Here is a 57,671-nt window from a genome sequence, read left to right on the forward strand (position 1 = left end):
TCTGCAAATTCCAGCGCACTTTCTTTTTCCATATGGGTAAGTACAACAGCAAATTCCTCTCCCCCATATCTGGCAACAGTATCTGAGGAACGCCTTGCAGAAGATGAAAGTACCCTTGAAACTTGCCTTAAACAATCATCTCCAGCTTGATGACCATAACTATCATTAAATGCCTTAAAAAAATCAATATCTATCATAATTAATGACAGTGGTATAAAATAGCGTTTGCATCTATCCCATTCTGCTTCTATTGTTTTATCAAATACAAAACGGTTGAAGATACCTGTTAAACTATCAATTTGAGAAAGTTTTTCTAATTTTTGATTTACCCGCTTCAATTCATCGTTTTTTTTCTGTATTATTTTTCTATTATTAAAATCATCTACTTGATTTTTATATCTTATACATGATATCATCCAGGATATTATTAAAAAAGTAGTACTATTAATACAGTTTGCCCACAATATATCACTGGATTTCTGAAAATATGGCAGGAAAAAAAGAAATGGTAAATGGACAATCAAATACATAAGCAATAACGTAATTGGTTTAAAAATCGGAGTTACAGCAATTGCTATAATTGATATGGCATATACAATAATCTGTCCAGAAGATAACTGATCCAATAAAGATATACCTTCACACCAAAATAGTATCATGATTGTAAAAGATACCGAAGCAACATTAATACCCGTTTCATGTTTAGAAATGTTATTTTCTAATTTAACAAATATCAGTAAATACACCACCATTACTAAAATTAGTAAAGTATACATAGTCGCATAATATATATGGGTTCTTGGTGGAAAAATATTTTTCCCTATAGTAAACAAAATTACAAGCTCTGCAGCCTCTATAACAATGAAAGTTACTGCCGTAATTTTTCCCCTAGTTAAATTAATCTCATTAATATTTACAACAAATTCTTCTTTGTGCTTGTCCAGTACTGATGCCAATATAAAACTTCTTATCAATCTGAATATTTTAAAAAACATCTTTTTTCACCTTTATTTGAAAGATTTTTATATCATAAACAGAGTTCTTGGCATCAGATGGAGTTTTTGACTCCACCTGATGCTTATTAACAGGATTCTTAGTGCTTTAGCACTTAGAAGGCGTTATCCTTTAGGGAAAATCGTTATCCATGGACGTAGCTACTCTTTACTCCCACTTGGAAAAGGAGTATTAGAGCAGGTAGTCATCGGATAAACTACTTTTATCAATTAGCGTACAAATAAATTATATCATCATTTATAAGAATTTTCTCCTACTATTTATTCTTCTTTTATCCATACTTATCAATGTTAACATCCTATTCACTTATTTGTAATAAAGCTGTCACAGAGCAGTGAGATTATGTGATAAATCAAAGAAATATTTAGGAGGTAATTAAAAATGTTAAAAAGGAACCTTAAAATAATATCCGCTTTAGCCCTTGTAGTATCAATTGGTACAGGGTTTACTACAGTTAATGCAGCTTCACTTTCTAGCAAGACAGCAAAATCAGTATACTGTTCTAGTAAAAACTTCAAAATGAAAAATAATGAAAATTTCTTAAAAACTAAGCTTGATCCTCTAGTAACCGCAGGTACCATCAATAAGGATCAAGAAACTGCCGCATTAAATCTTCTAACTCCTTCTAAAACTGATAAAAAATCAAATGCTCAAAATTTCTTAAAGACTAAGCTTGATTCTCTAGTAGCTGCAGGTACTATTACTCAAGATCAAGAAACCGCTGTATTAAATCTTTTCACTCCTTCCTCAACTAATACAGGAAATAAAAATACTAAAAACTCATTAAAGTCTAAACTTGATTCCTTAGTAACTGCAGGTACTATTACTCAAGATCAGGAAACTGCTATTAAGAATTTATTTACTTCTAATAAGGACACTCAAGCTAAAAAAGAAAAGTCTACAAACTCATTGAAGACTACTCTTGATTCCTTGGTAACTTCAGGAACTATCACTCAAACTCAAGAAACTGCTATATTAAATAGCAGTAGTCAAGAAAAAGCTGAAAGAAAAGCTGAAATGGATAAAGTCAAAAATATGACTCAAACTGAACGTAAAGCTTATCTTCAAAGTAAAAAAACTGCAAGAAAAACTAACTTCTTAGACTCTCTAGTAACTTCAGGCACTATTACCAAAGATCAAGAAACTGCTATAAAAAATCTACTTACTTCTAATAAAAATGCAAACATTCAAGCTAAGAAAGAAAAATTTGCAACTTTCTTAAAGACTAAACTTGATACTCTAGTAACTTCAGGCTCTATTACTCAAGATCAAGAAACTGCTATGATAAATGCTTTAACAACTTCTACTAGTAAAAGTACAAAAAATTGAAAATAGTTTTTAATAAAAAATGTAATCATTTTATATGGTCACATTTTTTATACAATTCAGCTAAGGAAAAAGAAATAGGTTTTAGGCCTATTTCTTTTTCTGGTACTTTATAACGGCTGATATGTCCTCCTTTAGATCTTCAACAGATTTCACTAAAAGATCAATCTTATTTTCAAATCTTATAAGCAAATATATACTAACTGCTATGGGAAACCCAACGGTACTGATTAAACTAACCAGATGGTCATACATAAATATCACCTTCCCTTTTGCCATTATAAATAATATATATCTATTTTAAATATTTTCCCAATTAATTGTGAATTGATTTGGCAGCTCTAATTATTTCATCAGCTGCTTCAGAGCATAATCCGGCTAAATCTTCTACATGCAACTCTTTAACTGCAGAACAATCGTAAAGAATAGTAGCATCTGCTGGAAACTCCTCATCTGCTGTCCATAGCCCAAAGGCCATAGGCACATTAGGCAATACATCAATCTTTATACCCATATCTCCAACATCAACTTTTTTTCCACCTAGTTTAAGACCAGCTTCCAAGAAAAGGTCTCCCTTATGCCCAAAAAACTCAACTAATTTATCTATACCTTTTTTTGCAAATCCCTGATAAGCATGACCAACTCCTTCTAATTCTCTAAGAGGCACCCACTTATTTGTTAAGCTGCTATTAGTAGCCCTGTATAGATAACTAAGCATAAGCATTTTTAGCATAAGCATTGTATTTATATCTACAGATGGATCTTTATCTTCATTATTCTTTAATACAATATTCCCCTCTGGATAAGAAATTAAGTATTCTTTGTTAAAACAGGTTAATGTAAATTGTTTTTTTTCAGAGTCATAATAAGCCCTACTTCTTTTAGCCACTTCTTCTGGATCATATTTAACAAATTCCTTACACATATTTTCATAACAAATCTCATAATTATTTTCCTTATTCATACTTTCACCCCTTAAATACATAATAACATATATTACTAATAGTTTTTGCCTAACTTATAATAAATACACTTGCATTTGCTAAAAATATATGATAATATTTATTTATTAATAATTTATATTAATAAAAAGGAGATGGCAAAATGGCATTTAAATGGAAAGAAGAATTCAATTTAAATATCGATGAAATAGATAAACAACATAAAAAACTAATGGAAATAGGAAAAAAAGCCTATGATATTGCAGTAATAGACGATGGGTATGATAGATATGATGAAATAATGACAATACTTGATGAACTTTTAGAATATACAAAATATCATTTTGAGTATGAAGAAAATATGCTAAAAAAATATAATTATGATCATATTCATGATCAAGAAGAAGAACATGGTTTTTATGTATATAAAATAAATGAAGTAGCTTCTAGAGAAGATATAGATGATAATCAAAAAAAAGTAATATTAGAAATTATAGACTTTTTATCTGAATGGATTAGTAACCATATTATGATAGCAGACAGAAAATATGCAGTATTTTTAAAAACTGTTTAATCAAGTTATTCTTAAACTCAGATGAAGAAAGGATTTCCTCTCTCCATCTGGGTCTTATTAACAATGTTCTTAATGTCTTTATTACCCAAGTGTATATCAACCGTTATACACAGCATACAAACGTAAAATCATACTAATAACTTTAATTTCTATTATTCCACACCTATTGACTCTCGCTTTGATGTCTTTAGATTAAACAATGATTGAACAATTGAGTAGATCACAAGACATACAGCGCCAAATACAAATGGAAATCTCATAGATGATATATTAAAAGTATTCTTAACAAAAGCAAAGAAGAAGCTTGAAACAAAACCACCTATGCTCATAAATGCAAGAGCTATAGAAATTGCAAAAGGCTGTGCTGACTGAGGCACCGGCATACCAACATACATAATTACAGCTGGCACTACAAGTCCAAATCCCATTCCAACAATAGTTGTTGCAACAGTAAACATAAAAACGCTATTCCCGTAGATCAAAATGACAAATCCTATAGCATGGAGAATCGTTCCTACAACTATGGTGTACTTTGTAGCCACATGGTATAATTTTCCAAAAACTGCGCCAGTTAACATCCCACCTATAGAGAACATAGTAAGCGCCATCGCTGCACTAGCTGAAGTCCCCAATTTATTATCAACTATTAAAGATGATATACCCGTTAACATTGGGTAATTTATTAAAGTATAAACCAGGAAAATTATTGACCATACATATACCATACCAGGCATCTTCACTTTTTCATTCTTTGCCTTTTCTACCTTTGCAGGTTCAGGTAACATGAAAATAACTACGATAAGAGATATAACAGCCAAAAGATAAGTTAAAAAGGTAGTTCGCCAGCTAATAACACATAAAAATCCTCCAAGTATCTGGAATACGATACCACCTATATTCTGAATAACACTATTGTAACCCATGAGGTTTTCTACATCTTTTCCTTGGAAAAAGTTCATAATAAGTGCTGATGGAATTGGAGATATTAAACCTACCCCAGCTCCCAATATAGCCCTCATAATAAGAATTACAACAAAGCTATTTGTAAAATAAGGGAAAGCACCACCAATGATAGTAAGAATTATTCCAATAATGGTAACACTTCTAAATGTCATAATATTACCGGCTAATTTTCCTCCTATCATTGAAAATGGAATCGTGGTTAAACATGGTAATGTAGCTATAAGTACCACTACACTAAAATCTATTTTGGGGAAAGCCTGACCTATACTTGCAAGTGCAGGAGAAGTTGCTCCTTGTGCCATAACTAGAAATGAAAAAGAAAATATTGCGAATATAGTTGCTGATTTACCTTTACTCATAACTTTAAACTCCCTTCTTCGCTCTTTGATTTTAAAAAACCTTACATATAAATTTAAAATACATCTGTCCGGAAAGCATAATTGGAATTCTATCTGGTTTGTCCATGTTTAGTGCAGCTAACATTCTTTTATCACGTACTACAGTCATCTCTTTTGGTGTCATATTATTTCACCCCCATAACTTTTTTGAAATAGAATTGAATTTTTTAAATTTTCTGTATGTATATAGTATAATATTTATACGTTTACATTTCACCATACATGATGTAGAAATTTATGATAATATTTTATACATTTATGTAAGATAAAATTTTTGTATACTAATAAATGTAAATTAAATACTCATTTATTATTTTGCATTTCTAATTTTTTATATGTTTTAAGCTTTTCTAAATTGTTTTCATTTAAAATAATTATTCTTGCTCCTTTAGCAAAGCCTTTTTTTCCGTAAGAGTTGTATCCTGTCTTACGCCCATATCCTAAAGTAATACCATTTAAATCTCCTATATAATCGTTAGTATGATCATGCCCTACCAATACTCCTTTAACATCCCCCATTTCAATAAGTGCAGAAAACAATCCACTATCAACAGCTTGTGGAGATTCTTTTTCATTTCTTTCTCCTATGGCTTTTCCACTTTGCCATACCTTATATTGCTGCTGCAGTGGAATATGAAAAAACATAAGTGATGGAATTATTTTGCCAAATTGTTTTTTGAGATCAGTTGATAATTTTTTATACCAATCTATTTGTTCTTTTCTTATATATCCATACCCTTTTATGTCGTAGCTGCCTGAATCAAGCATGTAAATGTTAAATATAGGTTTATCATTTTTAGAATTGTTGATGATAAGATTATAATCTCCTGCTCTACCAATTACACTTGAAAAGCTTTGACTAAGATTATACTTGTACGACATATACATTTTCATCTGATTTTTTCTATTTACCATACATAATTCATCATCATGATTACCTAAAACTACTGCCCAGGGGATTTTTCTATCTTCCATTGGTTTTGCAATATTTGCAATTGCCTTTTTAACTTCTTCTTTTAGTTTACAAAACCTACCGTCTATAATATCTCCAGTTAGCACAACAAGATCTGGGTGTTCAGTGTCTAATACATTTTCTATAAGCCTTATAGTTTTTTTATTTTTCAAGGAATACTCATGTAAGTCTGTAAATTGAACAATTTTAAATTCTCCATTTTGATTGAATTTTAAATTAATTTTCTGTGGAATTACTTTATACTTTCTTTTAAAAATGCCATTAAAAAAAGTTAGTATTGATTTTAATACATTATCTATCATTTTGTACCTCCATAATTAAATTTTTAAGCAAAAATAAAAGGAAGCCTTTCTGCAGATAAAGTGCTTCCTTTGTTAATATATATAATTATTTGAAATGAATTTTATATAATCCACTTTATATTTTTAAATTATGATAGGAATGTTTATTTTATTACCTATGAGATAGTCCAAATTTGAATTGAATTTGAACTACCTTATAATGTACAAATTAAAAATGTTATTTATTATCATCTTTAATAATTGGCTTTCCATCTTTATCAACCAACAATGTTAATCCCCCAGCATATCCATCATAACTAAATAAATATTCAACCCCTGTTTCTTTATCTACTATTATCTTATATCCAGCTGTAGTACCCTCTTTAAAAATTACCTCAAATCTTTTATTAGACTTTTCACCAAACATTCTTTACTTCCTCCTTTCAAGATTGAAGAAATTTACCGCTGCTCATTAATCTATAAGTAAATTATATCATTTTATACAATATCTCTCTATTACTTTTTATGACAGTTATCCGCTCTTCTCATTGATTGCCATAGTACCTTTCCCTTTTAATTGTTACTTTAAATAAGAATAGTATATAACATTACTACAAATAATATTAAAAAGAAACTTTATTAAGTAATATCAAAAATATAGGTGAGGTGTTAGTATGAGTGATAAATCTAAAGTTATAAAGGTAAAGAAAAATCCTCAGGGAGATATAACTGATGTAATGCTTGAAAATGGGAATGTATATTCAATAGATGAAGCTATAATGATGACAAAGGATGGCTTAATAGAAGGCATAAATGTTGGAAAAGCCAAAAATGGTAGAGAATATTTGAGAAGCAATCCTAATGGGGATCAAAGTGATAACCTAGACAATAAACCAATTTTTTAGCCTTTAAGTAAAAATGTGTTAAACTTTTTATCTACACTTAAATGAGAGAATATCTAAATAAGAGTAGAGTGTCTGTTATACTAATTTCTTAGTGCAATAGACACTTTATAATTATATAAAATTCGATGTTAAATATTACGAGCGGATTCTTCTTTATAATGAATGGTGTTATAATATTGTGTATAATAATTCTATTATAGAGAGGACGTGTCAAGCTTGTACATAAATGAAACAAAGGTAGTTGTTAGATATGCAGAAACTGATAAGATGGGTATAGTTCATCATTCTAATTATTATATATATTTTGAAGAAGCTAGAACACAGTTTATAAAAAAGACTGGTATAAGTTATTCACAAATGGAGAAAGACGGTATAATGTTTCCTCTAGTTGAAAGTAACTGCAGATACTTACAGGGTGCAAAATATGAAGATGAACTACTAATAAAAACTTGGATTAAAGAATTAACACCAGTTAAAGCGGAATTTAACTATTCGGTTATTAGAGAAAACGACCAAAAGGAAATTGCAAAAGGAAGCACATTACACGCTTTTGTTAATAATAACTTTAAAATAATTAATTTAAAGAAAAATCATACAGAACTATTTAAAAAATTACAGTCACTAATATAATAAAAAAGAAATTAGTTGATAATTCAAATAAAATAATTTATATAGGAATAGTGTATTTATGAAGGATGATATTCAAATTAATAAATATTTAGAAAAAGCAGAGGAAGCCTTTGAAGAGAATAAATTAATTAAAGCATTAAATTTGTATAATAAAGTTTATGAACTTTCAAATGGCGAAGATATAGATTCAATAATTAATTTAGCTTTAATATATGATACTTTTGGAAAATCAGAGAAAGCTAAGGCGTATTACAAAGAAGCTTTAGGTATAGATAACTGCGAGGAAAGAGCTTACTATGGTTTGGCTGCAATATATGATGATGAAGCAAATTATGAACAAGCTATAAAATTATACAATAAAGCTATTTATATAAATCCAAATTATCATAAGGCTTACTTTTTCTTAGCAAATGCTTACGATTTATCTGGAGAAAAGGATTTAGCAATAGAAACTTATGAAAAACTTTTAAGTTTAAATCCTACGGATTTTTGGGCAAATTTAAACTTAGGAAGTATCTATGAAGAACAAAATCAAAACGATCTTGCGTATAAGAAGTTTTCAAAAGCTTTAAAAATAGATCCAAATAATTATTTAGCTTTGTTCAACATGGGAGTAATTTGTTATAAGTTTAATATGATAAAAAAGGCCGTTGTTTTCTATGAGAGATCAATTAATAAAAACAAACATTATGAATACAGTTATTTGAATTTAGCAGTAATTTATAAATATAAAGATACAAAAAAGGGTATAGAAATTTTATCTAATGGAATTAATAATTGCAGCAAGGTACATTTTTTATACTACAACAGAAGTTGTTTTTATGCCTTAATTAATGAAGAAAATAAGGCCTGTGAAGATATAATTACGGCTTTAAAGTTATATCCCAAATTTTTAAAATATGTTTTAAAAGATGAGGAATTAGAAAAAGTAAGAAAACTAAGTTCATTTAAGGAATTTGCCTCTAAGTGACACATTCCTTTATATTACCCCATCAAAAGATAAACTACTATCCCGACGACTCCAGAACCAAGCATGATGTAAATCGGGTTCGTTTTCCATCTGCGCAGAATGAACAGACAGGTTAGAAACATGACTACAGCTTTCCAATCTACATGAGAAAATACACTCAAAGTGAATACTTCGGCATTGAACAGCGATAAAAACAACATGGACATTCCCACTGTGGCAATCAGAGAAACAATAGCCGGGCGCAGTCCTTCAAAGATTCCTTTTACAAGCGTTATGTCCCGATACTTGTAATAATAGTAGCCAACAATAATTGCTAGTACTGTCGTTGGAAATGCGCAGCCAAAAGTCGCCACAATAGCACCTGTTACTCCCGCTATTTTCATTCCTACGAATGTGGAAGCGTTCAAGGCAATGGGTCCTGGTGTCATTTGAGAAATGGTAACTACATCGGCAAATTCTTTCATCGTCAGCCAGTGATTCTGGGTGACAACCTGCTGCTGAATAAGTGGAAGGATTCCATAACCACCGCCGAAACTAAAAAGTCCTACCTGTAAGAAACTCAAAAGTAATTGCCAATAAATCATGTTTTCATCGTCTTCTTTCGTTTTTGAATGGCTGTTAAAATACCACCGAATGCACCGCAAACCAGAATAACCCATATCACATTTACACTTAGAAAATAGATTGCACAAAAGGAAGCGATCATGATAAAAATTGAAAGAGCGTTTTTCGATTTGCAGATTTCAATCCCACCGGAAATCACCACATCAGCAATAACAGCCACAATTCCCGCCTGCATTCCCTTTAGAACGGCATTTACCACTGGATTTGTTTTAAACGTCTGGTAAAAGAGTGAAACAACAGCTATAATTACCAGAGGTGGCAAAATCGTTGAGATAAGCGCCACAATTACTCCTGGAATACCAGCCAGACGGTAACCGACCAAAGCAGAAGCATCGATGGCCATTGGTCCCGGCAAAGACTGTGAAATGGCTACAATATCCAGCATCTCGTTTTCATCAATCCAGTGAAGTGTATCAACAAATTTATGCTTCATCAGTGGAACAATCACATATCCGCCTCCAAAGGTGAAAGCGCTAACTGAAAATGTTGACACAAACAGTGTTTCGTAAAACTTTAAATTTCTTTTCATCTTTTCTCCTTCACAGCTGATTAGTGGGTGTTTTTATACTTGAAGAATTTACATAATCAAAAATTAAACATCCTAATATATATTTTTATTATAGTACAAGTTCTATTCCTTCTCCATAAATATGTAAAAAATGTATTATTTTTATGATAAAGTTTCATGAAGACTCAACTATTTACAAACAAAAGAATTGATCACTTTAATCATTTAAAAAATAAAACTTTTATCTGTCATAAGTAAGCTTAAATTATCAAAAAACTTTTAGTTTCATAATCATAAATAATATTTTCGCCATATTCTAGACTTGTAGCTACACTATGAAGATGTTAAAATTTATATACGTAGCAGTATAATTTTATCAATAAAAAGGATGTGTTTGAGATTTTTAATAATAAGGATATAGAAAAATATTCATCAGCAGTTACCCTATCAGATATGGAAATTTTCATATTTCCGGAACTTCTATATAGTCTCTTGCTAGCAAACATAATGTCTCCAATTATATGGGAATGGAAAAAGGATGAATGGTTTAAGGATATTGACAAACTAAATCCATATAGGAAAATATTAAGACTTAAGCAGTATATAATGGACAATTATGATTTCAATCTGGATATTGATACATGGGGACTTACAACTAAGGAGAATGAAATAGCACGTTTTGAACCCTTTATGAATGTTGAAACAATAAGCAGAAGTAATGCCTTGTTTGGTTATGAAGGAGACAAATATTATTTTAGTATGGATATTAGACGACATTTTGGCCTTGATAAATATAACTCTAATATGATTCCTTATTGGAAGACTGAAACTGTAGAAGCAATGAATGCGTTCAAATACAAAAAGAACTATGAAAAAGGTGCAGGTGAATGTGTGTCCCTATCTACTCTTTATGCCGCTGCATTGTTTATAATATGTAAAATACCTCTTAAAGACATATACCTGCTTGCAACACCACTTCATTCACAAAATTTTGTAGATGTAAAAGGTGGAATAGTAACAAATAATAGAAGAATTGTTACTAAAAATATGTGGTTTAACGGTACTGAACTTACGGTAAAAGCTCAAAGAGCAATACGAAACGAACAGATTACAATTATTTCTCATAACACAGGTTTTGTCCATGTAGTATATCCCGAAGCAACCATAGATCATGAGGTATATATGGGCTTTGAAAAAAAGCTCAAGAAATTCCTTGTACATGACATAGATTATGAGATGTTATGCAATTTTCTTAGACAGGAGAGCCATCTTCAAAAATTCTTTCAAATTAAGCATGAGTATCATGGCGGCCACAGATATATTCCAGCTGAAAAAGCCTATGCCTATGAACATACTAGCTCTTTTAAGATCAATAAGAGTACGAGAGACAAATTGCTGTCTGAGATTGACGAGTATGAATTTTGTCAGGAACCGATACAAAATAGGATATGTCTTAATAATTTTGATGAATTCTTTAAAAAACACAAAGTAGATTTTAATGATGAGAAGGATATTATCAGTGTAATGGATGAACTTAACTGCCCTAATATGCCTTTAAAGGAGATTTTAACTTCATTATATGAATTTTGCAATATAGATCCAAGACTTCCTGGAAAGAATAAGAATTTTATTAAAGCAGAACCAATACAGTTGTCGCCAGAAATGAGCCGTGAAGATATTGTTAACTATTTAGAGTCTATTAGAGACACAAACGTTTCTGCAGATCTTGCTTTTTACGCATTAAGAGATTTTTCCAGAACCGAATGGGATCCTTTTATCAAAGCAGCCTTAGAACGAAATCCCGTTTCTATTAATATGTATGAAAACTTAAATGAAGATGAAGTTATAAATGCATTGGAGAATATGCCTAATGTATCCATATATAACGGCTCCCGAATGGCTCAACCAGATGAAGTATGCAACTATCAAATGGGAGATGGCCTGGAAAAAGCTATATGTTTAGCTAATATATTAAAGTATAGAAATAATTCTCGAAGTATATGTATTAGGGTTCTAAATGATCATGTTGAAATTAATTTTAATAACAGAATTATCAATTGGCCGTCAAATAAAGGCTTAAATGGCACTATAAAACTTTAAAGTTTGTTTCTATTTATTAAAGTGATATTCATCTAAAAATAATGGGTATAGATTTAGTTTCTACACAAATCTATACCCATTTCCTGTTTGGATAATTATATATTGTTTTCAAGTTCTCACCAGTATCACTCTATTTACTCTATTTAATCTATTTTGCTTTAGCCGTTGAATCTCTTTTCTATTTGATTTTGCAGCATACTTTTTTCATTATAATATTTCTCTTCCATTTCATTTAATATATGCTTTTTAACCCAAACATTATTAGCAAATACTGTTGCCACCCCTAAATAATAATATTGAAGACCTTTATTCCCACCAATATCATTGAGATATTGGTTATATTGCTCAAAACAATACTTAAATTTTAAATTTTTATCTTTATTAGTTTTTATTATCTCACTTATTGAATTAATCCAATATATAGTGCAAACAATAATTTTCTTATCTGTATTATTTTTACTATATTTTAAGAAACTTTTCAATGTTTTAATATAACTATCATTATCTTCACTATCTAAACTATTAGCTTCATTATCTATTAAGCTGGTCATCGTTGATTCCAAATCTCTCAATTTATGATTAATTTTAGAATCCATTCCGTCTAAATTCTTATTTAATTCTTCTATTTTAAATTTCATATCATTAATCTGATTCAGTCTGTTTGCTGCTACATTTATTTCTTGTGATACATCTGCAAGATTATCAAATGCATCCTCAAATTTGCTCTTTGTCTCTCGCGATACGTCTACAAGATTATCAGATACATTTTCAAGTTTGTTCTTTGTATTATTAGATTTCTGTTCCCCATTTATTGTCACTATTATAGCAATTATTGATAATATTATTGATGATATTGCCACTGCAAAAGACACTTCATCTACAAATTTAATATTCCAATAACACGACGTTGTTATAAAAATTGCTATAACTGCTATACTAATGATTATAATGTATATTATATGTAATTTTAACTTTTCATGATCTACTATGCAGCTTATATCTTCTTGTTTCATATTAATCACCTCATTACATAATATTCTTAAAAATATAATTAATTCCTTTTTTAAATTTTTTCTATAATTTATCATTTCTATTTAAATTCTTTATTTCAAATTTTCATTAGTACTATAATTTAACTTAATTTTATATTAACATTTCATAATTTTATCAAAAAATAATAAATATTTTTGTCGAATAATACGATATGCATAGTATTCACCTTAATTATTATTTTGGGAGTTGTACTTAATACATTCAACATTTTAGGGCAAATTTTCTTTATGTTAAGCAAATTTTAGTAAAATTTTAAGGAGGCGCAAATTATGCAGTGGTTTAAAAATTTAAAGATGATACAAAAATTAATATCTTCATTTGTTCTAGTAGCTTTATTTATCGGTGTAGTTGGATTTATTGGATTACATAATATGAAAACCATCTATTCTAACGCTAATTCTATGCATGATTATAATTTTAAGTCAATAGAAAGCTTAATGATCACGAAACAAAATTTTGCAGATATTCGATCAGATTTATTAAAAATTGTTTATCAACAAAATTTAGGTGACAAAAATAAGTTAAAAAAAGAAATTAATGATTTAAGTGCTAAAAATGATTCAATTATAGATAATTATGAGAAGACATTATTATCTAAGAATGAAGATTCAATTTTTTCACAGTTAAAAAAGGATAGGAATGAATACAAAGAGGCATTTAATAAGGTATTAAAATTTATTGATGAAAATAATTATAAAGACGCACAAGAAAATTTTTCTGATATTACTAAGGCAAGAACGAAAATCTACAGTGATATGGATAAATTAATAGCAGCAAATTCTAATGAAGCGGATAATGCAGATAATCAAAATAAAATTACATATACATCATCTTTAGTTATTACCAATACAATAATTATATTAGGGCTTGCTGTTGGAATTATTATTGGTTTATTTATAGCAATTATGATTTCAAAAGAAATTACTAAGGTTTTAAATTTAGCAAAAGCTTTGGGAGATGGAGATTTAACTAAATCTATAGAAGTGGATAGCAAAGATGAAATAGGAAACTTAGGCAAAGCTTTAAATAAAGCTTGTGAGAATATGAAAGAATTAATAAGTTCAATAATGAATAGTGCTGGAGATATAAGTTCTTCTAGTGAAGAGCTATCTGCAACTACTGAGGAAATTACATCTATGATGGAAGCTGCAAATGAATCCACCGAACAAATAGCACAAGGTGCACAAGAATTAAGTTCAACAACAGAAGGGGTAAACGCTTCTATGCAGGAGATTTCTACTTCAACTAATAAATTATTAGATAAATCAATAAATGCCCAAAATTCTTCAAATGAAATAAGTAAACGTGCAGTTGAAATAAAAAATAAAGCGGCTAAAAATATAGAGGATGGAAATGCAATATATAAAGAAAAACACGATAATATTATAAAATCTATTGAGGATGGTAAAGTTGTCGAAGAAGTTAAAATTATGGCCGATTCCATTGGAAGTATAGCAGAACAAACAAATCTCCTTGCATTAAATGCTGCAATAGAAGCTGCAAGAGCTGGGGAACAGGGAAAGGGTTTTGCTGTAGTTGCAGAGGAAGTAAGGGATTTGGCAGAACAATCTTCTCAAGCTGTAGTAAGTATACAAAGCATGGTTTCTCAAGTGAAAGATGCCTTTGATTCTTTATCGAAAAGTGGACAAGATATCTTAGATTATATATCAAATAATGTAAATCCTAATTATAAACTTCTTATGAATACAGGCATACAATATGAAAAAGATGCTGCATTTATAAAAAATATGGCTGAGGAAATTTCAGCTTCATCAAAACGAATGGATAATGCTATAAGTAATATAAGTGGTTCAGTTGAAAATATATCAGCAACTTCAGAAGAATCAGCAGCTAGTTCAGAAGATATAATGAGCAGTATAAATGAGATAACAAAAGCTGTAAGTGAGGTTTCTGAATCTGCTCAAAGTCAAGCTGAACTTGCACAAAAACTTAATGAAATGGTTCATAAATTTAAAGTATAAATTTAAATTTATAAATGGGATATCTCAAATTTAAGATATCCCATTCTAAAAAACCTCGTAATCAATCTTATAATCACAATTAAGAATATGCTGTGTAAAATACAAGTAAATTTTTAAAGTCTATATTCAATAATGCTATCTGGCGTCTTTCTAGGTCTTGGATTTGGTTTCTCATCAGGATATCCAAGTGCAACAGCCCCAACCAGCTGTGTTTTTACATCAATATAATTTACCAGTTCATTATATGCAAAACATGTATTTGCAATCCATAATGTACCTACTCCTAAATCTTCTGCCTGTAACAACATATTTTCAATAGCTGCACCTATAGAAAGTGTATCTACAATTTCCGTAAATCGTTCGTCTGCCGTAGTAATATTTGTAAATGGCGATTTACCATTTGTATTAAAAACCATGATGATAATTGGAGCTTCTTTCATAATTCGTAAAGTATTCTTTGCATCTGGTATTCCATCTCTTGAATTAGGCAATAATGCTTCTTCTTTTAATTCACGCTGGATTCCAGCCTCCATTTTTGATAAAAGTTCTTCTTTTTTAATTCCTCCAAATACAATAAATTTCCAGGGCTGTTTGTTCTTCCCCGATGGTGCAGCTCTTCCAGCATCCAATATTTCATTAATAATATCTATTGGTATTTCTTTAGATTTATACTTTCGTATACTCCTCCTATTGTAAATTGCTTCTATGCTCATTTATTTCACCTCATTAAATTTGAATTTATGTTTTACAAACCAATATACATTCTGGCAACATTTTTCCTGCAATTACAGAACTATTAATTATATCAAAGACTTTTTTTCGGACAAATTCTACATATTCATCAGATTTCCATTTGTGAAAAGTGTGAAATCCAATCCTTTCCATTAGTCAAATTCGTATCTTATTGATTTTTTCATTATATACAAATGTCGGTGCAATCAACAATCCCCCTTTTTTAACACACGACGAATTTCTGTTAGTGCTTTATCAAGATTTGGCATAATATGAAGTGCATTTTACTGTTATTCCTTAGTTTGTTTTCAATAACTACTATTGCTATAGTAGCATTATCTAAAAAAAATAATAGATAAGTTTCCTCAAACTCTATCTATTATTTAACACTTATATAAGTTTATAAAACAGACTAAATTCATAATCCACCTTCTTATTACTAATATTATAAAACAAGTATATAAATATTTTAATTTTAGTTGCCCTAAGTAACTAAAATTGTATACTACAGGGCGTTAGTAGCACCCTGTTTTTATTGTGTCTATTGTTAAGTTAATTATACAATACATTCTGCTAAAGTGTACCTGAAGATACACCCATATTGACATAATACCTACTTAGAAAGTAACATGTATAATGTAAGTATTGTGAGATGATAAAGAATACAGAAACGACGGGTAAAATATAAGGGGGAAACTATTATGCTATTTGACTTTGTAGCAATAGATTTTGAGACAGCAAATAATAATTTCAACAGTGCTTGTTCACTTGGAATTGCTGCTGTAAAAAATAATGAAATATGTAAAAAAGATTACTTTTTAATTCATCCACCAACTCTTGATTTTAATAAAAAGAATATATCTATAAATGGAATAACTCCTAGGGACATAGAGAATTCACCTGTTTTCCCTGATATATGGAACGATATACATACTTATTTTGATGATAATATAATAATTGCTCACAATGCCGTATTTGATATGTCGGTGCTAAAAAATTGTTTATTAGAATATGATATTTCTATGCCTAATTTCAATTATATATGCAGTATACCTATATCCACAAAACTATGTAGAGGAAAAGGAATCGGTAAATCCTTAGAAGATCGTGCCAAATATTTTGGAGTAGATTTAGGACATCATCATAATTCTTTAGATGATGCTACAGCATGTGCCAATTTAGTAATTGAATGCATAAAACGTGCTCATAAAAAGAACCTTGAATCTTTTTGTCATACATACACCAGCCTTCCAATAAAAACTTTTAAAGATCTAAATCCTCAAAAAGGTTTTATTGCGAATACTAAAAACAGTTTCACTAATAACAAATTCAATACAGTTAAAATATCTGAAATTAAACCTGACAATGACAATATTATCGATACGTCCAATCCATTTTATAATAAAAATGTGGTCTTCACAGGTGAACTTGAAAGTTTAGGTAGAAAAGAAGCTATGCAAAAAGTAGTCAACTTAGGTGGCACATTAAAAAGTGGTGTATCTAAAAAGACAGATTACTTAATAGTTGGAAACCAGGATAAATCTCTTGTAGGTGAAAATGGAATAAGTTCCAAGGAAGAAAAAGCAGCTGAATTAAATGAAAACGGATCTTCTATAAAAATTTTAAATGAATCCGAATTTCTAGAATTGATCAAAATTCCTAATAAAGAAAATAGTTTTGATGATTCCAATGAAGTTGTTGATTTAAATTCAACTATTATTTTTAACACTTTAGATGACAAGATAAACAAGTTAAAAGAATGGAAACTTTTAAGCCGTACAGCAGCTGATTTAAAAGACATATATTATAAAAATAAAAATGAAACTTATAAATGTGACATCATAGGATACTCAACTAAGAAAACAAATTTAAATTGTTTAAGTCAATTTTATGAAACCATAGTAATAAAAGTTAATGATAAAATTATAAGAATAGCTCCAGCATATTTATTAGATATGCAGAAAAAGGATTTTTATCTTTCTTATAACAGTGTACAACCTATAATAGGTTAAATAAATAATTATAAAGGTAAGTGATTAAAGTGATACACTATTTAAAGAGTATACCTGGGCCTCAATTTCTTGTACTATTTTTTAAATATGCTTTATGCGTTATTCTTTTTACAAGAATTCCTCTATCTTTTACCAGAACTAGATTGAGACATAGATATCATAAAGAGATACTTAAAGAAGATTTAATAACACCAATAGAATTAATAGTAGTAAAAGATAACAATGTATGCAGCGAAATTATTGAGTTCTATCTTTATAAACTATGGAAGGACAAATATCTTTTATTAGAAGGTGATAAAATTAATCCTTATTTAAAAACAAATAAAGATAGTAAGCTCTCTTTATTGTCTCCAGATGAAATAGAACTGGATATATTAAAACATTATGCTAATGGAGATACCCCAGATAGTATCATGCATTCAAAAACTTTGCTTAAAAAAGTTGAAAATCTTATTAAAAAAACTAGAAAAAAATTAGAGAATAAAAAATGTGTTAATATCAATTCATTCAATGATAATGAAAAAATTATAAGTACAGTAGGTTTCCTAACTTTAACAATCCCATTTATAATCAAACTTTGCCTAGGCATTATTAACAGAAAACCTGTTTTGGCATTAGTAGTTCTTTATGTATTGATGTTATTTATTTACTCCTTAATTAATAAAGTCAGAGATAAACCATTAATAATAGATGAAATGAAATCAAAATATCCAAAGGTTTCTTCGTCAAACGCATCAGATAAAGAATTAGAATATTGTATGTGTCTATATGGACCAACTTCATTGATAAATTATCCTGAAACAATTTTATTTAGCTCTATAATAGCAAATCAAGATCATTATTCTTCTTCAAATAATAATTCAGGAGGAGGAGGCTCATCTTGCAGCAGTTGTTCTTCCTGCAGCAGCTGTAGTAGTTGTTCGTCATGTGGCGGCTGTGGAGGGGATTAATATGTTTTGTGTACCAACCAGCCGATTAACCTTGCAATGGCATATAACAGCAAAATGTAATCAAAGGTGCAAACACTGTTATCAAGAGTGTTATGCAGGAAAAGAGCTTTCATTTAATGAAATTCTTAATATTTTGGAGCAATATAAAGACCTATTAAGACTTTATTCAAAAAGTAAAAATAAAGATTTTATTAGAGGACATATAAATATAACAGGAGGAGAACCTTTTACTAGGAAAGACTTTCTTCAGATATTGAAAGTATTTAGTAAAAATAAAAAGTATTTCTCTTTTGGAATACTTACTAATGGCAGTTATATTACAGATGACATAGCTAAAAAATTGAAAAGTTTAAATGTAGCTCATACACAAGTAAGTATTGATGGGAACAGAGAAACTCACGATGCTTTAAGAGGCAAAGGAAATTTCGATAGAACTTGGAATGCTGTTAAAATACTCAGAAAACATAATATAAGAACTTTAGTATCATTTACTGCACATAAAGGTAATTATAAAGAATTTCCTGTAGTTGCCAGGTATGCACGAAAATATAAGGCTTCAAAATTATGGACAGATAGACTTGTTCCTATAGGAAATGGACAGGATATGTCGGACATGTTATTTACTTCTAAAGAGGCCTTAGAATATTTCTCTATAATAGTTAATGAAAAGAAGAAAACTCTTAGAAATAAACTAACTGGTCTTGAAATTTATTCTAACCGAGCTTTGCAATTTCTAAAAAGTGGAGAAATGCCTTATGGATGCAGTGCAGGAGACTCATTAATTACTATTCTTGAAAATGGCGATGTACTTCCTTGCAGACGAATGCCTATATCATGTGGGAATGCTCTTAAAACTTCTCTAAAGGATATTTATTTTAATAATAATGTATTTAAAGACTTAAGAAATAAAAACATTCCTGATAAATGTTTTAAATGTGCATACTCAGAAAAATGCAGGGGCGGACTAAAATGTTTATCTTATGCACTGTATAAGGATTATAAACAAGCAGATAACTGCTGCCCTATTATTTATAAATAAAACTTTCTGTATAAACTCATACAAAAAATAAATAAATATCCTTATTTATTTTTTGATAGCCAATGCTTCTTTCATGCAAATATTTTTTTAGATCCGCACCCTTTTCTGTTTCTACACTAATTACCCTTAGCTGGGTACGCAATTTTATATGCTTTAAAATATAATAATTCTCCCGCCTGTTTTTTTAGCGGTTCAAATACTAGATCATGCCTCACAAATAAATCCTTAATTTTTTCAGGTGTTTCTATTTTTTCATTGATCCTATATTTTTTATTTCCATTCTTTAACGACACTGGAACACTGCATAGATATTCTCCGCCTTGCCGTAAAATATGGTATAGTCCATCAGCAAAATCATCTATATTAATAAAATAGGTCATTGCCAAGTTGCAGATTACCAAATCAAAGTATTCAGCCTCAAATTTAAGATTACATGCATCGGCTATTTCAAATACAGTATCTTCAAAACCCATCTTTTTAAACTTTGATTTTGCTATATTTAACATTCTCATACTTACATCTGTTCCAATATAAGAATTGTCTATAGGTAGAACCTCTGACGTACTCCCGGTTCCTGCAGCCAACTCTAGCACTTTTTTTCCATGTATATCCTTCAACTCATTTTTTAATATGCCCATATGTGTTTCTATTGTCGTATTAAAGCATCTTGGAAACATGATTTTTCTCATGAAACAATCATATAGATTCACGAACAATTTTATATCATATACACTCTTCACTTACACGCCCTCTTTTATAAATTAATCCCCACAACAAATAACTACTTATATTAAGATTTTTATATGCTAAATCAGCCTTTAACACCATAATAGCATCTTTTAATACAAAAATGCATCAAAAGCATAAATCATCCCATCCAAGCAGCTGCCTCTCAAGCTCCTTAAAATCATACTACCTATACCTTCACCCATATCCATCACACTCTTATTACTCCTTACTTCTTGCCTATTAATTATTATTTTTTGCTCTATAAATTCCGCTTTACCAGTTGTGGTAAGCAACTAAAATTGCATACTATAGGATGTTACAAATAAAGTTAATTTAATACTATATATAACTATAATCATGAGAATCTATATTATTTTCATAATTTTTATTTTACCAGACCTACCCTAGCAGAAGAGTCTTCCTCTTCTAGCTTTAATGCACCTTTAGCTGGAGTCTTAAATTTAGGTATACCAATTATTATAGCCAATACTGATGCAATGCCTAAAAGATATGGATAACAAATGTATTTCATTATTAAAAATGGTGAAATTGTTGCAAGACTAGAAGCAACCAAAAGTTGGGCACCATAAGGTATACATCCTTGTATAAAGCAAGCAAAAGTGTCTAAAAGGCTGGCAGTTTTTCTCCTATCTACACCATAGTTTTCAGATAAATCCTTAGCTAGTGAACCAACTATAATTATAGAAACAGTGTTATTAGCAGTACATAAATTTACTAAACTAACCAATATACCTATGCCAAATTCAGCACCTTTCTCGGAGTGAATTCTTTTTTGTATTGTATTTAATAAAAAATCTATACCGCCATTGAATTTTATTAATTCACCTATACCACCAATTAGTATGGATATTATAGATATGTCTTCCATACCTGCAATACCTTTTGCACAAAGTTGAAATACCATAAATATATTAAAGGAACCATAAATAAGACCTATTATAGATGCGAGTACGATACCTCCAACTAATACTAAGACTACGTTAAAGCCTGTTAAAGCTACTACAAGTACAGCTATGTAAGGTAATATTTTAATAAATTGGTAGTTATAAACTCCAGTATGATTGACTTGCATACCAAAAGTTAAAAATGCATATATAAGTAATGTTATAATAGCTGCAGGAAGTACTATCTTAAAATTAGCTTTGAACTTATCTACCATTTCACAATCTTGAGTTTTAGTAGCAGCTACAGTAGAATTAGATATCATAGATAATCCATCACCAAACATAGCACCACTAACTACAGCAGCAATTAAAAATTCCACAGGTAACCCTGTTTTTTGTGCAATCCCAACTGCGATAGGTGCTAGAGTTACTATTGTTCCAACCGAAGTTCCAAGTGACATTGATATAAAAGAACCAATTATAAATATACCAGCTACTATAAAGCTATGTGGTAAAACAGCTAGTCCTAAATTTACAGTAGAATCTACAGCTCCCATAGCTTTGCTGACTTCAGCAAAAGCACCTGCTAAAATAAAAATTAAACACATAAGTATGATACTGGAGTCTCCGGCACCTCTACAAAATCTTTCAACCTTTAATTCTACAGGTATTTTTTTGTTTTGGAGTATAGCTATGGTGGATGCAATTATTAAAGCTACAACTACAGGCATTTTATAAAAGTCTTTCATTATAATTGAAACACCAAGAAATAGAACCATAAATATACCTAATGGTAATAATGCAATGGCACTTCCTTTTCTTTGGTTCATTATTTTGAATACCTCCTTTTATGTTTCTATGTAAGTTCAATACAATTAACATTAGCATTTATTATGCCAATATGTTCAAAAGTTGTAATAGCTTGAATTTTAATAAAATAAGCCAACTAATAAAAAAGCATGTAAACATTTTAAACCACTTTACTAATTAAAACGTAAAGAAATTTTTATAATTGTAAACATTTCTTTACAATTATAACATAATGTCATTTTATAGGTAAATTAATCATAATTTAAGTTAATATAAAAGTTTTTAATATGAATGATATAAAATATAAGAAAATTAATTTTAGCTTTTTTAATTCTAGTCTAAAATTAGAGTTAAAATACTTGACACTACAATGAGAAAATCATGGGGAACCCACTAAGCAAGGACTTTTTAGAATTGATGATGTTGGTACGTTAAAAAAGATAGATATATCAGATATAGAAAATGAAGATTTTATTGAGTGGGAGTATATAAGGCATAACCTAGATGCTGTTAGAATGCCTTTAAGTACTGCATGAAGCCCAAGAAACAAGAGTGTCATACTCAATTGAATTCTTGTCTAACATGCCGTAAGCTTTGTACTACACCTGACTTTATAGCACAATTTGAATTGGAGACTAATGAATTTTTATTCCGTATTTATTTAATTTATTTATTATGGTAGTATGAGATACTCCAAGAGATTTCGCAGCTTTTCTGCAGCTTTTATGGCCTTGCATAGCGGCAATAAGAGCTTTCTTTTCAGCAGCTGCTACGACATCTTTCAATTTAAAATTAAAGTTACAATTTTGGGAGGTTACTTCATGATTTGTAGTTTTTTGAAAACCCATAATTAAATTTTCTTTTTTAAGAAAAACTCCATGACACATATTCATAGCTCTTTCTACAATATTTTTTAATTCACGTATGTTACCAGGCCAGTTGAACTTTACAAGTTCTTCTATGAATTCCGTTTCTGCACCTTTTATGTTTTTATCCATCTGCTTATCTAAGATTTTTATAAAAAAATTAACTAACATAGGTATGTCCTCAATTCTATCTCTAAGACTAGGAATATATATAGGTATTACATTTAGTCTATAATATAAATCTTCTCTAAAAGTATCTTTTTTAATCATATCCTCCAAATTTCTATTAGTTGCTGCAATTATTCTTACATCTATTTTTTCTTCTACAGTATTGCCTATTTTTCTTATAGTGCCTTCTTGTAAAACCCTTAAAAGTTTTGCTTGAATTGGAAGAGATAATTCACCTATTTCATCTAAAAATAAAGTGCCATTATCTGCTGCTTTGAATAAACCATCCTTACCCTTCTCTGCTGCACCAGTAAAGCTTCCTTTTACATATCCAAAAAGTTCACTTTCTATAAGATCATCTGGAAGAGCAGCACAATTTATAGCCAGAAAATTTTTATCTGCTCTTGAGCTTAACTTGTGTATAGCTTTTGCAAATAGTTCCTTGCCTGTACCACTTTCGCCACGGAGAAGTATGGTTGAATTACTTTTTGCTACAGATGCACATATATTTTTAGTTTTTAGAATAGAAGAGCTATTTCCTATAATATCTTTAAATACGAAATCTTCTTTTGAAGTAATGACATTTGACATTTCAATGGCTTCATTAATATCTTTAAGTGATGCAACAGCAGTTATAGTTTTTCCTTTATCATCTTTTACAGAACGTCCTGAAGTAATATAGTGGAAACCATTTTTTTTATTTTTTGTAAGCACTTCAATATTGTCATGATCTTTACCAGTTCTTAAAAGGTTGATAATACGACCTTCAAAGCCTAAAATTTCTTTTATATTTTTTCCAACTATATTTTCTTTTTTTACATGAAACACTTTTTCACAGTAATTGTTAAAAAGTTCTACTTCTCCATTATGGTTTATAGCCAGTATACCATCTTGTACAGCATCTATAATAGCATGAAGTCTCCTTTCACTTTTCTCATATGAAAGTAGTTCAACTTCATGAACTTTTAAAACACCATTTATATTACGTAAATTTTTAATAATATTTAATTTTTCTTCTTCCTCTTGCAAGCCTTCTACTTTTACATATACTTTGTTTGGAAAAACTTCGAGAGAATGAATACTCATGTTATTCTCATAAAGTTTTTTTAAAATATCTAAACACATTCCTATTCTATCTTGTGAAATTATTTCAAGTCGTAAGTATGTTTTCATGAATATCACCTTTCCTATAATATAGTGCGAATTGATTATTAAGAGAAATGTTTACTATATAATTCTATATTTAGAATAACAATTATTTCAAGTAAAAGTATAGCATTATAATAAATTCTAATAGCTTTAGTGCTAACTATTAGAATTTATTCTATTAATGAGAAAAAATGATTTGCAAAGTCATTAACGATCTAGTTTTCTGCAGCATATATGGTAAATACTTAAACTGCAGCAATCTCCGTAAAAGATTTAAAAAAGTAATCACTAATGCTGGCCTACAAGATAGGAAATTCCATGATCTAAGACATACCTTCGTCACTAGGTTACTTGAATTAGGTTAGGAGCCAAAAACGGTCCAAGAGTTACTTGGTCATAGTAATATATCTATCACCTTAGATATATACTCATGTGCTGGAAGGTATGAAGAAAAAAGCGGCATCTAAATTAAATGATTTATATAAATTCATGATGGAAAAATAACTCCTTTTTTATTTTTGAAAATCTATAAGGGGCAAAAAATAGGGCAAATTTTATTTTAGGGTAAAATAAAAAACACTAGAATGTAGTGTTATCAATACTTTGTGGTGCACCCAGGGAGATTCGAACTCCCGGTTGTGTTACGGTTGTGTTACAGATCAAATATTAAATTTCACAATTTCATCAAAACATATTATATATTTTGTAAATAACTATATAAGTAATCTTGATGTATAAAAATACATATTAGTATGCAAATTATTATATTTTAAGTTATATTACCTACTTTATTTTGTATTACCATTTCTATATTTTTTAATAATTTTGTTAACCTTTATTTACCACTATTTTATTTCTTTTATATACATAACTCTCTTATAGCACACTACCAATATAATAATTACAATAGTTTTTTACACCACATTTCAGGCATTTAGGATTCTTTTCAGAACATATGCATTCCATTTTTTCTTGATTTAATTGCCCGTAAGATACAAAGATAATATCAATATATCTAATTGGCAATTTTGTTGCCCTACTAAATAATCTTCCAACTTTTACTGCACTAAATAAATCTTCTTCATTATCGATTAATCCTAAACGATAAAAGATTCTTAATATAACTCTATCAGGTTTCAACACATTTAATCCTATATCAGTCATAAAATGATACGCCGTAGTTCCTCCTATAAAACTAAAATTCTTCTCTAAACTTTTCTTTAGTTTAAAAAGGCATTCATCACTCGAGTTTGGCTTAAAGGAATCTATATATTTTTTAAAGGATCCATACTTTTCAACTATCTTTTTTATTCTTACTGCATTTCTAATGCAAGCATCTATTTTGGCCTTATTTTGTATCATATTTTTATCGTTTTTAATTTCTTCAACTTGATCCAGATTATATTTTGCAACAATCTCATAATCTTCAAAATGTGAGTGAATTACATCCAGATATTTATCAACTGTTGAAGCTTTAAAACCTGAATAAAAGATAATATCTACAAGTAATCTATAATATTCATTATCACTAATATCCCTATTTTCATAACTTTTAAATCTACTAAATTCATCCTCAAATTCCTGTTCAGTATACTCACTATTTAAACATAATGTATCACATACATTTTGAAAAATACTCACTAACTTATCATTATTGATTTTGGACTTTTTCGTTGAAACTACCCTTGCACCACAATATTTACAAAATCGGCTATCACTATCAATAGTCTTTTGACATGACATACATATTATTTTCTCCAATTTTCATGCCTCCAAATCTAAATAATACTGAAGAATTCATCTCACAACTCAATATTATATCTTTTATTACCATTCAAATTAAACATCATTGAAAAAATACCACTTCAAAATCAGCAAAAACTATTTTACTCATTTTCATATACCGGCTTTCCGCCAAAAACTCCGCTCGTATACATTTTTTCTATGTTCTGTGCTTCTCTTGGTCTTTCATCAGAAAACCTATTTATAAAACTTCCATCGTTTCCTCTAAATTCAACTGCATATTCCTGATCCGGTCTAAAGATAGTATTTGATAATAGGTTAGTTGAATGTGAAACTATAAATATCTGAGCCTTACTTGACTTTTCCATGAAATATCTAACAAGAAGTTCTTCTAAATCATTGTGAAATGCACTGCTAAATTCATCTATAATTAACATACCTCCATTTTTTATAACATGGAAAAATGCAGGCAGCATATTTAAAAGATTTCTATTGCCTAATGACTCCATCACAAATGGAATTGGTTCTCCAATATCATCTCTTTTAAAGAAAATGCTTTTGTTTCCTTCTGCATTTATAGAAATTAAGCTTCCCGTACTTTCCTTTGAATACTCTATTAATTGGCCGAATTTATATTTTTTAAAGAAACTATTAATATCATCTACGCCGTTATTGTCCAGGTATTCTTTCAAATCCAGGTTATTGTTTGACGGATTTATTCCTCCCCTGAGAAATGCATCGAGAAAAACTGAATTTATCAAATAGTTAAACCACTCTTTTAAAACAGGATAATTGTTAAACTTTGTATTAAAATATATGGATCTTAAAAGCAAGGATTTTTTATCAAGATTATCAAATACTTCATTATCTGTAATATATGATTTTGCGCTTTCTCCAATCCTATTTAGCATAATTTTATTATTCACGAGCAAAGTCTCAACCATAATTTTTTTATCTGTATCATATTCAATATTGTAATTAATAATGTTATCTCCAAATTGAAACTCATAGTGAAGCCTTATGTTGTCGCTACTGGAAAATAAACATTTATATAAACCAATATCAATTATTTTTTCTGCAAATAGTAATTCTAGTAAAAGCTTAATGGATAGTATTATATTAGTTTTGCCTGAGGCATTAGATCCTACAAATATTCCACCTTTTAGTATTCCATCATCTGAAACATTCCTTTTTTTAAGAATTTTATAATTAGTGCTTGTAAAATCTACTGTTGTTAAATGTTTAAAAGACTTAAAGTTTTCTATTTCTATTTTGCTTAACATTTTTATCACCTTCTCCTATTTATATTATACTCAAATTTCAAAAAAGTGTATGCTTTTTACGTCTGTTTTTATTTATTATGTAATTTTTTTACGTTTATTGTATGTAAAAGTTATAACCTATAAGCTGAAGCACTGGCCAAGCTTTATCTCTTCCCTCACTCAGACAAAAGCTTGGCCAGTGCCTTTAATTTTAATGGGATGCTCCGCCCCAAACCCAGGGAGTAATGCTCCTATGTCTTATAATAGGCTCGGGTTCCCTCGCAAGGAAGCTTTGGACTAGCACTTTCTTTTTCACTTAGCTACTGCATCAATAGTCACTTAAAGTAAAACATCTATTATATGTAGGACTTATCCCTACAGTGCTCAAAACAAAGGCTTGTCCAAAGGCAATTTATAAATTATTTCATCTATCACTTCAAATAAGCAGCCCAGTGCTCCTCCATCTTTGCAAAATAGGTTCCTATATTTTCATGAAATCAATATCTGCGTATGAATTTAAAATACACTATTATGATCTTGTTTCGCTATCACCTCAAAAATTTATTACTACACATATAGATACTTTATATATACCTTTAATTTATCCATATGTTTTAAAATAATAAACCGCTTTATTTTTTCTTCAAGCACCAGCACTTTTTTAGTCCTCGTCAGCTTTATGATAGATAAATTTCCAGATAAAAATAAAAGGAAGGCTTCCTGCGGATAAAGTGCTTCCTTAATAATTCATAAAAGTTCCTATTTTAACTGTACTGCCGGTGTATTCCTCTGGTGTCTTCCATCTACGCACAAAGTATTTAATTAAATTGAATTTTTCACACACGATTGGCGCCTTTGACAAGCCCATGTCTAGTCCACCTTATACGTGCTTTTATCAAAGCAAGCATACTCAGGATGAATATTATACTAAAGCTAAAATTTTTCAAGGCTATTTTGATAAACCTGCAACAGAGCCAGGAGAAAAAGATATCAGAGCCTTCCTCCACTATCTTACAATAGAAAAAAACTTGCCCATGGAAGTGTATTTGTAAGCAGCTTACTAATACATCTATCTTGGCTAAAGAGAATACTTCAACCCTTGAACTAATTCAGAAGCTATTAGGCGGAGATTTATCCTTATGCCCCCTCTGTGGTTGAAACAAATTCGTCAGATTTATTACCCTTGTAAATCTCCTCCTACTAATAACAAAACTGCATAGAATTAAAAATATGCCTTGCTATGGATAATTGGAAGTTGTACTAGGCTTTCTTAATCCCATTACTCATACATGAGTTATGTCATAATTTAAGAAGAATATGTAATAACTGAACTGAATATTATGCTTGTTACTTAATTTTTCATTAATGCATGAAAAATTAACAAATCATTCCCTCATTGTTAATTCTCGTTTATTTTTATTTCTCTACCCAAGTATGGGTGATTTTTCCAAATGCATATTTGCGGACTTCATTTGGATCTTTATAAGCTTCTTTTATATAGTCTTTAGCTTCTTTTGGGCAAAAATCATCGGGATTTGCGGTAGTGATTTGTATTAATTTACATTCAATAATTAGTCTGGCTTCCTTGAAAGTCTTTGCTAATTTAATTGACGCCTACTTGTCCTTAAGCCATAAGAATCTATCAAATATTTTTTCTTGTATGTTATCTGCATTTATATCTATCAATTCTTCAGTGTAACATACTGCTCTTTTTATCCCCCAATAAGAACTATCTGCTACTGACTCCTTTCCTTTTTTAGGAGTCCATATTTTATAATCATCAGTCTTTACACCCTCAAACTCATTCATATTCCTTATCGGCCAATAAAAACGCCAATGATTGGTTGGTGAACATCCATTACTCCAATTCTCCATATTCTTATATTCAAATTTTGAAATATATATCTTTGGAGTATCACCATAATTAAGCTCTATATCTAGCACATAAATCGGCCCATTACGCCATCCATTTTCTAATTCTTTATCATGTTTACTTTGAAAAAGTACTATAAAATCATTAATTAACCATCCATCAACTTCAGCGTCAGATTTCCATCTTAAAAACTTAGGAACTGAAACAACATATTCGTTTCCTTCATCTGCGATTGTTTTACAATAATTCATCATTTTATTTATGTTCTCATAAGTTTTATTTACTACCTTAAATGCATTTCGTATATTCTCAGCTGAATTCATAATATAAATCCTCCTCTATTGTTTCTTTCACATCAAAAGAAATAGTATTTTTTTTTACAGCACCAAAGTCATACCACTTTTCTTCTACATTACCCTCAATTATAAAATCTTTAAAACTTTCAAATCCTTTTTTTATTAAAAGATTTTTTAAATCACTTACTATGACTTTTTCATAGACATTATTTATTTTTAAATTTTCAAGACCATACAAAATGCCTTGCCATGAAATATAGGCAAATTCCACATTATTTTCAATAATATTTCTAGCTTTAATATTTTTATAGACTTCTCTGCAGGCTTCTCCATCTGCTACAAATAGTAGTATCTTATTTTTATTATTACCTGACCGTGAAACAATTCTTGATTCACGTGAAAGTTGGTTTACGCTCTTAACATTATCATATGTTGTAAATTCACCTTCCAAGCCTAGAGAATTACTTACATCATCATCAGATGAAATGCCACTAAGATACTTTACTTCAATACCAATAATAGTATTTTCAAACTTTATTAAAGCATCAATCTCTCCTTCTTTATCATAAGGCCAAAATTCAATAAATTCGCTCCACTCATCTTCATCAATATTATCAATGATCTTTGATAAACTTCTTGGATATATCCCTTGAATAAGAATTTGTTTTAAACCGTGATTAAATGACATATATCTTAAGCTACCAAAAACATTTCCAGTTAAATCATCTTCTAATCTATCATTAAGATTTGAGCCAGTACTACTTATCTTCCCTTTTATTTCTGCAATCATACTTTCATCTCTTTTCATATATTTTTTAGGCTTACGCATAATTATATTTCTCTTATTTAAAGCTCATTAGAGCCTAAAAATCGTTATCACTTAAGTTTTCACGTATACTTAGAAATACTTTGATCAATAATATACCCATCAGGTAAGACTAAATGATTTAGTTATTCTAAGTGGAATTTATAGTAAATGAATTTATATACTGTGTTATAACTATACTTATAATTCCATACGATAAAATTAGTTTTCTATTTTTCATTTTAAACATACTCACATATCCAACTTCCTTTATATTTATATAACAACATATATACTCAAAATCAAAAAACTATATAACAATTGATAATTATATAAAATTTTACTTTAGAACACATGAACAATTTATATTATATAATTGCTGAAAAGAATAAAAATTTAAAATTCACTTAACATAAAGTTAACTCCTTCTTTTAACTTAATAACTATAAATGAAAAAATAAGTATAAATACTTACAGTATATATTTGTAATATAATTAAACATCTTTATAGTTTTTAAAACAGTCTTAAATAAAGTACCATTTTTAGCAGATTAATATATCCATTGAATAGTATTTTTTTAACCTGATTTCTCCGTAATATAAGTCCTTTTCTGAAGGAATCATTGGCACTTTCATGTATTGAGCAGTAAATATATGTTATGAAACTTTCTCAACTATAGTAAAAAAACAGAATTGTATCCACCTTTATAAATATAATAAAGATGTCATCACCAAACATAAAAATCTAGGAATGACATCTTTCAATTCTAATAAATTAAAATTATTGTTGTAAACTATTTATAGCTGCATTAACTGTATCGTATAAGCTTGATATCCCAGCACTTCCAGTTTGTATATCTGGCGGTTGAATTATATAATTTCCTATAGATTTAGCTTTATCAAAATCTAAATCATCTACTGCCTGTTTAAAAGAATTAAACTTGTATACATAACTGTTCATATAATCTATAGACTTATCTATATCATCAATTTGAGTATTTATGTTATTTAAATACTGACTATTCAAGTTACTAAGTTTGTCTGGTACCTGTAAATTTGCAACTTTATCTTTTAAGCTGTTTAAATTATTTTTATAATCTGACAGATATGAATTGACTTCATTCACCGCTGAAATTGATTGGGATATGCTATTATCTATATCCTCCACAGTATTATAAGTTGATGTTAAGTTGCTAACTTTATTTTGGACTGTATCCAAGTTATTTAAAAATGTATCTGTTTCCTGTTTATAGGACTCGCAATAATTTTTCAAATTATTCAAATAATCTTTTTCAGCCTGAGGAATTTTTGATGGATCTACTAGCTGATATTCTACAGCTAACTCTACCGAAGCAAATCCACCAAGTATAGTTACATTTTTATAGCCTTTTGGGTCCATAAAACTTTTTTGATTTGTTATATTTTTGCCATCTGTAAGTATTATAGGTGCATTCAATTTTGAAGCTAGTGTACTTCCAGATAATGCATCCGGAAAATTTACTCCACTTGCAAGTACAGCTGTATCTGTATTCACATTAAAATATTTACATATATTTAATGAAGTATCATATCTAGTTTGTCCATCAATTCTTTTTATACTATCATCACTTAAAGATGGAACAAGTGATTTTAACTGTGTTAACACTTTATCTTCAACTGAGGCCTGTCCACCAATTATATAAACCGTACTTGGATTGATACTTAAAATTAAGTCCTTAGTTTCATCTGGTAGACTATCAGCTTTCGTCATAAATATAGGATAACCATTGTCTGCTGCTACACTTGATATACTTAATGCATCCGCAAAACCATATCCATTTGCAATTACAATTGGAGTTCCACTTTTAACATCCATAGAATCAACTATTTCTTTATTTGTGCTGAATCTATTATCTCCTCCAAGTCTTATGATATTATTATATCCTAAATCTTTTATATGATTTACAAATTTATCACTTACAGATCCAGTACCCCCAAGAATATATACGTTTCCATTTTTATCAACATTATTTTTTATATAATTTAATTGTTCTGAATTACTATTCAGGTCACTATTTATTAAAAGTATTGGTGCATTATATTTCTTTGATAGAATACTTCCTGCCAATGCATCAGGAAAATTACTCCCACTTGCAAGTATTACATTTTGAAGGGTACCGCTCTGAAAATTCTCTGCAATTTTTATTGACGTTTCATATCTATCATTACCACAAAGTCTTGTTACATTATAACTTGTCTTAGCATATGCTGCAGTAGATATACCAAATACTATAGTGGTAGTTATACAAAAATTCATTAATTTTTTTAACATTCGTAAGTCTCCTTTCACTCTTTATTATATATTGAATGTAATAAAATTACTTTTTGCCTCTATCTATACATCCTGCAATTCCTGTTTTTACAGCTACCTTTTCATGTAGAGTTGATGATGAAATTACATTTCATCATAGAAAAATTGGATAATCTATATTTTTCTTTGACATTACTATACTTTAGTATATATTCTATATATTATATAAAATTCCTTCATATAGAAAGTAAAAGTTTTAAAATCTTTTACATGAGCATTTTTCTCGAGATTTAGAAGTAATGAAAACAAGCATATCATGTACTGAAAAGTAAGCTTTTCACTAATTTATCATTTCTCCTTATATTTTTTCTATTTCATATATAGAATTATTTATAAATTTCAATGAAAATTAGCATTATTAGGTTCTTTACTTATCTAGAAAATAAAAGTACATTTATTTTCTAGTAATGATTTTTAATTTCTTGATGAATCTTTATGTTACAAGGAATGTTTCCATAAACTTCGTGATAGAAACATTCCTTATATGTATTGAAAACAACTATCCACAATATTTATCCAAACAACTTATTCCACGTATTAATCCCAACAATACCATCAACTGCAAGTCCACTGTCTCTCTGAAAATTCTTTACAACCTCCAGGAATAAACTTAAAGATATAAACAAGCTTAAATTTATTACAAAAGTTGCGCTTGATTCAATAATAGATCAACTTGAAAACCTTGTTCTATTCTGTGATGAACAATCCAAAATAAAGCTTAAAGATGAGATTTTAGAATATATCAATGGAAATGAGTTTAATAAAAATTATTTTTCAAGACACTTAAACAAATCTTTTACAGATCTGGTTGATGATACACTAAATTCATTAAAATACACAGTCAAACAGCAGTCATAATTACATATAGAAGAAATGGGTAATATATGCCCTCTAAAAAAGCAAATGCTGAAGGCTCCATACAAAAATATTATAAAGATAGAGTTCTAAAAGGATGGAGAACTACAATTACTATAAGACATGACGATACTGGAAACCTTGTACGAAAGCAATTTTACGAAAAAACAAAATATGTAGATAATGATTTGTTCGCCCTATAAATTCATAGGGCGTCTTTTTATTTGTGTTTATATATTTTTATGGTGGTTGTGTTACGGTTGTGTTATTTGGCAATAAAAAAAGCCTCACGACATCGTGAAAGCATTGATACTGGTGCACCCAGGGAGATTCGAACTCCCGGCCTCTGGATTCGAAGTCCATCACTCTATCCAGCTGAGCTATGGGTGCTCATACTATTTAATTATAAATATGAAAATGGAGCGGGTGAAGAGAATCGAACTCTCATAACTAGCTTGGAAGGCTAGCACTCTACCATTGAGTTACACCCGCATATCTTTATTAAATTAAATGGTCGGGGTGACAGGGATTGAACCTGCGACCTCATGGTCCCAAACCACGCGCGCTCCCATCTGCGCCACACCCCGTTATTAAATTGAACTTATGGTGCGTCATCGGGGGCTCGAACCCCGGACAACCTGATTAAGAGTCAGATGCTCTACCAACTGAGCTAATAACGCTAATCATGGTGCGTCTTAAGGGATTCGAACCCCCGGCACACGGCTTAGAAGGCCGTTGCTCTATCCAACTGAGCTAAAGACGCATATTTGGAGCGGGTGAAGAGAATCGAACTCTCATAACTAGCTTGGAAGGCTAGCACTCTACCATTGAGTTACACCCGCAATTTATTTGGAGCGGAAGACGAGATTCGAACTCGCGACGTTCACCTTGGCAAGGTGACGCTCTACCACTGAGCCACTCCCGCATATATAAAAATTGCATTTATTATTACAAATGGTGCAGGTGAAGGGAGTCGAACCCCCACGCCGTAAAGCGCTAGATCCTAAGTCTAGTGCGTCTGCCAATTCCGCCACACCTGCATAGACTAATGTAATAATTTAAAATTAAAATGGTGGCTCACCGGGGAATCGAACCCCGGACAACATGATTAAAAGTCATGTGCTCTACCAACTGAGCTAGTGAACCATTTTGGCTGGGATGGCAGGATTTGAACCTACGAATGATGGAGTCAAAGTCCATTGCCTTACCACTTGGCTACACCCCAACAGTGGGGTGAACGATGGGGCTCGAACCCACGACAACCAGAACCACAATCTGGCGCTCTACCAACTGAACTACGTTCACCACATCTTGGTGCGCCATCGGGGACTCGAACCCCGGGCAACCTGATTAAGAGTCAGATGCTCTACCAACTGAGCTAATGGCGCTTATGGTGCGTCTTAAGGGATTCGAACCCCCGGCACACGGCTTAGAAGGCCGTTGCTCTATCCAACTGAGCTAAAGACGCACGCTTGGAGCGGGTGAAGAGAATCGAACTCTCATAACTAGCTTGGAAGGCTAGCACTCTACCATTGAGTTACACCCGCATAATCTTTTATGTCAAATAAAAAGAATTCACTACTTTATTTCTTCCTTACATTCAACTAAGTTTTATCTCAATTAAATGGTCGGGGTGACAGGGATTGAACCTGCGACCTCATGGTCCCAAACCACGCGCGCTCCCATCTGCGCCACACCCCGTTATTAAGAAATCATCTTGTTTATCTTGAAATCTTTTTTGTAACTCCTGACAACATCAATTATTTTACACGATATATTCTAATTCGTCAATACCCTATTTTACTTTTTTTTATTTTTATTTATAATTCTATGATATCTGGCCTTATAATTTTATCATTTATGCTTATGATAGCAGCGCTTTTCAGCCCATTTCTAGGCAAAGACGGACTTCCTGGATTAACAAAGTATATACCATCCTCATAGGCTATTTCAGATACATGAGTATGCCCAAATAGAACTATATCTGCCTCTTCCTCTAAAGCCCTATATCTTAACCTAGATAAATCGTATTTAACGTCATACCTATGCCCATGAGTTATTAAAAACTTTTTACCTTCTATAATTTCTATCCTTTCTGGAGGGACATCTACAGAAAAGTCACAATTTCCCCTTACGTTTATAATGTTACCATGATAAAATTTTTCTATTTCTTTTACATCTTCTACATTATCTCCAAGATGAATAATCAAATCCATATGATTTAATACCTGCATAACTTTTTTTACCATTTGCTTGTATCTATGTGTATCACTTACTACTCCTATTTGCAAATTCTAAACCTCCTCCATAATGTCCCTCATTTGCTCCTTCAATTTTTTAAGTGCATTAGCTCTATGGCTTATAGAGTTTTTTATTTCATAGGGCAGTTCTCCAAAAGTTTTATGATATTCGGGCACGTAAAACAGCGGATCATAACCAAATTTATTATTTCCTCTCTCTTCATCACATATTATACCATTTACTTCGCCCTCAACTTTAAATGTCCTTTTTGAATCCACTATAAGTACTAGTGCACATACAAACTTAGCTTCCCTATCTTGTGGTTTCATACCTTCTAAAAGCTTTAACAGCTTTTCATTGTTTTTTTTGTCATTTCCATGTTCCCCTGCAAACCTTGCAGAGTACACCCCTGGTGCCCCATTTAGTCCTTTAACCATTAATCCTGAATCATCTGCAAGAACCATACACTTATCCTGCAGTATATGGTATATAGTACTGGCTTTTTTATAGGCATTTTCTGAAAATGTTTTTCCATCCTCTAAGATATCCACATTTAAATTCATATCTTTCATAGACAAAATTTCTATAGGATATTTGGAAAGTATTTGCTTAATTTCTCTTATCTTATTACAATTATTGCTTGCCACTACTAGTTTTTTCATCATTTTCCTCCTGTACCTATCCATAGAGAATCCATTTTTAAACTCTCTTTTTGGGCATGAATCATATTGTTTATTCCTTTTTCACCTAAACGTAAAAGTTCCTGCAGATCATCTCTAGTAAATGGGCTTTGTTCTCCTGTACCCTGTATTTCAACAAACTCTCCTGAATCCGTCATTACTATGTTCATATCCACTTGAGCTCTTGAATCTTCTAAATAACATAAATCAAGCATTCTCACATTATTTACTATTCCCACACTTATAGCACTGACAAAGTCTCTTATAGGATAAACTGTAAAAGGGGTACGTTTATGAAGTTTATTTACAGCATCTACAAGTGCTACAAAAGCTCCTGATATAGAAGCAGTTCTAGTTCCTCCATCTGCTTGGATTACATCACAGTCAACCCATATAGTTTTTTCTCCCATAGCTTTCAAATCCACTACAGATCTAAGTGCTCTTCCTATTATTCTTTGTATTTCCATTGTCCTTCCATCAATTTTTCCTTTAGTTATATCTCTAATTTTTCTAACTTGAGTAGCCCTAGGCAGCATATTATATTCACAGGTAATCCATCCTTCCCCTTTTCCTTTTAGGAAAGGAGGTACTCTATCTTCTATAGAAGCAGTACATATTACCTTTGTATCTCCTGTTTCTATAAGTACTGATCCTTCTGCATATTTTGTATAATCTCTTGTTATTTTTATAGGCCTAATCTGATCATATTTTCTACCATCAATTCTCATACTTTACCTCCAAAATCAAAACTATATTACTAATTATACATCAATTATTTCAACTTTTCCTCTAGTACAAATAACTCATCTCTTTTAGGCGGTACAACCTCTTTTTCAAATTCATCACAAACCAATATTCCCTTTTCCCTGGTAATTTTGCCTATAATATATGCATTAATATTTTGGCTTTTTAAAAGTTTAACGAGTTTATTTCCATCTTTTGTAGTAATGAGCATACTTCCTGAAGATATAAACCTCAAAGGATCAACTGCGTACTTATTACATATCTTTTCTGTTATTTTAGTAATTGGCATCTTATTTTTATATACTTTAAATCCTACTTTACTTGCCTTGGCAACTTCCCAAAGTGCCCCTAGTACTCCACCTTCAGTTATGTCATGCATAGAATTTACTCCTGATTTTGCTGATAAAATCCCCTCTTTTACCACACTTATATATTTTATATAACCTTTTGCCTCTTTTATTTCCTCAGTGGTAAGTATATTCTTTAACTTATCTTCGTAGTCATTTACTACAATACTAGTTCCTTCCAGGCACAAATGTTTTGTTACCAGTATATCATCCCCTTCTTTTGCACCTGAAGTAGCTACAGCTTCTCCGCTTTTTCCTTTTCCTATTACAGTACAGGATATTACCATTTTATTTACAGCTCTTGTTATTTCCGTATGCCCGCCTAAAATTTCCACATTTAGTTTTTCCGTTTCCTCACTGATTTCTTCCATAATTCTTCTTATGTCTTCTAAAGAACTACTTTCTGGAGCTAAAATCGTAACTAAAATTCCAACAGGCTCAACCCCACAAGATGCTATATCATTACAATTTATATGAACTGCAAGCTTTCCACTGTTCACACTAGCCCCTGTAATAGGATCTGTAGACATGACACATTCCATATCTCCAAAATTAACTACACTGCAGTCCTCTCCTATACCGCTTCTTATTCTCACATCTTCTCGTACTACTTTCCTATTTTCATCTATTATAGTTTTTAAATCTTCCCAATTTAATTTTCCAGCTTTCATAAAAATTCCTTCTTTCTAAAAATAAACAAGCACTATTTTACATCTCACCTCATATTATATATATAAGGATTAATTTATGGTAGGTGTGAATATTTTGAAATATATAGGACCTTTTTTGAGAATTAATAAGGTAAACCCGGCTAACATCAAAAATCAACTATTTTATTTATCAAAAGAATCTTTAAAGGAAATTGTACTGCACTCAGAATGCGGAGTTTCCACTCCAGTTAAAGAACTTGATATAAAAAACATACCCAACTTTGATATTAACACATTTAAAGGTGTTTCTCCACTTATATGTATTTATAGGAAAGCAAACCCTATTCTCATAAATATGGACAATAAGTTATGTTGGAACCAAGATAAATTTAAAAAAGAAATAAACATAGATAGCAATACACTTATGACTCTATGTTTACTAGAACTTTGTGATTACTATAATCTATTTAACAACATAGATAAAAGAAATTATAATTTAGGGAAATTGTATGAATCCCTTTGTAAAAGTCAATTAAAATTTTATGCTCTGCACTTTAGAAATAATGAAGGTGTATTTACAGATAAAAAACTAGAAGACGGTTCCCTTATGGATGACTTAAAATTTGCAGATAAAAATAAAAAGTTCAAATTTTCATCTCAGGCACTTTTAATGGCTGCCTACTACAAATGCAGCACTTTACTTGAAGGAGAAGAAAGGGAGGACTTTAGAAATTTTTCTTTTGACATTCTAAATATGCTTATAAAATTAAAAGAAGACTTGTATGATTTATCTTTTGAAGAACTTACAAGATTATGCTTTGGTCTTAATATATTCTACAGCTATTCCAAAGACTTGACCTGTAAAGATCTAATACTCGACATATCAGAGCTTATATTTGAAAAATTTTATTCTGACAACACCTTGGCTGAATCTTTAAGAGAAACAGATGTAGAAAATGATTCATTGAATTATATAAATTATATGCTTATATATAAGTACACAAATATTATAAAGTCTAAGGACAATGCCGACTTTATATTTAAAAGACTTTTAAAGTTGTATGATGCAGAAAAAGGATTATTTATTAAAAATACCTCCAAAAAAAACATTGAATTTACATGTTTAGAAATCATGCTATATCTTATAGTCTTTCTCATAGATGTAGATGTATATAAGGATAAAGATAAAAACAGTTTAATAGTACTGGACATATTTAAGCGTCAGCTTATAGACTCAGGTATAATTTTAAGTTGGCCTGATGCCCCTGATCTAAGTAGTGCAGAAAGGTACGAAAACTTTTCTCTTAAATCTGAAGATTTAAGAGAAGAACAAAATTTTAAAACAGATTCAATTCCATCACCTGAATCATGTGAAATAGCACCTGTTTTTACCAAATACGTAACTTACAGCAGAAAAAAGGAAAGTTTTAAATCTGTAAAAACTTCCTTTGACGCCTATAAAAATATGTCTATATTTTTTCTTGTAATACATCTTTTAAGTCCTAAAATAGCACAATAATAATACATCAGTACTAAAAATTTTTAAAAATATTTTTTAATATTTAGGACATAATAATATAACTACAGTACAAGCACTTCATAATTTAACTTTAAAACTAAGTCTGCTTCTATAAGGTAGGTGATACCTAATGATGAATATTAATTGCTCGGAAAGTTGCATACATGAAAAAAACGGGAAATGTACCTTAGATCAAATTAATGCTATTACAAACCTTTCATCTTTAGAAACAAACTGTATATACTTTACTCCAAAAGGACAATTAAAAAGCACTTCAAATCAATTTACAAATTTCAATTCTAATTAAGGAAAGGGTCTCATATTTATGAGACCTTTTCAAGCCTTGCAAAAAACTATATACTCTATCAATGAACATCTAAATAAGCTTTATCTAACTTTATATTTCCCAACTTATTAGTATAAATACCCTGTACATAGCTTTTTTCACTTATAATTACATCATTGAAATATAGAGGAATAATTGGCATGTCTTCCATCAACATATTTTCCATTTCCTTAAGTATTTCTATTCTTTTAGTTCCATCTTTCTCAAATGTCGCATTCATAAATTTATTGTCAAATTGCACATTTCTATATCCATATAAATTATATTGGGATGCAGACCTCCACATATCCAAAAATGACAGAGGATAATCATAGTATCCCTCGTATTTTATCTCTGCCATATCATAGTCACCTTTTTTTAACTTCTCATTGAATTTAGAAGACTCATATCCTTCACACTTCACATCTATTCCAACAGCTTTTTTTATACTTTCAGCTATGGTTTCACATGTCTTTTTGTTTTCAACTGTGTCCAAATATATGAGTTTTAATGAAGTTTCTCCATAACTAGAGCTTACACTTTTCATCATATCAGAAGCTTTTTTTATATCTTCATTACCTTGAAAAAATACCTTATTTATATATTTGCCATTCAGTCCATCACCTGTATATTGGGGTATATAAGAGCCTGCTTCCAAAGCAGTGCTATTTAATATATTTTTAACTATATTATTTCTATTAATAGAAGCAGCTACTGCCTTCCTAAAACTATTGTCATTTGCAATACCACTCCTTTTTAAATTAAAAGCTATGCCTTCCCCTTGAAGTAAAGGTGAAACTTTATATTTTGCCTTACCTTCTATAGTTTTTAATTCTCCTAAAGGAGGATCTGTGAACACATTTATTGTAGAACTTTGAAATGCAGCAAGTGCACTTTCTCTAGTTTTTAAGGAACTCAATGTTATACTATTACTTTTCACCTGTGCCTCGTTCCAGTAATGAGAATTCTTCTTTAATGTAATCTCCCCGCTGTCAGATATATTGTTTATACAAAAACTCCCTGAATACATTATTGATCTATAGTCTTTTTTCCAATCTATAAGTTTAGAATCAATATTTCTAAGTGCATATATAGGCTGAGAGAGTATATTCAAAAAATAATTACAGGGATAATTTAATCTTATATTGAGCGTTTTATTATTCAAAGCAGTTATAGCTACATTGTTAAAATCACACTTTCCTTTTCTATAATCTTCTACTCCAAATATACAACTTAGCTGATCTGAAAATATGTTATTTGTGTTTTTATTTAAAATATCAGAAAAAAAGTTCACAAAATCATCTGCAGTAATATCAGAACCATCACTCCACTTTCCATCTTTTCTTATTTTAAAAGTATAATTAGTTCCATCTTGACTTATATCCCAACTTTCAGCAAGTGCAGGAACTATTTTGCCATTTTCATCGCAATTCACAAGTCCTTCAAATGTGTTTGCAAGTATATCCTTTTCCCTTAAATTATTGGAATCAAGCATTATAAGATCTTCAGGTAACTTACCCAAATTATATGTCACATTATTCTTATAATTACTGCTTTCAGTTTGCTCAACTTTCTTTTGCAAAGATCCTCCAATTAAAGTTATAGAAACTATGGAAATTATGAGTATACCTAATATTATATAAATAAATTTCTTCATATATATCTCCTCATTCCCAATTCATGGGATACTATTTAAATTATTGTCACTTATTATAAAAATAAACAAATTAGGCTGTATTATTTTTAACTCATGTTTTTTATGATATAATATTCACGTAAATTTAGATATAAGGAGTGTAAATATGATACTTACATTAGAAATCTTAGGTATTTTAACTATGTGCACTATTATGTTTATTTCAATTTGGGGATTTATAATTATGAAGCAAATGTTGTCCCAATTAAAATATAGGAATTACTTAGTAGAAAAGCTAACTCAATATATGTATTTTTTGACAAAGAAAGATGACGGATCTCTAACTAAAACAGATAATAATAAAAAGGAATAAGAGAACCTTAAAATAGTCTCCTATTCCTTTATTTAGTTAGTTTTTATTAAATTCTCTATTTACAAGGTCATTTACAATCTTAGGATTTGCCTTTCCCTTAGTTTCTTTCATAACTAAACCTATCATAAATTTAATAGCTCTTTTCTTACCGTTTTTATAATCTTCTAATGGTTTAGGATTGTCTTTCATAACCTTTTTTATTATCTGCAGAATTTCATCTTCACTGCTATTTTGTAAAAAGTTCCTCTTCTCAATTATTTCTTCAGGTTTTGCACCACTTACAAACATTTCCTCCATTATTTCTTTACCTATATTATTAGAGATCATACCTGAGTCTATAAATTTGATTAAACTTACTAGGTCTTCCGGCTTAAATTTAAGCTCATTTAATGATACTGATTTTTCATTCATAAGCCTTGATATATCTCCCATAATCCAGTTAAAAGCAGCTTTAGGGTTTCGGCTTAACTTGGCAGTTTTCTCAAAGAAATCTGCTGCCCCCATATTTAATATTAGTACCTCAGCATCGTGTTTTGAAACATTGTACTCCTTAGTAAATCTCTCCACTTTATCATAAGGAAGTTCAGGTATAGTTTTTCTTATATCCTCTATCCATTCATTTGAAATATTTATAGCTGTTAAATCCCCTTCTGGAAAGTATCTATAATCTCTAGCTTGTTCTTTAGCCCTCATAACCTCAGTTCTATTTTTAGACTCATTCCATCTTCTGGTTTCTTGTACTATCTTTTCTCCAGACTCTACAGCCTTTACTTGCCTTAAATATTCATACTCAAAAGCTTTCTCAAGAGCTTTAAAGGAATTCACATTCTTTATTTCCACTTTTACACCAAATTTTCTACTGCCTTTAGGTCTTATAGACATATTACCATCACACCTTAAAGAACCTTGTTCCATCTTACAATTTGAAACTCCTATGGATCTCAAAATATTTTTTAACTTTTGAAGATAACAGGTAGCTTCCTCTGGGGTTCTTATATCTGGTTTGGACACTACCTCTATAAGAGGTACACCTGCTCTATTGTAATTTATCAAGGTACCTGCTTTTGTATGAATTAGTTTTGCTGCGTCCTCTTCCATATGTATTCTTTCAATACCTATTTTCTTTTTTTCTCCCTCACTATTTTCTACCTCAATGTATCCATCTCTACATAAAGGAAATCTGTGTTGGGTTATTTGATAATTTTTAGGGCAATCCGGATAAAAATAATTTTTTCTATCCATTCTACTCTTTTTATTTATTGAGCAATTAAGGGCAATTCCCGATTTTATGGTATACTCTATTACCTTTTTATTTATTCTAGGGAGCGCACCTGGAAGTGCAAGGCATATTGGACAAACGTGACTATTGGGTTCTCCTCCAAATTCAGTGCTGCATCCACAATACATCTTAGTTTTTGTCGAAAGCTCTACATGAACTTCCAGGCCAATTACCAATTCATATTCCATAATTTTTACACCTCACTAATTTGTGGACTCATTTTATGCCAGTTAGTAGATTGTTCAAAACTATAAGCTATATTAAAGATTGTATCTTCTCTATAATAATTTGTCATAATTTGAAATCCTACTGGAAGTCCATCTACCATACCACAAGGTACAGATATAGCCGGCATACCGGATACATTAGCAGGGAGCACATAAACATCTGAAAGGTACATAGATAATGCATTCTTTTTCTTCTCGCCTATTTTAAATGCAGTAGTAGGTGAAGTAGGTGCTATAAGTGCATCAAATTCCTTCATGACTTCCTCAAATTGGTTTTTTATAAGGTTTCTAACTTTAAGTGCCTTTTCATAATACTCATCATAGTAACCTTTAGAAAGCATATATGTTCCTAACATTATTCTTCTCTTAACTTCCATTCCCAATGCTTCACTTCTAGATTTAAAATATAAGTCCCTGTAGTCCTTAAAATTTTTTGATCTATATCCATATCTTATTCCATCAAATCTAGCTAAATTTGAAGAAACTTCAGCACTTGCAATTACATAATAAACTGCCATAGAATACTTTACAAGTGGAATAGAACACTCTTTAACCTCAGCCCCATTTGCCTTTAGTACATCTACAGCTTCTTCTATGGATTTTCTAATTCTATCATCTAACCCATCCTCAAAATATTCTTTAGGTATACCTATCTTCATGCCTTTAATATCTTTAGTCAAACTTTTGCTATAATCCGGTACTTTCATATCTACTGTAGTAAAATCATTTTTATCAGACCCTGCTATACATTGTGTTAAACATGCACAATCTTCTATATCTGCTGACATAAGACCTATTTGGTCTAAAGTTGAAGCAAACGCAACTGCTCCATACCTAGAAACTCTTCCGTAAGTTGGCTTTAAACCTACTACACCACACAGACATGCAGGCTGCCTTACAGAACCACCTGTATCTGTTCCAAGAGACATTACAGATTCACCAGCTGAAACTGAAACAGCCGATCCACCTGAAGATCCTCCCGGAACTCTGCTTAAATCCCAGGGGTTTCTGGCTAACTTAAAAGCACTTTTTTCATTTGAAGATCCCATGGCAAATTCGTCCATATTTGCCTTTCCAATTATTATTCCATCCTCAGCCTCTATCCTTTTTATTACGCTAGCATCATAAGGAGATATGTATCCCTGAAGCATCTTTGAAGCACAAGAGTTTTGCATACCCTTAACGCTTATATTATCTTTTATAGAAATAGGTATTCCAAAAAGTCCACCCATTTTTTCACCATGTTTTATTTTCTTATCCAAATCCTTTGCTCTTTTAAGTGCTCCCTCTTTTTCTACATATAAATAAGCTCCCAATATAGTATCAAATTTATTTATTCTATTTAAATAGGATCTTACAATTTCTTCTACACTTATTTCTTTGTTTTTCAACATATTTCTAATTTCATGTGCAGTCAGCTTCATAAAACCACCTCCTGTAAAATTATTCTATTACCTGGGGTACTACTATATATTCTTTAAGATTTTGTGGTGAATTATCCAGTACTTCTTTTATATCCATAGATTCTTCCACAGTATCTTCTCTAAATTTATTTTCCATGCAATATGGATTTATAGTTATATTCACCCCATCTGTATTTAATTCATTTAAGTTTTCCATATATTTAAACATTCTATCTAGTTCTTCTATGACTTCTTTTTCTTCTTCTTCATTAAATTCCAGCTTAGCAAGCTGGGCTACATATTTCATTTCTTCTTTTTTCACTCTCATATGGTATCTCCTTTCACTTTTTTCTCGAAACAGATACTAACTTTTTAAATATTTCAAGCATTTTGGTATTATTAGCTGCAAGTCCTTCTGGATGCCATTGAACACCAAAAATGAAGTTATCTTTTGTTTTTTCTATGGACTCTATTACACCATCTTTGGCTACGGCACCTACTTTAAACCCTTTTGCTAAATTCTTTATACCCTGGTGATGAAAACTATTCACCATAGACTTTTCTCCAAGTATCGGATACAATATACTATCTTTTTTTACAAGTATGGTATGACCTGTAAAGCTTCTACTGGAATCTTGAGAATGTTTAATGTAAAATCCATCTTTATCGTCAAGATCTTGATATAATGTTCCTCCAAAATATACATTTATTATTTGTAACCCTCTGCAAATGCCAAGTATCGGCTTTTTCAAGCTGCATGCTGCCTTAATGAGCTTAAAATTAAAATTATCCAGCTCATATGAAGTAAATCCCTGAGCCTTTATAGGTTCTTCTCCATATAATATGGGATTCACATCATATCCACCAGAAATAATTATTCCATCAACTCTTTTTACTTGATCAAAAATATACTCTTCATTTTCAATTACAGGAAGTATTATCGGTGAGGCTCCAGCCAAAGCTACAGATGAAACATAATCGCTATTCACATATGTCCTTTTTATACCAGGAGCTGATCCACCTCCCATTTCTAATATATTACCAGATATTCCGATAACTGTATTCATGTTTTTCCTCCCTGAAAGCTATTTCAAATTTAATATAATTTTTATAAGCATTTTTTATGCCATACATTAAAGAAAAAAATATCCTGTGGACGGCTTACTTGCGTAAGTACTGTATATTAAATAGGTTATTTAGGTTATAATTTTGCCCTGTTTTCAATCCATTTTAAAAAATTGTTCCCTTTCGTTGTAATTTTGCTTCCTCTTCTCCCCAAATTGCATGATATCAATGACAATTTGTTTAAAATGCTCATTATTCTTCTTATCTCAGCTTCGCTTAACCTTATATTATTTGCTTCTAAAATTTCCTTTATATTTTTTCTACCAATTCCTGACTTTAAAATTCCTTGCTCTTTAATAATTTTTAATATTGATACTGCATCAAAAATACAATTTTTGCATTTGAGATATGCAGCTTCCTCATCAAAGTTTATATTATATTCAACCAAATAGTAAGGCAAATCTCCAATATTTACTTCATCATCGTCATTCATAATTTTTATATAGGAAGCAACATTCTGAATTTCTCTTATATTACCCGGCCAAGAATAATTCATAAAGATTTCTATGACTTCATCAGATAATCTTATAGTCTTTTTTCTTCCCATAAAATATTTTATAAGAGAAATAATATCTTCTTTTCTTTCTCTTAAAGGTGGTATATTTATAGGCAGTACATTGATTCTATAAAATAAGTCCTCTCTAAATTGCCCTTCTTCTACCATCTGGAGTAAATTTTTATTTGTAGCTGCAATAACCCTAATATCAACATTTATAAGCCTATCAGAACCTATCCTCATTACCTGTCTTTCCTGCAATACTCTAAGCAGTCTGGCCTGCAAAGTTAAAGGCATATCACCTATTTCATCTAAGAATATAGTTCCCATATTAGCCTGTTCAAATAATCCAACTTTTCCTTCTTTGCGTGCCCCTGTGAAGGCCCCACTCTCATATCCAAACAATTCACTTTCTAACAAGCTTTCAGGAACTGCAGCACAATTTATGGCAACAAAAGGCCAATTTTTTCTCAAAGATGCATTATGTATTGATTGAGCAAAAAGTTCCTTTCCAGTGCCACTCTCACCTGTTATTAAAACTGTTAAATCTGATTTTGCAACTTTATTGCTTAATTTGATGCATTCCTTTATACTGCTTGAATTTGTTTTTATAGAATTAAAATCATACCTTGCTATAAGTCCTTTATTTGTATATTTTACTGTTAGTTTTTTTGCAAGCTGTTCTAAATACGTAACTTCATTTATACTGATATAGCATCCTTTTTTTTCTCCATAGTAGACAACAATTTCTTTATTAACTACTATAAACTTGTCTCTATATTCTATAAGCTCATCTTTAACACTATTTTTCACAAGTAAGCATACCAAATTTTTATCCAAGACATCTTCAATATTTTTACATTTGATATTTTTTCTTATATTAAATAACTTTTCAAAGGCATTATTGTAAAATGATATATTTCCATCTAAATCCGTAAACATTATTCCTTCTTTAGACATATTAAGTACTGCATTCAAATCTTCATTTTTAATATAAAGTTCCTTATATTTATCTTTGATACCGCTATCTAAATTTACAATTTTTTCTGAATATTTAAACAATCTGGTATCAATCACTCTATTTTTAAGTGCTAATTTATTAGAAATATTAATAAAAGTAGATATATCAATGTGTCGATTTCCTATATCTATAATTTTTTCAATATATTTTGGTACTCTGGAAACTTCACCAGGAGTTATTGCAAATTTTATGTTTTCATAATTTTGATTTTCGTCATAAGGTATAAGGGTAATATTATTTACGCCTATCCTATATAATAGAGATATGGTTTCCAATGTGGCTGATTTCGCATTATTTACCACAAGAGCTTTAGTGCCCTGAGGAATATTAAATATTTTATAAACTTCATTTTCTTTTATCGTTCTTTTAATGACTATTATATTTTTTTTATTTTTTACATATCTCTCTATTTCAATTGCTATTTCATCATTCATTATGAGTATTACATCATCGTTTATCTTATCTGTACTTTTAAGCTCATTCAAATAATAATTATTTATTACAGCAAAACCCTTATATATCTCTTCTATATTGCTTTTCAAAAATACAGCCACTAAAGAATTGCTATTTGTAACAATTCCAATAGATTTCAATATATTCACCCCCAAGCTGTCGCCCATATTGGGCGCACCTAAAAAATGAGACAATCTACCAAAAGATTGTCTCTATAATCTTAATAAACTTTCATATACATAAAAAACATAGTTGCGCAAGCTATCAATACACATGTTATAGGGTATACTATATTTCTAAAGTTAGCTCTAGAAATTATCATATTTATAGCCCAAGCTACCATAGTAACAAATATGCTCCACTGCAGCGTGCAATAATCATTAAAGTACTTTACATATGTAAAATGATATGTAGTAAGGAGCGTTAATATCAATGCCAAGATAGTAAAAATAACTCCTATCCACCCTAATAAATTTATTGTCCTTTTCATTTTTATCCTCCACTATAGTGATCCCAAGCAAAACTTAGTAGCATATTAAAGAAAATAAGCTGCCTATAACCTAGAATCTCTATACTATACAAATAGTTTAACTTTCATATAAAATTAAACTATTCTTATAATAATCCTTTTTTACTTCTTTGTAAATATTTATAGCATGCCTTCAAATTCACTTTTCTTTTATTATTTTAACTCCAAATCTTAATAATTCTTCTATGCTCCTTATTATATTTCCCTGTTTAAAAAATTCTATTATTCCTTTTGCCACTGCTTCTCCTACATCTTGATTTACAAACATTTAATAATTAGCAAAATTAATAAAATGTTATATCTTATTTAGTGACTTATTTGAGCATTTGTAATAACTCCGCTTCAGATATTACCTTAACTCCTAATTCCTGAGCCTTAGTTACTTTGCTTCCAGGAGCATCCCCTGCAAGTACATATGTGGTTTTCTTAGATACCGAACCTGATACCTTGCCGCCATGTTTCTCTATAAGCTCCTTTGCTTCAGTTCTTCCCATTGATGGAAGTGTTCCTGTAATAACAAACTTGCTGCCTTCAAGTAAATTATCTTCTTCTTTATTTTCGTTCATTACCATATTTACACCGCATTTAGCAAGTTCGCTTATAATTTTAAGGTTATCTTCATTTTTGAAATATTCAAATATTGCTGAAGCACTTATATCACCAATATCAGATACTTTCTTGATTTCATCAATATCTGCATTAATGAGATTATCAATAGATTTAAAATATTTCATAAGTTCTTTAGCTGTTGACTTACCAACATTAGATATACCCAAACTTGCTAATAGCCGCTGTGGCTCATTTTTCTTCGAATTTTCAATGGCATCAAGAAGTTTATCTGTATTCTTTTCTTTTCCGATTATACCTTCTTCAACAAGCTTATCCCTATATTCATTAAGATGATAAATATCCGGTATATCATCTATATATCCTTTATCAACAAGCTGTTCAACATAAGCTGCACCAAATCCTTTAATATCCATGCAATCCCTGCTTACAAAATTAATAATTCTTTTTACAAGCATAGATGGACAATTAATATTAGTGCACTTAATGTCAGCTGCACCTTCTTCTCTAGCAACTGGACTGCCGCATACAGGACACTTATCTGGAAACTGAAATTTAACTGTTCCTTCAGGACGTTTTTCGTGTATAACTTTCTTGATCTTAGGGATAATTTCTCCTGATTTATATACTACGATAGTATCACCAACACCCACATCCAATTCATCAATAAAATCTTGATTATGGAGAGTGGCTCTTGATACGCTTGTACCACACAACCTTATTGGTTCAAAAATAGCAACAGGGGTAATCCTTCCTGTCCTTCCTACTGTAAGTTGAATATCAAGAAGCTTAGTTTCTTTTTCTTCAGGTGGATATTTATAAGCAATAGCCCACTTTGGAACTTTAGAAGTACTGCCAAGCTCTGTTCTGTATGCTAAATTATTAATTTTAATAACCGCACCATCAATATCATAATCTAAATCTCCACGGTTTTCACCAATTCTTTCAATGGCATCCCATATTTCACCAGTAGTTTTACATACTGTATAATTCTCAATAACTTTAATACCCTGTTTTTTTAGAAATTCATACCCTTCGGTATGAGTTTTAAATTCCATACCCCGAACATCCTGAACATTAAAAATAAAAAGAGATAAATTTCTTTCTTTTGTAACTTTACTATCCAGCTGTCTAAGAGTACCTGCTGCACAGTTTCTAGGATTAGCAAATACCTTTTTTCCCAAGAGTTCCTGATGTTCATTAACATTTTCAAAGGCCTGTTTAGTCATATATACTTCTCCACGAATCTCCAGATACGGGATTTTATCTTTAAGTGATTTAACTACATCATTTATCACTTTAGCATTGACTGTAACATCCTCACCATAGACAATACCATCGCCTCTAGTAATAGCAGTTATAAGTTTTCCATCTTCATAGCGTAAAGCCATTGATAAACCATCAATTTTTGTTTCCACTACAAATTCTACATCAGGAAATTGAGCTTTAACATCATCAACAAATTGTTCAACGTCTTCTTTGTTAAAAACATCCCTAAGACTTAACATAGGAACTCTATGTCTAACAAGTACACCTGATTCACGCTTAGCATTACCTCCTACATGCTGAGTAGGAGAATCCGGAGTGATAACCTCCGGATGTTCTCTTTCTATATTCTTCAGTTCCTGCATTAACATATCATATTCATAATCAGATACTTCAGGATTATCCTGATTGTAATACCTATCATTATGATAATTAATTATTTTCTTTAATTCATTATACCTATCTTCATATATCAAAGCTAAAATCCTCCATAAACAATCAATGCAACTTATACAGCTTCCAGTGGTGCTACTCCGTACATTAAATTTTTTATTCCCATCTTATCAAAAACTATAGTAAGTTTTATATCACTGCCACTTTTAGATATACTTACAATAGTCCCTAATCCAAACTTCCCATGCTTAACTTTTGTTCCTTCTTTTATATTCTCTAGTTTTAAATAATTACCCTTTGGTACATTTTCTACAGAAGGAGATACTGGATTTTCTATCAAGCTGCTCTGGTGAACCTTTTTACCCCAGGAAAAAGTATTTTTATTTAATTGCTTATTTATAGAACTAGTAAAATTGGATTTTTTTAAGCTATCATACTCTATAAGGTCATGAGATATCTCACTTATAAAACTAGACTGCTGGTAAGATACCATTCTTCCAAATACCCTTCTGGTTTCCGCAGAAGTCATATAAAGTTTTTCCTTAGCTCTAGTTATTCCAACATAACAAAGCCTTCTAGACTCTTCCATTTCCTTAAACTCATTTAAAGACTGGGTTCCCGGGAATATTCCATTTTCCATTCCCGCCATAAAGACTACAGGAAACTCTAATCCTTTAGCACTATGTACTGTCATAAGTACAACTGAGTCAGCATCTTGATCAAAATTATCTACATCTGAAACCAAAGTCACCTTCTCTAAAAATGCAGAAAGAGACGGATCTTCTGAAGAAGTTTCAAACTCTGCAGCAGCAGACACAAGCTCCTGTAAATTTTCTACCCTGCTTATACTATCTGCCTCATTTGAATCTTTGAGTTCCTCTAAATATCCAGTAGTATCTAATATCTCCTTTATAAGACTGGACACAGTAATCTTGTCCCTGCTTCTTATAAAACTATTTATAAGGCTTACAAATTTATTTATGCAATTAATATTCCTCTTTGTTAAATTTAAAACCTCGTCTATAGATAAAAGTACATTGTACATGGATTCATTCATAGAATTAGCAAAATCCTGTATTTTCTGTACTGTAGAATCCCCTATACTTCTCTTTGGCACATTTATTATCCTTCTTAAACTAACATCATCCAAAGGATTATTTATAAACTTTAAATAGGCCATAATATCCTTTATTTCTTTTCTATCATAGAACTTTAAGCCTCCAATAATTCTATAGGGAATGTTTGATTTCATAAATACATCTTCAAATATACGGGATTGGGCATTAGTTCTATAAAGTATTGCAAAGTCCTTGTACTGTTTGCCTTCATCTTCTTTCAGTATTTCTTTGATCTTAGATGCAATATACCTGCCTTCATCTATATCCGAATAAGCCCTATATAATTTTATTTTGTCTCCATTTTCACTTTCAGTTCTCAGCATTTTTTCTTTTCTATTTGAATTATTACTTATGACATCATTAGCTGCCTTCAATATATTACCCTTGGATCTATAATTTTGCTCTAACTTTATTACCTTTGCATTTGGATAATCTTTTTCAAAATCCAAAATATTTTTTATGTCTGCACCTCTCCAAGCATAAATACATTGATCATCGTCTCCTACTACACATATATTTTTATGTGCCTTTGCAAGAAGCCTTACAAATTCGTATTGAGATCTATTGGTATCTTGATACTCGTCTACCATTATGTACTTAAACTTTCTCTGATAAAATTCCAGTATATCTTCATTTTCCTTAAAAAGCTGTACAGTTTTATATATAAGATCATCAAAATCCAGTGCATTGTTATCCTTGAGTTTTTTTTGATATAACAAATAAACATCTGCAATTTTATTCATTCTGAAGTTTCCTTCATTTTCTTTTTTAAATTGATGTGGAGATATTAAATTATCTTTTTGTCCACTAATTTTATTTATTATCTCTCTGTCAGTTATATCCTTGTCACTTATATTTAATTCCTTCATGCACTGTTTTATAAGCACTTTTTGATCATAACTATCATATATTGCAAAATTCTTATTATATCCTAATTTGTCTATTTCTCTTCTAAGTATTCTCACACAGCTTGAATGAAATGTAGATACCCACATTCCATCTACTTCATCTCCTACTAATTCTTTTATCCTGTCTTTCATCTCTCCTGCAGCCTTATTAGTAAAAGTTATAGCCAGTATTTTAGAAGGATATATATTCATATCCTTAATCATATGAGCAATTCTATAAGTTAAAACCCTGGTCTTTCCAGAACCTGCCCCAGCTAAAATCAATAGAGGACCGTCTACATACACTGCTGCTTCATACTGTTCTTTATTCAAAAGGCTTTTTAAATCCATAACATTCACTCCTGTTTGTTTATCTCCTCTAATTTAAAGTAGATACAGAGATACTTCCTGTTTAATATTATAACATTCTACAATTAATTTAATCATGAAAAGCATAAAAAATGTGCTGATATTTTTATCAACACACAAAAAAAATTTATTTGTACTGATTGAATATATTATTTTAGTCTTCCTAAAACTATCTTATAACCATCACTTCCATAATTCAAACACCTATTAACCCTACTTATGGTAGCAGTACTTGCCCCTGTTGCAGCTGCAATGTCCAAATATGTTTTTTTGTTTTTCAACATTTTAGCTACCTGAAGCCTCTGTTCTAATGCCTTTATTTCATTTATAGTACATATATCCTCAAAGAATCTATAACACTCTTCTTTTGTCTTTAAAGACAATACTGCCTCACACAAGTAATCCATTTCTTTACTCTGTAATTTAGATTTATATTCTTCCATGAACTACACTCCTTATTCATGTACATTTAATGTTAATATTCCCCCTTTAATTTTATCACGTATTAAAACATTAATCTATAAAATTGTAGATAATTAAATTCAAAAAAGCAAAAACAGCCCATTGGGGCATGGACTGTTTTGCTCATAAATAAAAAGGGGGCTATTCATTCCTTTTATTTATCCTTGCAACTTAATTATAGTAAAACTTGAATAAAATATCAAGTAAAATCTGATACATTTATGCACATATAATTGTAAATTTAATATAATTATGATTGAATTTAATTCATATTTAAATTCTTTTTATACTTTCAATCTCATTTTTAGATAATTCCCTATATTGTCCTAAATTTAGATCTTTATCCAAATCTATAGGTCCAAATTTTATTCTCTTTAAATAAACTACATTTTTTCCTAATGCATTGAACATTCTTTTAACTTGATGAAACTTTCCTTCTTGTATAGTAACTTCTACCTTAGCACCATCTTCATCTGATTCTATAATATGTAGTTTACCAGGTAAACATTTATAACCATCTTTTAGTTGTATTCCTTTTTTAAACCTATTTACATCTCTTTCATCTAAATACTTATCTATTTCAGCATAGTAAACTTTATCTACATGATTTTTAGGGGATATCATCCTGTGATTTAGCTCACCATCATTTGTAATAAGTAAAAGTCCTTCTGTATCTTTATCTAGCCTTCCTACTGGAAATGGCTTAAATGCCTGGTACTCAGGCTCTAAAATGTCTATAACCGTTTCATCATAATTGTCAAAAGTTGCTGACACTACTCCTTGAGGCTTATTCATTAATAAATATATATTTTTTTTGTACTCTACAACATTACCTCCAACTTCTATTGTGCTTTTATCAGGATCTATTTTCATGGAACTATCTTTTATAACAGTTCCATTTATTTTTACTTCTCCATTTTTTACTACAGCTTTTATCTCTTTTCTCGTTCCAAAGCCTAAATTTGCTAAAATCTTGTCTATTCTATCCATATTTCCGCCTCCTCTCATATATTATACCCTTTTCTGCATTTATAAAAAATATACTATTATAATTAATAGTTATGGGCAATTTTCTTTCGTTAAGATTTTTCGCAGCGTAGTGGAGAAAAACCTTCATTCACTATTCACTTTTAATTATTAAGTTTTAGTTCAAAATTCAGATAATTGGCTTAATTTATGCATAAGTAGAGTTCTTGGCACCACACAAAAATACAGGATATTAATATATTTTACTAATATCCTGTATCTTGCATAATTAAATATTTATTGCAATTTTATTCAAATATCATTAGAGAAAGTCGTACTATTTTCCGTAATATTTCATAACTTTTTGTACATAATCTCTCGTTTCATAAGGTAACCTTGAAATACCTGAAACACTGCTAACACCCCTAGACTGCAAAGTGCCGGGACCCGCATTGTATGCAGCTAGTGCAAGTTCCTTGTTATTTCCATACATATTAAGCATTTCTTTTAAGTATTTGGTACCTCCATCTACATTCTGATCTATGTTATATGGGTCATTGACCCCAAGTTCACTAGCAGTACCTGGCATAAGCTGCATAAGTCCTTCAGCTCCTGCACCAGACGTAGAATTTGGATTAAAATCAGATTCTTGCTTTATAACTGCCTTTATTAAATTAGCATCAACTCCATATTTTCTTGAAGCATTTGCAATTGCCTGATCAATACTTGCAGATCCACTCTGTATGTCACTTTTTACACTATTATAAACAGTATTTAACCTTTGTCCTGCCCCATATCCTAGTTTACTAAGATCTTCTTGTCCCAAGTTTAATTTAGACAAGTCAATATTTCCACTGCTGTCTGATAATGCTTTAGTTAAGCTTTCCATTACAAGTTGAAAGGAATCAGAATCTCCAAAGGCTTGTTTTAATATTTGAGTCATCATCTCATATTGTAATACTTTTTGAAGATTTGTATTTTGATTCTCATTACTTACGTTATTTACACTCATTTTTTCACCTGCTTAAAAACATAATCTACTCATTTTCATCGTGTTAATATGTGATAACTTTATAGCTATTCAATTAACTTTAAAGGAAAATATGGTATAATCTTCATAAAACACTTTATTGTACTGACTTTTACTAAGTACAAGCACTTTATATTCGTCTTTTTCAAAGGGAATAAATGTATAGTAATTTTTTTTACTATAGTTTTGAACTAAATTCCAATCCCCTTTCTCCATTATATAAAATTCATATAGTACGTCTTTACCTCCTTCACTATGAGCTGTAAATATAACTGATTTATTACATAGAAAATCTGCATTGTCACAGGTTATTCTCGTATTTGTTACAGGTAGTGCTTCATTTACTTTAATTGTAACTTCTTTTTTGCAATCAAATTCTCTGGTTCCTTTAACATTCTTTGCAAGTATATCCACCTTATATCTACCACTGTATTTTGGCGTAAACACATAGGTCTTTTCTCTCACAAAATCCGTCTCTTCCACCTGGTGATTATTTATACTAAGCACATACTTCATAAGCACATTTGTAGTATTTTGAACTATACAATTTATAGAAATTTTATCTCCTACTAAATAATACTCCCTTAATGGATACAGCACATAATCAATTGCAGCAGGTATATAACTTAGAACCGTTATATTTATTATGGAATGACAGTCATATTCTCTCTTTGAATATTTATCTTTTACTCTAACTTCCAGCTCATAATTTCCTTCTTTTTTAGGAATAAATTTCATGTGTTTATTTTTACAATAATTTATTTTATATAACTCTGCTGCCTTTTCCCTTATTATAAATGAGTATCTAAGGTCTACTCCTCCCGATGCTTCTACCTCTACATTAATATTTTCATTTATTAACACATGATCATTTTTATCCATTAAAACTTTTTCAATTTTAACAGGTTCATCACTTCTCTCATCTATAACATAATTTAAATGTTCCATAGCCTCATAACTTCCCTGAAAGGATTTATCCTTCACCATTAAAGTTATCTTGTAATCTCCTGGCGCCTTACTTTCCCAAACATAACTATTAGAATGAGTATATCCAGAATCCTCGCTGGATTTTCCATAAATTATATACCTGTATAAAACATCTTTTCCACCTATAGTTTCCGCCTTTAAAGTTACTTTTGTTCCACATAATTGTGGATAATTTATATCTGTAATAAAATTTTTTATATAAATTTTACTGTACTTTTTAACTTCAAAATTAAGCATAGCCCTATCGTCAAATTTATTTTGGGAGTACATATCTTTTACCATACACAAGAGCTTGTACTCACCGCTATTATGTTCCACATAACTTACTGTCCTCTTGGTAGAATAATTTTGTATACACTGTACCTGTCCATTAGAACTTATTTTAAAAAATTTATAAAGTATAGTTCTATCTGCATCATACTGTGCATCTACTTGAAAAGTAAGTTCAGAATCTACTAAAATTTCTCCAGTCAGGCACTTAAAATCTATTATCTTAATTTCTTTTAGAGGAAACACCTGAAATTCTTCAATTTTAAAGTCATCGTATTTGTTTTTTGAATCTACATTTTTACATTCTACTAGAATTTGACACTTTCCATCACTTTTAACTGTCCAGGAAAGCGTATTTTCAGCACAATAGTCTTTTATCATTTCCCATTCATCTTTTATCTTTATCCAGTATCTAAACATAAGAGGCATTTTAGATGTACTAACTGTTATATTTAATTTATCCCCTAATTTCAATTTCTTCTTATCCATATGTACAGCAGTTATTAGTTTTTCCTCTACTTT

General features: G+C 30.3%; 52 protein-coding genes and 15 tRNA genes (2 of these 67 cut by a window edge). 14 read left to right on the forward strand and 53 right to left on the reverse strand.

Going from position 1 to position 57,671, the window contains the following annotated elements:
- On the reverse strand, positions 1-995 hold the 5' portion of the coding sequence (locus tag CLAU_RS07235) for a GGDEF domain-containing protein (protein ID WP_013240229.1). The gene continues 193 nt to the left of window position 1, outside the view; only the first 995 of its 1,188 coding nucleotides appear in the window; the start codon lies at positions 993-995; the stop codon falls past the left edge of the window.
- A gap of 400 nt (positions 996-1,395) precedes the next feature.
- On the opposite strand from CLAU_RS07235, the gene CLAU_RS07240 reads away from it, so the two are divergent.
- Positions 1,396-2,343, forward strand: coding sequence for a hypothetical protein (locus CLAU_RS07240; protein ID WP_023162270.1), 948 nt, complete (start codon positions 1,396-1,398; stop codon positions 2,341-2,343).
- An 87-nt stretch (positions 2,344-2,430) separates the two neighbouring features.
- Here the strand turns inward: CLAU_RS07240 and CLAU_RS19995 are convergent, their stop codons facing one another.
- Together CLAU_RS19995 and CLAU_RS07245 are read right to left on the reverse strand one after the other, a co-directional pair.
- Positions 2,431-2,595: a YvrJ family protein gene (locus CLAU_RS19995; protein ID WP_023162271.1), complete on the reverse strand. Its 165-nt coding sequence runs from the start codon at positions 2,593-2,595 to the stop codon at positions 2,431-2,433.
- 61 nt (positions 2,596-2,656) lie between these two features.
- A complete protein-coding gene (locus tag CLAU_RS07245) occupies positions 2,657-3,304 on the reverse strand; it encodes a DUF3786 domain-containing protein (protein ID WP_023162272.1) in 648 nt (215 codons plus the stop codon).
- A 140-nt stretch (positions 3,305-3,444) separates the two neighbouring features.
- Between CLAU_RS07245 and CLAU_RS07250 the strand changes: the two genes are divergently transcribed.
- Positions 3,445-3,855 carry a bacteriohemerythrin gene (locus CLAU_RS07250; protein ID WP_023162273.1) on the forward strand — a complete coding sequence of 137 codons (411 nt, stop codon included), beginning with the start codon at positions 3,445-3,447 and terminating at the stop codon, positions 3,853-3,855.
- Positions 3,856-4,007: 152 nt separating this feature from the next.
- On the opposite strand, the gene CLAU_RS07255 is transcribed toward CLAU_RS07250, so the two are convergent.
- From CLAU_RS07255 to CLAU_RS07265, 4 genes are all read right to left on the reverse strand, one after another.
- Positions 4,008-5,177: an MFS transporter gene (locus tag CLAU_RS07255; protein WP_023162274.1), complete on the reverse strand. Its 1,170-nt coding sequence runs from the start codon at positions 5,175-5,177 to the stop codon at positions 4,008-4,010.
- A gap of 31 nt (positions 5,178-5,208) precedes the next feature.
- The gene (locus tag CLAU_RS21335) at positions 5,209-5,340 is read right to left on the reverse strand and encodes a hypothetical protein (RefSeq protein WP_023162275.1); all 132 of its coding nucleotides are present in this window, start codon (positions 5,338-5,340) and stop codon (positions 5,209-5,211) included.
- A gap of 179 nt (positions 5,341-5,519) precedes the next feature.
- Positions 5,520-6,491, reverse strand: a complete 972-nt coding sequence (locus CLAU_RS07260) for a metallophosphoesterase family protein (protein WP_029169917.1) — start codon at positions 6,489-6,491, stop codon at positions 5,520-5,522.
- A 217-nt stretch (positions 6,492-6,708) separates the two neighbouring features.
- Positions 6,709-6,897 (reverse strand): DUF6440 family protein, encoded by a 189-nt coding sequence (locus CLAU_RS07265; RefSeq protein ID WP_023162277.1) that lies wholly within the window; start codon positions 6,895-6,897, stop codon positions 6,709-6,711.
- A gap of 247 nt (positions 6,898-7,144) precedes the next feature.
- Between CLAU_RS07265 and CLAU_RS07270 the strand changes: the two genes are divergently transcribed.
- The 3 genes from CLAU_RS07270 (at position 7,145) to CLAU_RS07280 (ending at position 8,975) form a co-directional block, all read left to right on the forward strand.
- Positions 7,145-7,375: a DUF3892 domain-containing protein gene (locus CLAU_RS07270; RefSeq protein WP_023162278.1), complete on the forward strand. Its 231-nt coding sequence runs from the start codon at positions 7,145-7,147 to the stop codon at positions 7,373-7,375.
- A 216-nt stretch (positions 7,376-7,591) separates the two neighbouring features.
- Positions 7,592-8,005 (forward strand): acyl-CoA thioesterase, encoded by a 414-nt coding sequence (locus tag CLAU_RS07275; protein WP_023162279.1) that lies wholly within the window; start codon positions 7,592-7,594, stop codon positions 8,003-8,005.
- A 58-nt stretch (positions 8,006-8,063) separates the two neighbouring features.
- Positions 8,064-8,975, forward strand: a complete 912-nt coding sequence (locus tag CLAU_RS07280) for a tetratricopeptide repeat protein (RefSeq protein WP_023162280.1) — start codon at positions 8,064-8,066, stop codon at positions 8,973-8,975.
- 14 nt (positions 8,976-8,989) lie between these two features.
- On the opposite strand, the gene CLAU_RS07285 is transcribed toward CLAU_RS07280, so the two are convergent.
- Together CLAU_RS07285 and CLAU_RS07290 are read right to left on the reverse strand one after the other, a co-directional pair.
- On the reverse strand, positions 8,990-9,559 hold the full coding sequence (locus CLAU_RS07285; protein WP_023162281.1) for a chromate transporter: 570 nt from the start codon (positions 9,557-9,559) through the stop codon (positions 8,990-8,992).
- Positions 9,556-10,128, reverse strand: a complete 573-nt coding sequence (locus CLAU_RS07290) for a chromate transporter (protein ID WP_023162282.1) — start codon at positions 10,126-10,128, stop codon at positions 9,556-9,558. Before CLAU_RS07290 ends, CLAU_RS07285 begins: the two co-directional genes overlap by 4 nt.
- A 369-nt stretch (positions 10,129-10,497) precedes the next feature.
- On the opposite strand from CLAU_RS07290, the gene CLAU_RS07295 reads away from it, so the two are divergent.
- Complete coding sequence (locus CLAU_RS07295) at positions 10,498-12,207, forward strand: hypothetical protein (protein ID WP_023162283.1); 1,710 nt, start codon at positions 10,498-10,500, stop codon at positions 12,205-12,207.
- A 158-nt stretch (positions 12,208-12,365) separates the two neighbouring features.
- Here CLAU_RS07295 and CLAU_RS07300 read toward each other — a convergent pair whose 3' ends face one another.
- Positions 12,366-13,220 (reverse strand): hypothetical protein, encoded by an 855-nt coding sequence (locus tag CLAU_RS07300; RefSeq protein WP_013240243.1) that lies wholly within the window; start codon positions 13,218-13,220, stop codon positions 12,366-12,368.
- Positions 13,221-13,529: 309 nt separating this feature from the next.
- Here CLAU_RS07300 and CLAU_RS07305 point away from each other — a divergent pair, with 309 nt between their 5' ends.
- Complete coding sequence (locus CLAU_RS07305; protein ID WP_029170109.1) at positions 13,530-15,242, forward strand: methyl-accepting chemotaxis protein; 1,713 nt, start codon at positions 13,530-13,532, stop codon at positions 15,240-15,242.
- Positions 15,243-15,355: 113 nt separating this feature from the next.
- Here CLAU_RS07305 and CLAU_RS07310 read toward each other — a convergent pair whose 3' ends face one another.
- Complete coding sequence (locus CLAU_RS07310) at positions 15,356-15,955, reverse strand: nitroreductase family protein (RefSeq protein ID WP_023162286.1); 600 nt, start codon at positions 15,953-15,955, stop codon at positions 15,356-15,358.
- Between the two features lie 720 nt (positions 15,956-16,675).
- Between CLAU_RS07310 and CLAU_RS07315 the strand changes: the two genes are divergently transcribed.
- The 3 genes from CLAU_RS07315 (at position 16,676) to CLAU_RS07325 (ending at position 19,975) form a co-directional block, all read left to right on the forward strand.
- Positions 16,676-17,986, forward strand: a complete 1,311-nt coding sequence (locus CLAU_RS07315; RefSeq protein WP_023162287.1) for an exonuclease domain-containing protein — start codon at positions 16,676-16,678, stop codon at positions 17,984-17,986.
- A gap of 143 nt (positions 17,987-18,129) precedes the next feature.
- Positions 18,130-18,936, forward strand: a complete 807-nt coding sequence (locus CLAU_RS20970) for a hypothetical protein (RefSeq protein WP_174377503.1) — start codon at positions 18,130-18,132, stop codon at positions 18,934-18,936.
- Between the two features lies 1 nt (position 18,937).
- Positions 18,938-19,975: a radical SAM/SPASM domain-containing protein gene (locus CLAU_RS07325; protein WP_023162289.1), complete on the forward strand. Its 1,038-nt coding sequence runs from the start codon at positions 18,938-18,940 to the stop codon at positions 19,973-19,975.
- 116 nt (positions 19,976-20,091) lie between these two features.
- Here the strand turns inward: CLAU_RS07325 and CLAU_RS07330 are convergent, their stop codons facing one another.
- The 3 genes from CLAU_RS07330 to CLAU_RS07345 all read right to left on the reverse strand — a co-directional run bounded on the left by CLAU_RS07330 (position 20,092) and on the right by CLAU_RS07345 (position 24,626).
- Positions 20,092-20,715: a class I SAM-dependent methyltransferase gene (locus CLAU_RS07330; protein ID WP_013240250.1), complete on the reverse strand. Its 624-nt coding sequence runs from the start codon at positions 20,713-20,715 to the stop codon at positions 20,092-20,094.
- A 374-nt stretch (positions 20,716-21,089) separates the two neighbouring features.
- Positions 21,090-22,439 (reverse strand): Na+/H+ antiporter NhaC family protein, encoded by a 1,350-nt coding sequence (locus tag CLAU_RS07340; RefSeq protein WP_013240253.1) that lies wholly within the window; start codon positions 22,437-22,439, stop codon positions 21,090-21,092.
- 615 nt (positions 22,440-23,054) lie between these two features.
- Positions 23,055-24,626 (reverse strand): sigma 54-interacting transcriptional regulator, encoded by a 1,572-nt coding sequence (locus tag CLAU_RS07345; protein WP_023162290.1) that lies wholly within the window; start codon positions 24,624-24,626, stop codon positions 23,055-23,057.
- A 167-nt stretch (positions 24,627-24,793) separates the two neighbouring features.
- Here CLAU_RS07345 and CLAU_RS21125 point away from each other — a divergent pair, with 167 nt between their 5' ends.
- Complete coding sequence (locus CLAU_RS21125; protein ID WP_081650144.1) at positions 24,794-24,967, forward strand: tyrosine-type recombinase/integrase; 174 nt, start codon at positions 24,794-24,796, stop codon at positions 24,965-24,967.
- 511 nt (positions 24,968-25,478) lie between these two features.
- Here CLAU_RS21125 and CLAU_RS07350 read toward each other — a convergent pair.
- The 7 genes from CLAU_RS07350 to CLAU_RS20430 form a co-directional block, all read right to left on the reverse strand.
- Positions 25,479-26,363 carry a DNA-3-methyladenine glycosylase I gene (locus CLAU_RS07350; protein WP_023162291.1) on the reverse strand — a complete coding sequence of 295 codons (885 nt, stop codon included), beginning with the start codon at positions 26,361-26,363 and terminating at the stop codon, positions 25,479-25,481.
- 125 nt (positions 26,364-26,488) lie between these two features.
- Positions 26,489-27,628, reverse strand: a complete 1,140-nt coding sequence (locus CLAU_RS07355; protein ID WP_023162292.1) for an AAA family ATPase — start codon at positions 27,626-27,628, stop codon at positions 26,489-26,491.
- A 718-nt stretch (positions 27,629-28,346) separates the two neighbouring features.
- Positions 28,347-28,475, reverse strand: a complete 129-nt coding sequence (locus tag CLAU_RS21340) for a hypothetical protein (protein WP_275935557.1) — start codon at positions 28,473-28,475, stop codon at positions 28,347-28,349.
- Positions 28,476-29,221: 746 nt separating this feature from the next.
- Entirely contained in the window at positions 29,222-29,803 is a 582-nt protein-coding gene (locus CLAU_RS07365) for a hypothetical protein (RefSeq protein WP_013240257.1), read from the reverse strand.
- On the reverse strand, positions 29,790-30,566 hold the full coding sequence (locus CLAU_RS07370; protein ID WP_144289725.1) for a hypothetical protein: 777 nt from the start codon (positions 30,564-30,566) through the stop codon (positions 29,790-29,792). Before CLAU_RS07370 ends, CLAU_RS07365 begins: the two co-directional genes overlap by 14 nt.
- A gap of 796 nt (positions 30,567-31,362) precedes the next feature.
- Positions 31,363-32,892 carry a cell wall-binding repeat-containing protein gene (locus CLAU_RS07375; RefSeq protein WP_013240259.1) on the reverse strand — a complete coding sequence of 510 codons (1,530 nt, stop codon included), beginning with the start codon at positions 32,890-32,892 and terminating at the stop codon, positions 31,363-31,365.
- A 551-nt stretch (positions 32,893-33,443) separates the two neighbouring features.
- A complete protein-coding gene (locus CLAU_RS20430) occupies positions 33,444-33,557 on the reverse strand; it encodes a peptidoglycan-binding domain-containing protein (protein WP_242825689.1) in 114 nt (37 codons plus the stop codon).
- Positions 33,558-33,815: 258 nt separating this feature from the next.
- On the opposite strand from CLAU_RS20430, the gene CLAU_RS20730 reads away from it, so the two are divergent.
- Entirely contained in the window at positions 33,816-33,989 is a 174-nt protein-coding gene (locus CLAU_RS20730) for a hypothetical protein (protein WP_013240260.1), read from the forward strand.
- A 110-nt stretch (positions 33,990-34,099) separates the two neighbouring features.
- Here CLAU_RS20730 and CLAU_RS07380 read toward each other — a convergent pair.
- The 19 genes from CLAU_RS07380 to CLAU_RS07470 form a co-directional block, all read right to left on the reverse strand.
- Positions 34,100-34,176: transfer RNA gene (locus CLAU_RS07380), tRNA-Arg, on the reverse strand.
- A gap of 28 nt (positions 34,177-34,204) precedes the next feature.
- Positions 34,205-34,278: transfer RNA gene (locus CLAU_RS07385), tRNA-Gly, on the reverse strand.
- A 19-nt stretch (positions 34,279-34,297) separates the two neighbouring features.
- Positions 34,298-34,373 (reverse strand) — tRNA-Pro (locus CLAU_RS07390).
- A 17-nt stretch (positions 34,374-34,390) separates the two neighbouring features.
- Positions 34,391-34,466: transfer RNA gene (locus tag CLAU_RS07395), tRNA-Lys, on the reverse strand.
- Positions 34,467-34,472: 6 nt separating this feature from the next.
- Positions 34,473-34,549 (reverse strand) — tRNA-Arg (locus CLAU_RS07400).
- Positions 34,550-34,554: 5 nt separating this feature from the next.
- Positions 34,555-34,628 (reverse strand) — tRNA-Gly (locus CLAU_RS07405).
- 8 nt (positions 34,629-34,636) lie between these two features.
- Positions 34,637-34,711: transfer RNA gene (locus CLAU_RS07410), tRNA-Gly, on the reverse strand.
- Between the two features lie 30 nt (positions 34,712-34,741).
- A tRNA-Leu gene (locus CLAU_RS07415) sits at positions 34,742-34,826 on the reverse strand.
- A gap of 30 nt (positions 34,827-34,856) precedes the next feature.
- A tRNA-Lys gene (locus CLAU_RS07420) sits at positions 34,857-34,932 on the reverse strand.
- 4 nt (positions 34,933-34,936) lie between these two features.
- Positions 34,937-35,011, reverse strand: a tRNA-Gln gene (locus tag CLAU_RS07425).
- A gap of 4 nt (positions 35,012-35,015) precedes the next feature.
- Positions 35,016-35,091: transfer RNA gene (locus tag CLAU_RS07430), tRNA-His, on the reverse strand.
- A 7-nt stretch (positions 35,092-35,098) separates the two neighbouring features.
- Positions 35,099-35,174, reverse strand: a tRNA-Lys gene (locus CLAU_RS07435).
- Between the two features lie 3 nt (positions 35,175-35,177).
- Positions 35,178-35,254, reverse strand: a tRNA-Arg gene (locus CLAU_RS07440).
- A gap of 5 nt (positions 35,255-35,259) precedes the next feature.
- Positions 35,260-35,333, reverse strand: a tRNA-Gly gene (locus CLAU_RS07445).
- 78 nt (positions 35,334-35,411) lie between these two features.
- Positions 35,412-35,487: transfer RNA gene (locus tag CLAU_RS07450), tRNA-Pro, on the reverse strand.
- 119 nt (positions 35,488-35,606) lie between these two features.
- Complete coding sequence (locus CLAU_RS07455; RefSeq protein ID WP_013240293.1) at positions 35,607-36,077, reverse strand: metallophosphoesterase; 471 nt, start codon at positions 36,075-36,077, stop codon at positions 35,607-35,609.
- A 3-nt stretch (positions 36,078-36,080) separates the two neighbouring features.
- The gene (locus CLAU_RS07460) at positions 36,081-36,689 is read right to left on the reverse strand and encodes an XTP/dITP diphosphatase (protein WP_013240294.1); all 609 of its coding nucleotides are present in this window, start codon (positions 36,687-36,689) and stop codon (positions 36,081-36,083) included.
- Entirely contained in the window at positions 36,689-37,435 is a 747-nt protein-coding gene (gene rph / locus CLAU_RS07465) for a ribonuclease PH (RefSeq protein ID WP_013240295.1), read from the reverse strand. Before rph ends, CLAU_RS07460 begins: the two co-directional genes overlap by 1 nt.
- Before the next feature lie 44 nt (positions 37,436-37,479).
- Entirely contained in the window at positions 37,480-38,469 is a 990-nt protein-coding gene (locus CLAU_RS07470; RefSeq protein WP_013240296.1) for an AIR synthase family protein, read from the reverse strand.
- Between the two features lie 85 nt (positions 38,470-38,554).
- Between CLAU_RS07470 and CLAU_RS07475 the strand changes: the two genes are divergently transcribed.
- On the forward strand, positions 38,555-39,967 hold the full coding sequence (locus tag CLAU_RS07475; protein ID WP_242825736.1) for a hypothetical protein: 1,413 nt from the start codon (positions 38,555-38,557) through the stop codon (positions 39,965-39,967).
- Positions 39,968-40,332: 365 nt separating this feature from the next.
- Here CLAU_RS07475 and CLAU_RS07480 read toward each other — a convergent pair whose 3' ends face one another.
- Positions 40,333-41,949 carry a peptide ABC transporter substrate-binding protein gene (locus tag CLAU_RS07480; RefSeq protein ID WP_023162294.1) on the reverse strand — a complete coding sequence of 539 codons (1,617 nt, stop codon included), beginning with the start codon at positions 41,947-41,949 and terminating at the stop codon, positions 40,333-40,335.
- Between the two features lie 145 nt (positions 41,950-42,094).
- Between CLAU_RS07480 and CLAU_RS07485 the strand changes: the two genes are divergently transcribed.
- Positions 42,095-42,301, forward strand: coding sequence for a hypothetical protein (locus CLAU_RS07485; RefSeq protein ID WP_023162295.1), 207 nt, complete (start codon positions 42,095-42,097; stop codon positions 42,299-42,301).
- 36 nt (positions 42,302-42,337) lie between these two features.
- Here CLAU_RS07485 and gatB read toward each other — a convergent pair whose 3' ends face one another.
- From gatB to CLAU_RS07545, 12 genes are all read right to left on the reverse strand, one after another.
- A complete protein-coding gene (gene gatB, locus CLAU_RS07490; protein WP_013240300.1) occupies positions 42,338-43,768 on the reverse strand; it encodes an Asp-tRNA(Asn)/Glu-tRNA(Gln) amidotransferase subunit GatB in 1,431 nt (476 codons plus the stop codon).
- A gap of 5 nt (positions 43,769-43,773) precedes the next feature.
- Entirely contained in the window at positions 43,774-45,231 is a 1,458-nt protein-coding gene (gatA, locus tag CLAU_RS07495; RefSeq protein ID WP_013240301.1) for an Asp-tRNA(Asn)/Glu-tRNA(Gln) amidotransferase subunit GatA, read from the reverse strand.
- A gap of 19 nt (positions 45,232-45,250) precedes the next feature.
- Complete coding sequence (gene gatC, locus CLAU_RS07500) at positions 45,251-45,538, reverse strand: Asp-tRNA(Asn)/Glu-tRNA(Gln) amidotransferase subunit GatC (protein ID WP_013240302.1); 288 nt, start codon at positions 45,536-45,538, stop codon at positions 45,251-45,253.
- A gap of 13 nt (positions 45,539-45,551) precedes the next feature.
- Positions 45,552-46,277, reverse strand: a complete 726-nt coding sequence (locus tag CLAU_RS07505; RefSeq protein WP_023162296.1) for a gamma-glutamyl-gamma-aminobutyrate hydrolase family protein — start codon at positions 46,275-46,277, stop codon at positions 45,552-45,554.
- 134 nt (positions 46,278-46,411) lie between these two features.
- Complete coding sequence (locus CLAU_RS07510) at positions 46,412-48,454, reverse strand: sigma-54 interaction domain-containing protein (protein WP_406541130.1); 2,043 nt, start codon at positions 48,452-48,454, stop codon at positions 46,412-46,414.
- Between the two features lie 71 nt (positions 48,455-48,525).
- Entirely contained in the window at positions 48,526-48,795 is a 270-nt protein-coding gene (locus CLAU_RS07515; protein WP_013240305.1) for a hypothetical protein, read from the reverse strand.
- A gap of 353 nt (positions 48,796-49,148) precedes the next feature.
- Positions 49,149-51,143: an NAD-dependent DNA ligase LigA gene (gene ligA / locus CLAU_RS07520; RefSeq protein WP_013240306.1), complete on the reverse strand. Its 1,995-nt coding sequence runs from the start codon at positions 51,141-51,143 to the stop codon at positions 49,149-49,151.
- 32 nt (positions 51,144-51,175) lie between these two features.
- The gene (gene pcrA, locus CLAU_RS07525; RefSeq protein WP_013240307.1) at positions 51,176-53,416 is read right to left on the reverse strand and encodes a DNA helicase PcrA; all 2,241 of its coding nucleotides are present in this window, start codon (positions 53,414-53,416) and stop codon (positions 51,176-51,178) included.
- A gap of 167 nt (positions 53,417-53,583) precedes the next feature.
- A complete protein-coding gene (locus CLAU_RS07530) occupies positions 53,584-53,877 on the reverse strand; it encodes a YerC/YecD family TrpR-related protein (protein WP_013240308.1) in 294 nt (97 codons plus the stop codon).
- A gap of 292 nt (positions 53,878-54,169) precedes the next feature.
- Positions 54,170-54,886 carry a pseudouridine synthase gene (locus CLAU_RS07535; protein ID WP_023162298.1) on the reverse strand — a complete coding sequence of 239 codons (717 nt, stop codon included), beginning with the start codon at positions 54,884-54,886 and terminating at the stop codon, positions 54,170-54,172.
- 313 nt (positions 54,887-55,199) lie between these two features.
- On the reverse strand, positions 55,200-55,874 hold the full coding sequence (locus tag CLAU_RS07540; protein WP_013240310.1) for a lytic transglycosylase domain-containing protein: 675 nt from the start codon (positions 55,872-55,874) through the stop codon (positions 55,200-55,202).
- A 69-nt stretch (positions 55,875-55,943) separates the two neighbouring features.
- Positions 55,944-57,671 carry the 3' portion of a triple tyrosine motif-containing protein gene (locus CLAU_RS07545; protein WP_023162299.1) on the reverse strand. Its footprint extends 276 nt past the window's final position, so only the last 1,728 of its 2,004 coding nucleotides appear in the window; its start codon lies off the right edge, out of view; the stop codon is at positions 55,944-55,946.

Source organism: Clostridium autoethanogenum DSM 10061 (genome assembly GCF_001484725.1).
GTDB classification, from domain to species: Bacteria; Bacillota; Clostridia; order Clostridiales; family Clostridiaceae; genus Clostridium_B; species Clostridium_B ljungdahlii.

What these genes read in the sequence shown, in the direction of transcription:
- CLAU_RS07240 (WP_023162270.1), top strand. Translation starts at nt 1,396, where the DNA reads ATGTTAAAAAGGAACCTTAAAATAATATCCGCTTTAGCCCTTGTAGTA.
- CLAU_RS19995 (WP_023162271.1), bottom strand. Translation starts at nt 2,595, where the DNA reads ATGTATGACCATCTGGTTAGTTTAATCAGTACCGTTGGGTTTCCCATA.
- CLAU_RS07245 (WP_023162272.1), bottom strand. Translation starts at nt 3,304, where the DNA reads ATGAATAAGGAAAATAATTATGAGATTTGTTATGAAAATATGTGTAAG.
- CLAU_RS07250 (WP_023162273.1), top strand. Translation starts at nt 3,445, where the DNA reads ATGGCATTTAAATGGAAAGAAGAATTCAATTTAAATATCGATGAAATA.
- CLAU_RS07255 (WP_023162274.1), bottom strand. Translation starts at nt 5,177, where the DNA reads ATGAGTAAAGGTAAATCAGCAACTATATTCGCAATATTTTCTTTTTCA.
- CLAU_RS21335 (WP_023162275.1), bottom strand. Translation starts at nt 5,340, where the DNA reads ATGACACCAAAAGAGATGACTGTAGTACGTGATAAAAGAATGTTAGCT.
- CLAU_RS07260 (WP_029169917.1), bottom strand. Translation starts at nt 6,491, where the DNA reads ATGATAGATAATGTATTAAAATCAATACTAACTTTTTTTAATGGCATT.
- CLAU_RS07265 (WP_023162277.1), bottom strand. Translation starts at nt 6,897, where the DNA reads ATGTTTGGTGAAAAGTCTAATAAAAGATTTGAGGTAATTTTTAAAGAG.
- CLAU_RS07270 (WP_023162278.1), top strand. Translation starts at nt 7,145, where the DNA reads ATGAGTGATAAATCTAAAGTTATAAAGGTAAAGAAAAATCCTCAGGGA.
- CLAU_RS07280 (WP_023162280.1), top strand. Translation starts at nt 8,064, where the DNA reads ATGAAGGATGATATTCAAATTAATAAATATTTAGAAAAAGCAGAGGAA.
- CLAU_RS07285 (WP_023162281.1), bottom strand. Translation starts at nt 9,559, where the DNA reads ATGATTTATTGGCAATTACTTTTGAGTTTCTTACAGGTAGGACTTTTT.
- CLAU_RS07290 (WP_023162282.1), bottom strand. Translation starts at nt 10,128, where the DNA reads ATGAAAAGAAATTTAAAGTTTTACGAAACACTGTTTGTGTCAACATTT.
- CLAU_RS07300 (WP_013240243.1), bottom strand. Translation starts at nt 13,220, where the DNA reads ATGAAACAAGAAGATATAAGCTGCATAGTAGATCATGAAAAGTTAAAA.
- CLAU_RS07305 (WP_029170109.1), top strand. Translation starts at nt 13,530, where the DNA reads ATGCAGTGGTTTAAAAATTTAAAGATGATACAAAAATTAATATCTTCA.
- CLAU_RS07310 (WP_023162286.1), bottom strand. Translation starts at nt 15,955, where the DNA reads ATGAGCATAGAAGCAATTTACAATAGGAGGAGTATACGAAAGTATAAA.
- CLAU_RS07315 (WP_023162287.1), top strand. Translation starts at nt 16,676, where the DNA reads ATGCTATTTGACTTTGTAGCAATAGATTTTGAGACAGCAAATAATAAT.
- CLAU_RS07325 (WP_023162289.1), top strand. Translation starts at nt 18,938, where the DNA reads ATGTTTTGTGTACCAACCAGCCGATTAACCTTGCAATGGCATATAACA.
- CLAU_RS07340 (WP_013240253.1), bottom strand. Translation starts at nt 22,439, where the DNA reads ATGAACCAAAGAAAAGGAAGTGCCATTGCATTATTACCATTAGGTATA.
- CLAU_RS07345 (WP_023162290.1), bottom strand. Translation starts at nt 24,626, where the DNA reads ATGAAAACATACTTACGACTTGAAATAATTTCACAAGATAGAATAGGA.
- CLAU_RS21125 (WP_081650144.1), top strand. Translation starts at nt 24,794, where the DNA reads ATGATTTGCAAAGTCATTAACGATCTAGTTTTCTGCAGCATATATGGT.
- CLAU_RS07355 (WP_023162292.1), bottom strand. Translation starts at nt 27,628, where the DNA reads ATGTTAAGCAAAATAGAAATAGAAAACTTTAAGTCTTTTAAACATTTA.
- CLAU_RS21340 (WP_275935557.1), bottom strand. Translation starts at nt 28,475, where the DNA reads ATGGGCTTGTCAAAGGCGCCAATCGTGTGTGAAAAATTCAATTTAATT.
- CLAU_RS07365 (WP_013240257.1), bottom strand. Translation starts at nt 29,803, where the DNA reads ATGAATTCAGCTGAGAATATACGAAATGCATTTAAGGTAGTAAATAAA.
- CLAU_RS07370 (WP_144289725.1), bottom strand. Translation starts at nt 30,566, where the DNA reads ATGATTGCAGAAATAAAAGGGAAGATAAGTAGTACTGGCTCAAATCTT.
- CLAU_RS07375 (WP_013240259.1), bottom strand. Translation starts at nt 32,892, where the DNA reads ATGTTAAAAAAATTAATGAATTTTTGTATAACTACCACTATAGTATTT.
- CLAU_RS20730 (WP_013240260.1), top strand. Translation starts at nt 33,816, where the DNA reads ATGCCCTCTAAAAAAGCAAATGCTGAAGGCTCCATACAAAAATATTAT.
- CLAU_RS07460 (WP_013240294.1), bottom strand. Translation starts at nt 36,689, where the DNA reads ATGAAAAAACTAGTAGTGGCAAGCAATAATTGTAATAAGATAAGAGAA.
- rph (WP_013240295.1), bottom strand. Translation starts at nt 37,435, where the DNA reads ATGAGAATTGATGGTAGAAAATATGATCAGATTAGGCCTATAAAAATA.
- CLAU_RS07470 (WP_013240296.1), bottom strand. Translation starts at nt 38,469, where the DNA reads ATGAAAGCTGGAAAATTAAATTGGGAAGATTTAAAAACTATAATAGAT.
- CLAU_RS07480 (WP_023162294.1), bottom strand. Translation starts at nt 41,949, where the DNA reads ATGAAGAAATTTATTTATATAATATTAGGTATACTCATAATTTCCATA.
- CLAU_RS07485 (WP_023162295.1), top strand. Translation starts at nt 42,095, where the DNA reads ATGATACTTACATTAGAAATCTTAGGTATTTTAACTATGTGCACTATT.
- gatB (WP_013240300.1), bottom strand. Translation starts at nt 43,768, where the DNA reads ATGGAATATGAATTGGTAATTGGCCTGGAAGTTCATGTAGAGCTTTCG.
- gatA (WP_013240301.1), bottom strand. Translation starts at nt 45,231, where the DNA reads ATGAAGCTGACTGCACATGAAATTAGAAATATGTTGAAAAACAAAGAA.
- gatC (WP_013240302.1), bottom strand. Translation starts at nt 45,538, where the DNA reads ATGAGAGTGAAAAAAGAAGAAATGAAATATGTAGCCCAGCTTGCTAAG.
- CLAU_RS07505 (WP_023162296.1), bottom strand. Translation starts at nt 46,277, where the DNA reads ATGAATACAGTTATCGGAATATCTGGTAATATATTAGAAATGGGAGGT.
- CLAU_RS07515 (WP_013240305.1), bottom strand. Translation starts at nt 48,795, where the DNA reads ATGAAAAGGACAATAAATTTATTAGGGTGGATAGGAGTTATTTTTACT.
- pcrA (WP_013240307.1), bottom strand. Translation starts at nt 53,416, where the DNA reads ATGGATTTAAAAAGCCTTTTGAATAAAGAACAGTATGAAGCAGCAGTG.
- CLAU_RS07530 (WP_013240308.1), bottom strand. Translation starts at nt 53,877, where the DNA reads ATGGAAGAATATAAATCTAAATTACAGAGTAAAGAAATGGATTACTTG.
- CLAU_RS07535 (WP_023162298.1), bottom strand. Translation starts at nt 54,886, where the DNA reads ATGGATAGAATAGACAAGATTTTAGCAAATTTAGGCTTTGGAACGAGA.
- CLAU_RS07540 (WP_013240310.1), bottom strand. Translation starts at nt 55,874, where the DNA reads ATGAGTGTAAATAACGTAAGTAATGAGAATCAAAATACAAATCTTCAA.